This is a genomic window from Rhodococcus sp. Chr-9, assembly GCF_000801125.1.
GTDB lineage: Bacteria > Actinomycetota > Actinomycetes > Mycobacteriales > Mycobacteriaceae > Rhodococcus > Rhodococcus pyridinivorans.
In genome coordinates this window covers 114344-169417 of record NZ_JTIZ01000131.1, presented here as the reverse complement: position 1 = coordinate 169417, position 55074 = coordinate 114344, and the positions used below count along the sequence as shown (strand labels likewise).

Annotated in this window: 60 protein-coding genes and 8 pseudogenes (2 of these 68 only partly in view); 32 read left to right on the top strand and 36 right to left on the bottom strand. The window is 66.1% G+C overall.

Annotated features, from left to right (window positions below; genetic code table 11):
- Positions 1 to 159, top strand: partial view of an ATP-dependent Clp protease ATP-binding subunit gene (locus tag QR64_RS23915; protein ID WP_039587633.1) — the final stretch only. The gene continues 2271 nt to the left of window position 1, outside the view; 159 of the gene's 2430 nt are visible here — the last part of the coding sequence; its start codon lies beyond the left edge, outside the window; the stop codon is at positions 157 to 159.
- Positions 160 to 223: 64 nt separating this feature from the next.
- On the opposite strand, the gene QR64_RS23910 is transcribed toward QR64_RS23915, so the two are convergent.
- Positions 224 to 1558 carry a maltokinase N-terminal cap-like domain-containing protein gene (locus QR64_RS23910; RefSeq protein WP_228045099.1) on the bottom strand — a complete coding sequence of 445 codons (1335 nt, stop codon included), beginning with the start codon at positions 1556 to 1558 and terminating at the stop codon, positions 224 to 226.
- A gap of 56 nt (positions 1559 to 1614) precedes the next feature.
- Positions 1615 to 3438: a maltose alpha-D-glucosyltransferase gene (gene treS / locus QR64_RS23905; RefSeq protein ID WP_033096804.1), complete on the bottom strand. Its 1824-nt coding sequence runs from the start codon at positions 3436 to 3438 to the stop codon at positions 1615 to 1617.
- A gap of 125 nt (positions 3439 to 3563) precedes the next feature.
- Here treS and QR64_RS23900 point away from each other — a divergent pair, with 125 nt between their 5' ends.
- Positions 3564 to 4748, top strand: coding sequence for an acyl-CoA dehydrogenase family protein (locus QR64_RS23900; protein ID WP_183079167.1), 1185 nt, complete (start codon positions 3564 to 3566; stop codon positions 4746 to 4748).
- A 148-nt stretch (positions 4749 to 4896) separates the two neighbouring features.
- Positions 4897 to 5076: an ANTAR domain-containing protein gene (locus tag QR64_RS28500; RefSeq protein ID WP_228044897.1), complete on the top strand. Its 180-nt coding sequence runs from the start codon at positions 4897 to 4899 to the stop codon at positions 5074 to 5076.
- Here the strand turns inward: QR64_RS28500 and QR64_RS23895 are convergent.
- Positions 5018 to 5479, bottom strand: a complete 462-nt coding sequence (locus tag QR64_RS23895) for a PPOX class F420-dependent oxidoreductase (protein WP_006551722.1) — start codon at positions 5477 to 5479, stop codon at positions 5018 to 5020. The two genes, QR64_RS28500 and QR64_RS23895, sit on opposite strands and share 59 nt — an antisense overlap.
- A 23-nt stretch (positions 5480 to 5502) precedes the next feature.
- Positions 5503 to 5907, bottom strand: coding sequence for an SRPBCC family protein (locus tag QR64_RS23890; RefSeq protein ID WP_024103059.1), 405 nt, complete (start codon positions 5905 to 5907; stop codon positions 5503 to 5505).
- Between the two features lie 99 nt (positions 5908 to 6006).
- On the opposite strand from QR64_RS23890, the gene QR64_RS28960 reads away from it, so the two are divergent.
- The 3 genes from QR64_RS28960 to QR64_RS23880 all read left to right on the top strand — a co-directional run bounded on the left by QR64_RS28960 (position 6007) and on the right by QR64_RS23880 (position 8516).
- A complete protein-coding gene (locus QR64_RS28960; protein WP_081263361.1) occupies positions 6007 to 6219 on the top strand; it encodes a GPR1/FUN34/YaaH family transporter in 213 nt (70 codons plus the stop codon).
- A 233-nt stretch (positions 6220 to 6452) separates the two neighbouring features.
- Positions 6453 to 7550 carry a 3-deoxy-7-phosphoheptulonate synthase gene (locus QR64_RS23885; protein ID WP_039587629.1) on the top strand — a complete coding sequence of 366 codons (1098 nt, stop codon included), beginning with the start codon at positions 6453 to 6455 and terminating at the stop codon, positions 7548 to 7550.
- Positions 7551 to 7631: 81 nt separating this feature from the next.
- Entirely contained in the window at positions 7632 to 8516 is an 885-nt protein-coding gene (locus QR64_RS23880; RefSeq protein ID WP_039587627.1) for a glycosyltransferase family 2 protein, read from the top strand.
- Positions 8517 to 8580: 64 nt separating this feature from the next.
- Here QR64_RS23880 and thpD read toward each other — a convergent pair whose 3' ends face one another.
- From thpD to QR64_RS23865, 3 genes are all read right to left on the bottom strand, one after another.
- Positions 8581 to 9471 carry an ectoine hydroxylase gene (thpD, locus tag QR64_RS23875; protein ID WP_006551718.1) on the bottom strand — a complete coding sequence of 297 codons (891 nt, stop codon included), beginning with the start codon at positions 9469 to 9471 and terminating at the stop codon, positions 8581 to 8583.
- Positions 9472 to 9664: 193 nt separating this feature from the next.
- Positions 9665 to 10669 carry an AraC family transcriptional regulator gene (locus QR64_RS23870; protein ID WP_006551717.1) on the bottom strand — a complete coding sequence of 335 codons (1005 nt, stop codon included), beginning with the start codon at positions 10667 to 10669 and terminating at the stop codon, positions 9665 to 9667.
- Positions 10670 to 11863 carry a pyridoxal phosphate-dependent aminotransferase gene (locus QR64_RS23865; protein WP_037217059.1) on the bottom strand — a complete coding sequence of 398 codons (1194 nt, stop codon included), beginning with the start codon at positions 11861 to 11863 and terminating at the stop codon, positions 10670 to 10672. It abuts the gene before it with no gap.
- Between the two features lie 112 nt (positions 11864 to 11975).
- Between QR64_RS23865 and QR64_RS23860 the strand changes: the two genes are divergently transcribed.
- Positions 11976 to 12560, top strand: coding sequence for a carboxymuconolactone decarboxylase family protein (locus QR64_RS23860; protein WP_006551714.1), 585 nt, complete (start codon positions 11976 to 11978; stop codon positions 12558 to 12560).
- Between the two features lie 3 nt (positions 12561 to 12563).
- On the opposite strand, the gene QR64_RS23855 is transcribed toward QR64_RS23860, so the two are convergent.
- Complete coding sequence (locus QR64_RS23855) at positions 12564 to 13490, bottom strand: sigma-70 family RNA polymerase sigma factor (RefSeq protein ID WP_024103063.1); 927 nt, start codon at positions 13488 to 13490, stop codon at positions 12564 to 12566.
- A 102-nt stretch (positions 13491 to 13592) separates the two neighbouring features.
- On the opposite strand from QR64_RS23855, the gene QR64_RS23850 reads away from it, so the two are divergent.
- Both QR64_RS23850 and QR64_RS23845 read left to right on the top strand, forming a co-directional pair.
- The gene (locus tag QR64_RS23850; RefSeq protein ID WP_039587626.1) at positions 13593 to 14234 is read left to right on the top strand and encodes a GyrI-like domain-containing protein; all 642 of its coding nucleotides are present in this window, start codon (positions 13593 to 13595) and stop codon (positions 14232 to 14234) included.
- Positions 14234 to 14728, top strand: coding sequence for an NUDIX domain-containing protein (locus QR64_RS23845; RefSeq protein ID WP_039587624.1), 495 nt, complete (start codon positions 14234 to 14236; stop codon positions 14726 to 14728). The genes QR64_RS23850 and QR64_RS23845 overlap by 1 nt, the downstream gene beginning before the upstream one ends.
- On the opposite strand, the gene QR64_RS23840 is transcribed toward QR64_RS23845, so the two are convergent.
- Positions 14710 to 15312 (bottom strand): TetR/AcrR family transcriptional regulator, encoded by a 603-nt coding sequence (locus QR64_RS23840; RefSeq protein ID WP_083543549.1) that lies wholly within the window; start codon positions 15310 to 15312, stop codon positions 14710 to 14712. The genes QR64_RS23845 and QR64_RS23840 overlap by 19 nt on opposite strands.
- Before the next feature lie 289 nt (positions 15313 to 15601).
- Between QR64_RS23840 and QR64_RS23835 the strand changes: the two genes are divergently transcribed.
- Positions 15602 to 16828 carry an oxygenase MpaB family protein gene (locus tag QR64_RS23835; protein ID WP_039587620.1) on the top strand — a complete coding sequence of 409 codons (1227 nt, stop codon included), beginning with the start codon at positions 15602 to 15604 and terminating at the stop codon, positions 16826 to 16828.
- 56 nt (positions 16829 to 16884) lie between these two features.
- On the opposite strand, the gene QR64_RS23830 is transcribed toward QR64_RS23835, so the two are convergent.
- Together QR64_RS23830 and QR64_RS23825 are read right to left on the bottom strand one after the other, a co-directional pair.
- A complete protein-coding gene (locus QR64_RS23830; RefSeq protein WP_039587618.1) occupies positions 16885 to 17298 on the bottom strand; it encodes a DUF302 domain-containing protein in 414 nt (137 codons plus the stop codon).
- A 32-nt stretch (positions 17299 to 17330) separates the two neighbouring features.
- Positions 17331 to 17600: a metal-sensitive transcriptional regulator gene (locus QR64_RS23825; RefSeq protein ID WP_016695659.1), complete on the bottom strand. Its 270-nt coding sequence runs from the start codon at positions 17598 to 17600 to the stop codon at positions 17331 to 17333.
- A 241-nt stretch (positions 17601 to 17841) separates the two neighbouring features.
- Here QR64_RS23825 and QR64_RS28635 point away from each other — a divergent pair, with 241 nt between their 5' ends.
- Together QR64_RS28635 and QR64_RS28630 are read left to right on the top strand one after the other, a co-directional pair.
- Positions 17842 to 18564 (top strand): hypothetical protein, encoded by a 723-nt coding sequence (locus tag QR64_RS28635; protein ID WP_268814384.1) that lies wholly within the window; start codon positions 17842 to 17844, stop codon positions 18562 to 18564.
- On the top strand, positions 18561 to 18869 hold the full coding sequence (locus tag QR64_RS28630; RefSeq protein ID WP_052227411.1) for a hypothetical protein: 309 nt from the start codon (positions 18561 to 18563) through the stop codon (positions 18867 to 18869). The genes QR64_RS28635 and QR64_RS28630 overlap by 4 nt, the downstream gene beginning before the upstream one ends.
- A 21-nt stretch (positions 18870 to 18890) precedes the next feature.
- Here QR64_RS28630 and QR64_RS28495 read toward each other — a convergent pair.
- From QR64_RS28495 to QR64_RS23780, 10 genes and pseudogenes are all read right to left on the bottom strand, one after another.
- A pseudogene (locus tag QR64_RS28495) lies at positions 18891 to 19509 on the bottom strand (rhodanese-like domain-containing protein); the annotation flags it as partial.
- A 1-nt stretch (position 19510) separates the two neighbouring features.
- Positions 19511 to 20160 (bottom strand): annotated as a pseudogene (locus QR64_RS28490) (MBL fold metallo-hydrolase); the annotation flags it as partial.
- Between the two features lie 77 nt (positions 20161 to 20237).
- Positions 20238 to 20382 (bottom strand): annotated as a pseudogene (locus QR64_RS28485) (sulfite exporter TauE/SafE family protein); the annotation flags it as partial.
- Position 20383: 1 nt separating this feature from the next.
- A partial coding sequence (locus tag QR64_RS23810) for a sulfite exporter TauE/SafE family protein (RefSeq protein ID WP_235367319.1) occupies positions 20384 to 21008 on the bottom strand: 625 nt, incomplete at its 3' end.
- Between the two features lie 26 nt (positions 21009 to 21034).
- Positions 21035 to 21517 carry a hypothetical protein gene (locus QR64_RS23805; RefSeq protein ID WP_039587612.1) on the bottom strand — a complete coding sequence of 161 codons (483 nt, stop codon included), beginning with the start codon at positions 21515 to 21517 and terminating at the stop codon, positions 21035 to 21037.
- Positions 21514 to 22059, bottom strand: a complete 546-nt coding sequence (locus tag QR64_RS23800) for a DsbA family protein (protein ID WP_083543719.1) — start codon at positions 22057 to 22059, stop codon at positions 21514 to 21516. Before QR64_RS23800 ends, QR64_RS23805 begins: the two co-directional genes overlap by 4 nt.
- Before the next feature lie 120 nt (positions 22060 to 22179).
- Complete coding sequence (locus QR64_RS23795; protein WP_039587717.1) at positions 22180 to 22494, bottom strand: rhodanese-like domain-containing protein; 315 nt, start codon at positions 22492 to 22494, stop codon at positions 22180 to 22182.
- 57 nt (positions 22495 to 22551) lie between these two features.
- A complete protein-coding gene (locus tag QR64_RS23790) occupies positions 22552 to 23430 on the bottom strand; it encodes a sulfite exporter TauE/SafE family protein (RefSeq protein WP_039587610.1) in 879 nt (292 codons plus the stop codon).
- A 2-nt stretch (positions 23431 to 23432) separates the two neighbouring features.
- Positions 23433 to 24032 (bottom strand): rhodanese-like domain-containing protein, encoded by a 600-nt coding sequence (locus QR64_RS23785; RefSeq protein ID WP_039587607.1) that lies wholly within the window; start codon positions 24030 to 24032, stop codon positions 23433 to 23435.
- 115 nt (positions 24033 to 24147) lie between these two features.
- Positions 24148 to 24418, bottom strand: a pseudogene (locus QR64_RS23780) (metal-sensitive transcriptional regulator).
- A 119-nt stretch (positions 24419 to 24537) separates the two neighbouring features.
- On the opposite strand from QR64_RS23780, the gene QR64_RS23775 reads away from it, so the two are divergent.
- The gene (locus QR64_RS23775) at positions 24538 to 25644 is read left to right on the top strand and encodes a HoxN/HupN/NixA family nickel/cobalt transporter (protein ID WP_235367317.1); all 1107 of its coding nucleotides are present in this window, start codon (positions 24538 to 24540) and stop codon (positions 25642 to 25644) included.
- Here QR64_RS23775 and QR64_RS23770 read toward each other — a convergent pair.
- The 4 genes and pseudogenes from QR64_RS23770 to QR64_RS23755 form a co-directional block, all read right to left on the bottom strand.
- A pseudogene (locus QR64_RS23770) lies at positions 25634 to 26924 on the bottom strand (MBL fold metallo-hydrolase); the annotation flags it as partial. The gene QR64_RS23775 and the pseudogene QR64_RS23770 sit on opposite strands and share 11 nt — an antisense overlap.
- Before the next feature lie 123 nt (positions 26925 to 27047).
- On the bottom strand, positions 27048 to 27821 hold the full coding sequence (locus QR64_RS23765; protein WP_039587605.1) for a sulfite exporter TauE/SafE family protein: 774 nt from the start codon (positions 27819 to 27821) through the stop codon (positions 27048 to 27050).
- Positions 27822 to 27922: 101 nt separating this feature from the next.
- Positions 27923 to 28741 (bottom strand): cytochrome c biogenesis CcdA family protein, encoded by an 819-nt coding sequence (locus QR64_RS23760; RefSeq protein WP_039587603.1) that lies wholly within the window; start codon positions 28739 to 28741, stop codon positions 27923 to 27925.
- Positions 28738 to 29478, bottom strand: coding sequence for a DsbA family protein (locus QR64_RS23755; protein WP_039587601.1), 741 nt, complete (start codon positions 29476 to 29478; stop codon positions 28738 to 28740). Before QR64_RS23755 ends, QR64_RS23760 begins: the two co-directional genes overlap by 4 nt.
- 211 nt (positions 29479 to 29689) lie before the next feature.
- Between QR64_RS23755 and QR64_RS23750 the strand changes: the two genes are divergently transcribed.
- Positions 29690 to 30103: a hypothetical protein gene (locus tag QR64_RS23750; RefSeq protein WP_152641006.1), complete on the top strand. Its 414-nt coding sequence runs from the start codon at positions 29690 to 29692 to the stop codon at positions 30101 to 30103.
- Here QR64_RS23750 and QR64_RS23745 read toward each other — a convergent pair.
- The 6 genes from QR64_RS23745 to QR64_RS23720 all read right to left on the bottom strand — a co-directional run bounded on the left by QR64_RS23745 (position 30093) and on the right by QR64_RS23720 (position 33775).
- Complete coding sequence (locus QR64_RS23745; RefSeq protein WP_039587599.1) at positions 30093 to 31034, bottom strand: M56 family metallopeptidase; 942 nt, start codon at positions 31032 to 31034, stop codon at positions 30093 to 30095. The genes QR64_RS23750 and QR64_RS23745 overlap by 11 nt on opposite strands.
- Positions 31031 to 31408: a BlaI/MecI/CopY family transcriptional regulator gene (locus QR64_RS23740; RefSeq protein ID WP_006551702.1), complete on the bottom strand. Its 378-nt coding sequence runs from the start codon at positions 31406 to 31408 to the stop codon at positions 31031 to 31033. Before QR64_RS23740 ends, QR64_RS23745 begins: the two co-directional genes overlap by 4 nt.
- Before the next feature lie 127 nt (positions 31409 to 31535).
- Positions 31536 to 31850, bottom strand: a complete 315-nt coding sequence (locus QR64_RS23735; RefSeq protein ID WP_006551700.1) for a rhodanese-like domain-containing protein — start codon at positions 31848 to 31850, stop codon at positions 31536 to 31538.
- Positions 31851 to 31907: 57 nt separating this feature from the next.
- A complete protein-coding gene (locus tag QR64_RS23730) occupies positions 31908 to 32786 on the bottom strand; it encodes a sulfite exporter TauE/SafE family protein (RefSeq protein WP_039587596.1) in 879 nt (292 codons plus the stop codon).
- Entirely contained in the window at positions 32774 to 33388 is a 615-nt protein-coding gene (locus tag QR64_RS23725; RefSeq protein ID WP_006551698.1) for a rhodanese-like domain-containing protein, read from the bottom strand. Before QR64_RS23725 ends, QR64_RS23730 begins: the two co-directional genes overlap by 13 nt.
- A gap of 114 nt (positions 33389 to 33502) precedes the next feature.
- Complete coding sequence (locus tag QR64_RS23720) at positions 33503 to 33775, bottom strand: metal-sensitive transcriptional regulator (RefSeq protein ID WP_039587595.1); 273 nt, start codon at positions 33773 to 33775, stop codon at positions 33503 to 33505.
- 137 nt (positions 33776 to 33912) lie between these two features.
- Between QR64_RS23720 and QR64_RS23715 the strand changes: the two genes are divergently transcribed.
- Positions 33913 to 35292, top strand: a complete 1380-nt coding sequence (locus QR64_RS23715; RefSeq protein WP_039587593.1) for an MBL fold metallo-hydrolase — start codon at positions 33913 to 33915, stop codon at positions 35290 to 35292.
- Between the two features lie 33 nt (positions 35293 to 35325).
- A partial coding sequence (gene trxA, locus QR64_RS23710) for a thioredoxin (RefSeq protein ID WP_152641009.1) occupies positions 35326 to 35696 on the top strand: 371 nt, incomplete at its 5' end.
- A 392-nt stretch (positions 35697 to 36088) separates the two neighbouring features.
- On the opposite strand, the gene QR64_RS26705 is transcribed toward trxA (QR64_RS23710), so the two are convergent.
- Positions 36089 to 36412, bottom strand: coding sequence for a hypothetical protein (locus tag QR64_RS26705; protein ID WP_152641005.1), 324 nt, complete (start codon positions 36410 to 36412; stop codon positions 36089 to 36091).
- 290 nt (positions 36413 to 36702) lie between these two features.
- Between QR64_RS26705 and QR64_RS23705 the strand changes: the two are divergent.
- The 6 genes and pseudogenes from QR64_RS23705 to QR64_RS23675 form a co-directional block, all read left to right on the top strand.
- Positions 36703 to 37076, top strand: a pseudogene (locus QR64_RS23705) (transposase); the annotation flags it as partial.
- Between the two features lie 324 nt (positions 37077 to 37400).
- Positions 37401 to 38821, top strand: a protein-coding gene (locus QR64_RS23695; protein ID WP_152641004.1) for an IS3 family transposase whose coding sequence is annotated in 2 segments (ribosomal slippage) — positions 37401 to 37764 and positions 37764 to 38821 — 1422 coding nt in all. Because the reading frame shifts where the segments join, the coding sequence is not laid out codon by codon here.
- A gap of 416 nt (positions 38822 to 39237) precedes the next feature.
- Positions 39238 to 40457, top strand: a protein-coding gene (locus QR64_RS23685) for an IS3 family transposase (protein WP_121208797.1) whose coding sequence is annotated in 2 segments (ribosomal slippage) — positions 39238 to 39547 and positions 39547 to 40457 — 1221 coding nt in all. Because the reading frame shifts where the segments join, the coding sequence is not laid out codon by codon here.
- A gap of 153 nt (positions 40458 to 40610) precedes the next feature.
- A complete protein-coding gene (locus QR64_RS28955) occupies positions 40611 to 40751 on the top strand; it encodes a hypothetical protein (protein ID WP_161793642.1) in 141 nt (46 codons plus the stop codon).
- A gap of 11 nt (positions 40752 to 40762) precedes the next feature.
- Positions 40763 to 41435, top strand: a pseudogene (locus tag QR64_RS28475) (ArsA-related P-loop ATPase); the annotation flags it as partial.
- A 118-nt stretch (positions 41436 to 41553) separates the two neighbouring features.
- A complete protein-coding gene (locus QR64_RS23675; protein WP_200886535.1) occupies positions 41554 to 42741 on the top strand; it encodes a cysteine desulfurase family protein in 1188 nt (395 codons plus the stop codon).
- A gap of 54 nt (positions 42742 to 42795) precedes the next feature.
- Here QR64_RS23675 and QR64_RS23670 read toward each other — a convergent pair whose 3' ends face one another.
- Entirely contained in the window at positions 42796 to 43479 is a 684-nt protein-coding gene (locus QR64_RS23670) for an ArsR/SmtB family transcription factor (RefSeq protein ID WP_039587581.1), read from the bottom strand.
- 99 nt (positions 43480 to 43578) lie between these two features.
- Here QR64_RS23670 and QR64_RS23665 point away from each other — a divergent pair, with 99 nt between their 5' ends.
- Genes QR64_RS23665 through QR64_RS23655 form a run of 3 tightly spaced genes read left to right on the top strand, consistent with a single transcriptional unit; the run spans position 43579 to position 46841 of the window.
- On the top strand, positions 43579 to 44952 hold the full coding sequence (locus QR64_RS23665) for an MBL fold metallo-hydrolase (RefSeq protein WP_039587579.1): 1374 nt from the start codon (positions 43579 to 43581) through the stop codon (positions 44950 to 44952).
- Complete coding sequence (locus tag QR64_RS23660) at positions 44949 to 46259, top strand: MFS transporter (RefSeq protein WP_039587578.1); 1311 nt, start codon at positions 44949 to 44951, stop codon at positions 46257 to 46259. Before QR64_RS23665 ends, QR64_RS23660 begins: the two co-directional genes overlap by 4 nt.
- Positions 46260 to 46280: 21 nt before the next feature.
- Complete coding sequence (locus QR64_RS23655; protein WP_235367315.1) at positions 46281 to 46841, top strand: DinB family protein; 561 nt, start codon at positions 46281 to 46283, stop codon at positions 46839 to 46841.
- A 39-nt stretch (positions 46842 to 46880) separates the two neighbouring features.
- Here QR64_RS23655 and QR64_RS23650 read toward each other — a convergent pair.
- Positions 46881 to 47239, bottom strand: a pseudogene (locus tag QR64_RS23650) (class I SAM-dependent methyltransferase); the annotation flags it as partial.
- Between QR64_RS23650 and QR64_RS27095 the strand changes: the two are divergent.
- Positions 47175 to 47525, top strand: a complete 351-nt coding sequence (locus QR64_RS27095; RefSeq protein ID WP_162483974.1) for a hypothetical protein — start codon at positions 47175 to 47177, stop codon at positions 47523 to 47525. The pseudogene QR64_RS23650 and the gene QR64_RS27095 overlap by 65 nt on opposite strands.
- 471 nt (positions 47526 to 47996) lie before the next feature.
- On the opposite strand, the gene QR64_RS23645 is transcribed toward QR64_RS27095, so the two are convergent.
- On the bottom strand, positions 47997 to 48488 hold the full coding sequence (locus QR64_RS23645; RefSeq protein WP_039587577.1) for a hypothetical protein: 492 nt from the start codon (positions 48486 to 48488) through the stop codon (positions 47997 to 47999).
- 641 nt (positions 48489 to 49129) lie between these two features.
- On the opposite strand from QR64_RS23645, the gene QR64_RS23640 reads away from it, so the two are divergent.
- Both QR64_RS23640 and QR64_RS23635 read left to right on the top strand, forming a co-directional pair.
- Positions 49130 to 50299 (top strand): tyrosine-type recombinase/integrase, encoded by a 1170-nt coding sequence (locus QR64_RS23640; protein ID WP_039587711.1) that lies wholly within the window; start codon positions 49130 to 49132, stop codon positions 50297 to 50299.
- 5 nt (positions 50300 to 50304) lie between these two features.
- Positions 50305 to 51318 (top strand): hypothetical protein, encoded by a 1014-nt coding sequence (locus QR64_RS23635; protein ID WP_039587709.1) that lies wholly within the window; start codon positions 50305 to 50307, stop codon positions 51316 to 51318.
- Between the two features lie 295 nt (positions 51319 to 51613).
- On the opposite strand, the gene QR64_RS23630 is transcribed toward QR64_RS23635, so the two are convergent.
- The gene (locus QR64_RS23630) at positions 51614 to 52414 is read right to left on the bottom strand and encodes a DUF308 domain-containing protein (protein WP_152641003.1); all 801 of its coding nucleotides are present in this window, start codon (positions 52412 to 52414) and stop codon (positions 51614 to 51616) included.
- 362 nt (positions 52415 to 52776) lie between these two features.
- On the opposite strand from QR64_RS23630, the gene QR64_RS23625 reads away from it, so the two are divergent.
- The 4 genes from QR64_RS23625 to QR64_RS23615 form a co-directional block, all read left to right on the top strand.
- The coding region (locus QR64_RS23625) for a rhodanese-like domain-containing protein (protein WP_039587707.1) at positions 52777 to 53885 on the top strand (1109 nt) is incomplete at its 5' end.
- Positions 53886 to 53918: 33 nt separating this feature from the next.
- Positions 53919 to 54289 (top strand): thioredoxin (gene trxA, locus QR64_RS23620; RefSeq protein ID WP_152641008.1); only part of this gene is annotated, 371 nt, incomplete at its 5' end.
- A 44-nt stretch (positions 54290 to 54333) separates the two neighbouring features.
- The gene (locus tag QR64_RS27225; protein WP_162836426.1) at positions 54334 to 54507 is read left to right on the top strand and encodes a hypothetical protein; all 174 of its coding nucleotides are present in this window, start codon (positions 54334 to 54336) and stop codon (positions 54505 to 54507) included.
- A gap of 76 nt (positions 54508 to 54583) precedes the next feature.
- Positions 54584 to 55074, top strand: the beginning of a protein-coding gene (locus QR64_RS23615) for an MFS transporter (protein ID WP_039587574.1). 790 nt of this gene lie beyond the right edge of the window; the window shows 491 of its 1281 coding nt (coding positions 1-491); its start codon is at positions 54584 to 54586; its stop codon lies beyond the right edge, outside the window.

Below are 55074 nucleotides of genomic sequence, written 5' to 3'. Positions count from 1 at the left end.
GGTCACCAGCCCGAGTTCGGTGCCCGTCCGTTGCGCCGCTCGATCTCCCGGGTGGTCGACGACCGCATCGCCGACATGCTGCTCGACGACGCGCTCGCCGAGGGCAACCGGGTCACGGCGGACGTCGTGGAAGACGAACTGCTGCTCCAGGTGAGCTGACCCGCACGACGAGGAAGGGGAGAGATGCCACGGCATCTCTCCCCTTCCCGCGTTCGGGGGGTGGTCAGCGGGCGGTGAGACGACGGATCGCCTCGAGCGGCAGATGAAGCCACGAGGGACGGTGCCGAGCCTCGTAGACCACCTCGTAGACCGCCTTGTCGAGCTCGTAACCACGCAGCAGGACGTCGGAGCCCCGTGGATCCGTGCCCGAGGCAGCTGCGTAGCCGTCGCAGAAGGCGGCACAGTTGCGTTCGGCCCACTCCCGGGCCCGGAACTCCCGCTGCGACTCCACCGCCGTGCCTTGTTCGGATTCACGGATCGAATGATGCGCGGCGTAGTCGAACGACCGCAGCATTCCCGCCACGTCCCGGAACGGACTGTCGGGCTTGCGGCGCTCCTCGAGCGACTTCGCGGGTTCGCCCTCGAAGTCGATGAGCAACCAGCGCTCGGGGGTACGCAGCACCTGCCCGAGATGCAGGTCGCCGTGGATGCGGTGCACCGGAACCTGACCCAGCGCCGCAACCTCATCGAACCGGGCCCGGACCGCGTCGGTGAGTTCGGCGAGCTCGGGGACCTCGGCCGCCGCACCCTCGAGCCGGCGGATCATGCCCTCGGCCAGTTCGGCGGCGGCGCGCTCGTCGGTGCCGAGCGCGGAGCCGAGATGGGCGTGCACATCCGCGACGGCCGCACCGATGCGATGGGATTCCCCGGCGAAGTCGGTGCCCACCTCGTCGGCGCGCAGGTCTCCTTCCAGGAGCAGGTCCCGGACACTGCCGAGTGCCATCGACCAGCCGTCGGCCGAGTTCGCCGCGAAGTCCTGCACCATCGCCAGCGTGGTGCGGACCCCGTCGACCTCCGCTTCGATCCATGCCCGGATCGGGGCGATCGACCGACATCCGTCCTCGCCGAGCGCGAGCGGCAGTTCGACGTCCGGATTGATGCCGAGCGTGAGCCGACGAAACATCTTGAGCAGCAACTTCTCTCCGAGGACCACGGAGGTGTTGGACTGCTCCGCGCTCAGCGCACGCCCACGCAGGCCCGGTTCGATGACCGCACCCGGCACGGTGTGGAGATCCACCGGGCCGGCGGGGGTGCCGCTCGCCAGATTGCGCGAATACCGGTCGAGGATCTCCTGATCGCGGAGGCCGTCGTAGACGTGCAGGCCGTGGTCGTGGGAGTCGTCGGGGCCGACCACGCTCCACGACTGCAGTTCCTCGGGGAGATGGGAACGGAAACCGAGGGGCACTTGATAGATCTGGTCCGCGGTCGAGTCGAACGAGACCTTCACGATCAGATGGTCGGCCCCGAAACCGGACTCCTCCACGAGCGGATGACGCAGGACGACACCGATCCCGGTGATGGTGTGGCCCTTGGCCGCGAACCATCGCTGGTGCGGCATCCATTCGCGCAGATCCTCGACGAGCCGTTCGTCCGGGTAGAGCTCGTTGTTGGTCGTCACGGCTGCACCGCCGCTTCCGCTTCGCTGCTCACCGGGTGTTCGCCCGGTCCCTCCTTGGACGGATCGGGTTGCAGCGCGAACCAGAAGAATCCGTGACCGGGCAGGGTGATCATGTAACCCTCCTCCGTGATCGTCGGGAACGGGACGGACCCGGTCAGCTCCACCGGGATCCACCCGGCGAAGCGCGACAGATCGAGGACGACCGCCTGCGGATAGCGCGACAGGTTGTTCACGCACAGGATGACGTCGCTGTAGTTGCGTTCCGGGCCGGGCGACATCTCGCGCAGATAGGACAGGATCGCGGGATTCGCGCTGCCGAGTTCGGTGAACGAGGCCTCACCGAAGGCCGGATGCTGCTTGCGGACCTGGATCATCCGCCGCGTCCAGTGCAACAGCGAGTTCGTCGAGTTCATCTGCGATTCGACGTTCACCGCCTGGTACCCGTAGGTGGGATCCATGATCACCGGCAGGTACAACCGGCCCGGATCGGCGCGGGAGAAGCCCGCGTTGCGGTCGGGGGTCCACTGCATCGGGGTCCGCACCGCGTCGCGGTCGCCGAGCCAGATGTTGTCGCCCATGCCGATCTCGTCGCCGTAGTACAGGACGGGGGAGCCCGGCAGGCTCAGCAACAGAGCGGTGAAGAGCTCGAGCTGGTTGCGGTCGTTCTCCAGCAACGGCGCCAGACGACGGCGGATGCCGATGTTCGCGCGCATCCGCGGGTCGGTGACGTACTCGGCGTACATGTAGTCGCGTTCCTCGTCCGTCACCATCTCGAGGGTCAGCTCGTCGTGGTTGCGGAGGAAGATGCCCCACTGGGCGGTCTTCGGGATCGGCGGGGTCTGGGCGAGGATCTCCGAGATCGGGAAACGGTTCTGTCGCCGCACCGCCATGAAGATGCGCGGCATCAGCGGGAAGTGGAAAGCCATGTGGCACTCGTCGCCGATCTCGGGCTCGCCGAAGTACTCGACGACGTCGGTGGGCCACTGGTTCGCCTCTGCCAGCATCACCCGGCCGGGATATTCGGCATCCATCACCGCACGGCACTTCTTGAGGAAGGCGTGCGTCTCGGGGAGGTTCTCGCAGTTGGTCCCTTCCCGTTCGAAGAGATAGGGGACCGCGTCGAGGCGGAACCCGTCGATGCCGAGATCGAGCCAGAACCGCAGGACGTCGAGCATCGCGTCCTGTACTTCGGGGTTGTCGTAGTTCAGGTCGGGCTGGTGCGAGAAGAACCGGTGCCAGTAGTACTGCTTGCGCACCGGATCCCACGTCCAGTTGGACGTCTCGGTGTCGACGAAGATGATGCGGGCTTCCTGGTATCGGTCGTCGACATCCGACCACACGTAGAAGTCGCCGTACGGCCCGTCGGGGTCGCTCCGGGATTCCTGGAACCACGCGTGCGTGTCGGACGTGTGGTTCATGACGAGGTCGGTGATGACGCGGATACCGCGTTTGTGCGCCTCGTCGAGGAAGGTGACGAAGTCCTCGACCGTGCCGAATTCCGGTAACACCGCCCGGAAGTCGCGGATGTCGTAGCCGCCGTCGCGGAGCGGTGAATCGTAGAAGGGCGGCAGCCAGATGCAGTCGGCGCCGAGCCACGCGATGTAGTCGAGTTTCTCGGTCAGCCCCCGCAGGTCGCCGGTGCCGTCGTTGTTCGAGTCGTTGAAAGCGCGGGCGAGAACCTCGTAGAACACCGCGGTCTTGAACCAGTCCGGGTCGACGGGCAGGCTGCGCGCATGGGCGAAGTCCTCCGCCCGGCTCTCGACGAGATGACCGTCTTCGGTGTGTTCGTATTCGGGTACTCGGTCGGACGGATCCGGCATGGCACCTCCGTGCTCGTCGCGTCGCAGGATGGACTCGCCCCAGAATGCCCCGGCGGACGGATTTCCACACCCGGACAGGACGGAACGCTATGTGAGTGCACGTGTGCGCCGATAGATTGGCGGGCATGACTGCGAACCGGCCCGAAGGGCGGGTGGCCGAGCTGTGCACCCGCATGCGTTCGTTCATCGACGACGAGGTGATTCCTCTCGAACCCGTCCTGAGCCGTCACGACGACAAGGCCGCCGAGGCGCTCGTCGGGCTGAAGGCCAGGGCGAAGGAACTCGGGCTGTGGGCTCTGGGGCATCCCGAGGAGATGGGAGGGGGCGGGGTTCCCTTCCTCGACTTCGTCTACCTCAACGAGATCATCGGCCGCTCCGAGTACGGTCAGCTCGCGGTGGGATCGGTGTCCATGCAGGACGCCCTGATGATCCAGCGGCACGGCACCGCCGAACAACGCGAGCGCTGGATCCCAGGGCTCGTCTCCGGCGACATCCTGCCCTCTGTCGGCATGACCGAGCCGGAGGTGGCGGGATCCGACCCCGTGCTCGTGCAGACCACCGCCCGGCTCGAGAACGGCGAATGGGTGATCGACGGGCACAAGTGGTTCACCACCGGCGCCGCGCAGGCCGGCTACTGCACGGTCTTCGCCCGGACCGAACCCGAGTCGACTCCGCTGCACCGCAGCATCAGCGCGATCATCGTGCCCATCGACACCCCCGGACTCGAGATCGTGCGGGCGATCCCCACGATGGGGCACGACCCGAGCGATCACTACGAGGTGCGGTACGACGGTGCGCGCGTTCCCGAGGAGAACGTGCTCGGTGAACGCGGCAACGGCTTCGTCGTCGCGCAGGACCGGCTCGGGCCGGGACGGATCTTCCACTGCATGCGGTGGCTCGGGCAGGCCCAACGGGCCTTCGAACTCATGTGTGCGCGCGCCAACTCCCGCTTCGCCCACGGATCGCTGCTCGCCGAGAAGGGTGAGATCCAGCGCTACATCGCCGAATCCGCCGCCGACATCCAGGCCGCCCGTCTGATGACGCTGGACGCCGCGCGGGTGATGGATGCGGGGGAGGACGCCCGGGTCCGGATCGGGCTCATCAAGTTCCGCGGCGCGCAGATGCTGCACGATGTCGTCGACCGTGCGATCCAGGTGTACGGGGCGCTCGGTCTCACCGCCGACACGCCGCTCGAGGGGATGTACCGGCGGGCGCGCTACGCCCGTATCTACGACGGCCCCGACGAGGTGCACCGGATGTCCACGGCACGGCGGATGCTGCGCGACCCGGAACGCGTGCCGTGGCGGTAGACCGCCGGCCGCTCGTGACCAATGCGACCTGCTCTTCGCGCTAGGGTTCTTCGGCACGCCGGGAGGTCGATGCAAGTATGTGGCGTGGCATCGGGGGAGGTCGGCAACAGGGAGCGGTCGAGCGGCGCGCGGTCCGAAGGGTGATCTCATGGAACGCTTCGCGGTGGGTGCCGACGATGCGTTCGTCCTGCTCCGGAAGTTGTCCGAGGAACGCAACGTGCCCCTGCGACGGATCGCGGGGCACGTGGTCGACGCGGGCGGTGAGGTATCTATGCCAGTTCGGGTGGGAAGCCTCCCGTGGCCACCGGGCTCCAGCGGGTCGGGGTGATCCGGATCAGCGACTTGCGCTGATCGCGCATGGCCTGCCGGTACTCGTCCCAGTCCGAATGTTCCCCGGCGATGTTGCGGAAGTACTCGACGAGCGGTTCGACGTCGTCGTGGGCATCGATCACCTCCGCGGTTCCGTCGACCTGCACCCACGCGTCGTTCCAGTCGTCGGACAGCACGACGACACCGACCTCGGGCCGGCTGCGGGCGTTGCGGGTCTTGGCGCGCCGGGGATAGGTCGCGATCACGATGCGTCCGCGGTCGTCGACGCCGCCGGTGACGGGGGATGCCTGCGGTGTGCCGTCGTCGCGTTGCGTCATGAGGATCATTCGGTGCCGGGGCCGGACGAAGTCCAGCAGTTCCTGCAGGCCGACTGCGGTGTTGGTGGCGATCTTGCGGGCCATTCACGTTCTCCTGTTCCGAAGGGTCACGACTCGAGGAGCGCCGCGAGTCGCGCGAGGTCCTCTTCCACCATGCGCGTGTCGCGGTCGAACTCGTCGTCGGTCAGTTCGATCTGCCGGACGGTGAGGACGACTTCGGCACCGTCCGGATGGGGGAGTACCCGCATCGGGTTGTGCACCGTCGTACCCGACGGCAGTGTCACCTCGTGGTCGAGCACCCCGTAATCGTTGGCGCCGACGAACCGCACGGTGACCTCGCCCATCGGGGAGTCCGCGACGAGGGCGTCGCCGATCCGCCGCACCTCGCTTTGTGCCAGACCGGCCGCCCACTTCGGCAGGTTGTCGGGATCCGCGGCGAATTCGTAGACCCGGCGCGGTGGGCATCGGACGACCCGAGCGACATGGCGGCTGCGGACGACGTGCGTGCTCATGCTCGCCACATTAGAAGTTCGGGAGGTCGATCGCCGCCGGAATGTGGGAGTTCCTGAAGCGCAACGTCTTCGGAGCGACGGCGTTCAGCCGGTACCCGGATCGGCGCGGCCCCCTTCGTCACCTTCTCGGTACTCCTCGCCGTCTTCGTCTTCGTCTTCCTCGCCCTCGGAGCGCTACTGGAGCAGACCGGTCCGACGAGGGTCGGGGGTTATTTCGGGCTCGCCGCTGCCGCCGGCGCCTGGTACACCTCCGCTGCAGGGGTGCTGAGCACGACCTTCGGGCGTGTCGTCCTGCCCACGGGCCCACGCTGACGGGGCACCTCTTCGTTCCCGTGCGGGGGCGATTTGACAGGCGCATCGGCCTTCCTGGTACAGTCCGGGGCTATGCAGCGTGCATATTTCTGGTTTAGCAGGCCGGCCCGGGGTGGGTCGGTCGGCGTGACCGCGCGCTGACTTCTTCACCTACGAGCCGGATCCAGACCGGCTCGTCGGAATCTCAGGTTCTCTCGGGTCGGAATCCGAACCACCGAGAACAGGAACCATCGATGAGCCCCAGCACCGGAACCGCGACCACCGGAATCTCCACGTCGAATCTCGACGAACAGCGCACCGTCAAGGTCAGCCCTCTCGTCGCACCCTCCGAGATCCGTGCCGAGTACGCACCCGACGCCGTCGTCGCAGCGACCGTCCGTTCGGGCCGCGCCGGCACCGTCGACATCCTGAACGGCACCGACGACCGTCTCGTCGTCGTGGTCGGCCCCTGCTCCGTGCACGACCCCGCCGCTGCGATGGACTACGCGCGCCGTCTGGCCGCCAAGGCCGAGGAGCTGCGCGACGACCTGCACGTCGTGATGCGTGTGTACTTCGAGAAGCCGCGCACCACGCTCGGGTGGAAGGGCCTGCTCAACGACCCGCACCTCGACGGCACCTTCGATATCAACACCGGTCTGAGCATCGGCCGTAAGCTGCTGCTCGACGTCTCCGGTCTCGGCCTGCCCGTCGGCTGCGAGTTCCTCGACCCGATCCTTCCGCAGTACTACGCCGACCTGGTCACCTACGGAGCCATCGGCGCCCGCACCGCCGCGAGTCAGGTTCACCGCCAGCTGTGCAGCGCGCTGTCCATGCCCGTCGGCATCAAGAACTCCACCGAAGGTGACGTGCAGGTCGCGGTCGACGGCACCCGTGCCGCAGCGGCCAGCCACGTCTTCCCCGGCACCGACCTCGACGGTCAGGCCGCGCTGATCGAGACCGTAGGCAACCCGGACTGCCACGTCATCCTGCGCGGTGGCAGCGCGGGGCCGAACTACGACGCCGAGACCGTGGCCGACACGATGGCCCGCCTGCGCAAGGCCGGTCTGCCCGAGCGTGTCGTCATCGACGCAAGCCACGGCAACAGCCGCAAGGACCACAACAAGCAGGTCGACGTCGTCACCGATGTCGCCGAGCGCATCGAGGCCGGCGAGAAGGGCATAGTCGGACTGATGCTCGAGAGCTTCATCGAGGCGGGACGTCAGGACCTGACCCTCGGCGAGGCCGACAAGCTCGACTACGGCAAGTCGATCACCGACGCGTGCATCGACTGGGACACCACCGCCGCGCAGCTCGACCGCCTCGCGCAGGCCGTGCGCACCCGTCGCGGCTGAACCGTCTGCGGCGCGAAGGGTCGGCGGAGTCGTCAGCGATGACGAACCGCCGGCCCTCGTCGGTTCGGTAGCGTCGTTTCCATGACTACGAACAGGTTGTCGATCGTCGTGCCGGCCCACAACGAGGAGCGTTACATCGCGAAATGCCTTGCGGCGCTGCTCGCCCAGAAGTCGGAGATCCACGAAATCCTGGTCGTTGACAACAATTCGACCGATCGCACTGCGCAGATCATCGAAGCCATCGCCGCCGGCGAGCCCCTCGTGCGACGGATCGTCGAGCCAAGACCGGGTGTCGCATTCGCGCGCAATGCCGGATACGACGCGGCCACAGGAGATCTCATCGGACGGATCGATGCGGACACGCGGGTTCGTCCCGATTGGGCGCACACCGTCCGCAGTTTTTTCGCCCGCGACGACACCGCCGAGGTGGGAGCGATCAGCGGACTCAGCAACTCCTACGATTCCCCCTACCGCAGGCTCAAACAGTGGTACATCGACAAACGGGTCGCGCAAGGAACATTCGGCGGGGAACGGCGGATCGACAATCTGCACGGCGCGAACATGGCACTGCGACGCTCGGCGTGGGAGCGTGTCCGGGAGGTCGTCAGTACGGACCCGAGAATCCACGAGGATCTGGATCTGGCACTGTGTCTGCGTGAGGTGGACATCGAGATCGCCCAGCTGACCGATCTGTACGCCGATCTGTCGCCGCGTCGGGCCTACACCCCGCCCCGTGAGTACGCGGCCTATATCCAGTCGGGAATCGACACCTTCGAACTGCACGGCCGCCTGACGCCGGAGATCCTCAGGCTCATCCGTCTACAGTCACGTCTCCACGTTCTCGTGTATGCGGCATACCGGCCCTACGACCCCGACCTGGGCAGATTCACCCTCCGGCGAGCGATCTTCGGCTCCGGCGGACGTGCGATGCCGATCGACACGAAGGGCCGCACGCCGTCCCCCTGACGACGGGTGGCCGGGACGCCGCAGGACCGTCCCGGCCATCATCGTGGGATCTTCTCACCTCAGGTCACCTCAGCGGCGTGAAATCGCGGCTGCCGAGATAGGGAGGACGCGGCCTCGAGGCGGCGAACGGCTCGACGAGCGTGTTCTCGACGCTGTTGAACACGACGAACAGATTCGAGCGCGGGAACGGAGTGATGTTCCCGTTGGAACCGTGCATGCAGTTCGAATCGAAGACCGTCGCCGACCCCGCCGGGCCGGTGAAGGTCGCGATACCGTGCTCGGCGGCCAAACGGGTGAGGGTGTCCTCGTCGGGCGAACCTGTCGGCGGAACGTGGGTGACCAGCGACTCCCGGTAGTAGTCGTCGGGCGTCTCACCGGCACACGAAACATACGTCTTGTGCGAACCCGGCATGATCATCAGACCGCCGTTGTAGCCGTAATTCTCGGTGAGGGCGATCGAGATGCTCAGAGCACGCGGCTTGGGCATGCCGTCCTCTGCGTGCCACGTCTCGAAGTCCGAATGCCAGTAGAACGGTCCACCGCGGAAGCCGGGCTTGACGTTGAGCCGCGACTGGTGGACGTACACCTCGGATCCCAGCAGTTGCCGTGCGATTCCGGCGATTTCGGGCCTGCGGACGATCGAGTCCACAAGATCGCTGAGCCGGTGCACGTCGAAGACCGAGCGGACGTCGCCGCTGCCCTTTTCGCGGACCACACGGTCGTCGTCGCCGAGTTCCCGGCCGAGTCGTGAGGTCTCCTCCAGAAGGTTCCCGACGTCGTGGGCGGCGAGAAGTCCTTCGGCGGTGTGGAACCCGCGGCGGTCGTACTCGATCACGGCCTCGGCGTCGAGCGGCCCGCCGGCAGCCGAACCCCAGACGACGGGATCCTTCCTCTCGACGGACTCGCAGGCGGTGCGACCGCGGGTCGGATAGTCGTCGCGAACGGTCGTGCGCATAGCTCGTAGATCACCCTCTCGAAAGTCGATGACGGTTCGCTTTCGACGTTCCCACTGAAAATGCAGGAATGCAAGCCGGGCCCCGACATGTCCGCGTACCGACTCCTCGCCCATAACTCCTGGTCGAATCGAGTTTCGTTCCGGAACCGGCCGGGTATCCGGCGGCGTCGCGACGGTCGGCAGCCGATGCGCGTCAGCGGTGCTCTCGGTATGCGCGAGGGGTGTTTCCGGTCCACCTCTTGAACGCACGGCGGAAGGCGCTCGGCTCGGAGAAACCGAGCCGGGACGACAGATCGTCGACCGCTTCACCGCGTCTCAGGCCCGCGATCGCGAGGTCGCGGAGGACCTCCTCGCGCAACTGCCCCAGCGACGTGCCCTCCTGGCGGAGCAGGCGTCGCAGATGGGGAGGGCTCACCGCGAGCCTGCCGGCGATGTCCTCGGCGGTCGCCGTCCGGCCGTCGATGCCCGATTCGAAGATCCGCCGCACCTGGGACGACACCGTCGACTCGTATTCACGTTCGGAGAGAATGAGATTCGGAGAATCCCGCAGGTACTCCTCGAGTGATTCCTCGGTCTGCACGAGTGGCGACTTCAGTGCAGCATTGTCGATCTCGAGCGCGGCCCGCCCCGCACCGAAGGTCACCGGCACGCCGAAGATCGCGTCGTAACTGCGGGCCAGGACGGGATCGGGTTCGGTGTACGGCAGGAACACCGACCCGAGGGGGACACGCCCACCCACCAGCCACGCGGCGAAGCGGTGCAGCAGCATGAGAAGGAAATCCACCACCACGCGGGTCTTGTCGTCCACGACCTCCGGCAGTTCCACGTCCAGGAAGGTGGTGGACGCACCCGGGGTCAGGCTCAACTGCGGCAGGGACCGGATGACATGGTTCACCTCGATCATCCGTTGCAGAGCGTGGTCGAGATCGGGTCGGTGGATGAGGGTCAGGCACATAACCCGGAAGGTGCCGCGGGGCACGGGAGCCGCTGCGATGCCGAAGAGTTCGTCGTCGGTGATCTGCCAGACCACCTGCGTGAAACGACTGACCTGGGCGGGCGTGAGCCGGGCATGGGGATGGGTGAGCACCGCGCGGCTGATGCGTGCTGCCTCGAGGGCCGGTTGCAGATCGATGCCCTCCTCGGCTCCCACCTGTACCGCTCGCGACACGAAGTCCGACGGGATGGTCGGTCGCAACATCTAGCGCGCCTCCTGCAATCCGTTCAGACGTGCCACCGCTTCGGTGAGCACCTCGTCCCGTTTGCAGAACGCGAAGCGCACCAGATGGTTCCATGACGCGGTGTCGTCCACGAAGACGCTCACCGGTACCGCGGCCACCCCGATGCGGCCCGGAAGTTCCCGGCAGAAGGCCACCGCGTCGGTCCGGCCGAGGGGTGTCAGATCGGCGCACACGAAATACGTTCCGGCGGAGTCGAACACTTTCAGGCCGGCCTCGGAGAGTGCGTGGGACAGGAACGTTCGCTTGCGCTCGAGGTCGGCGCGCATCGACGCGATCCATTCCTGTTCGTGCGTCAACGCATGTGCGACCGCCGGTTGGAAGGGCGCCCCACCGACGAACGTCATGAACTGTTTCGCGGCGCGCACCCCGTCGATCAGCTCGCGCGGGCCCATCGCCCACCCGATCTTCCATCCGGTGACGTTGAAGGTCTTGGCGGCACTCGAGACCGTGATCGTCCGTTCGGCCATGCCGGGCAACGATGCGAGCGGGATGTGCGTGCGGCCGTCGAAGACCAGATGCTCGTACACCTCGTCGGACAGCACCAGCAGTTCGCGTTCGCAGGCGAGCTCGGCCAGGGCGGTCAGCGCTTCACGGTCGTAGACGGTGCCGGTGGGATTGTGCGGGCTGTTGACGACCAGCATCCGTGTCCGGTCGGTGACGGCGGCGCGCAGGGCGTCGACGTCGAGCACGAAACCGTTCCCGGAACGGGTCAGCGGCACGGTCCGTCGCGTCGCGCCGGCGAGCGCCACCGAGGCCGCATACGAGTCGTAGTACGGCTCCGTGAGGAGCACCTCCTCTCCGGGTTCGACGAGCCCGAGGATGGCGGCGCTGATCGCCTCGGTGGCACCGACGGTGACGAGCACCTCGGATTCGGGGTCGTGGTGCAGGCCGTACCGTGCGGCACGGTCGGCGGCGATCGCCTCGCGCAGGACCGGCATGCCGGACCCGGGCGGGTACTGGTTGACCCCCTCGGTGATGGCGCGGCGGGCGATCTCGAGCATTGCGGGCGGGCCGTCGACGTCGGGAAATCCCTGCCCGAGGTTGATCGCGCCGTGCCGGACGGCGAGTTCGGTCATCTCGGCGAAGATCGTCGAGGCGAACGGTCGTAACCGGGAGACCGTACGAACTCGTCCCGAAGTCGTCGAATCAGCCATTCCTGCAGCGTAGCGCCCGCGGTGTCACATCCGTGAGGTCTGCCTCGTCTCCATGATGTAGGCCACCTCGAACCGGCGGAGTATCCGTCGGTCGCACCGGAAGGACACCGTCATGGCACGACTCGAAGCCGTCGCTCCCGACCGCACCGGTCCGATGACCCGTGCGATGTATGCGCTCGCCCGCCGCAGGTTCGGTTCGGTCCCCGAACCCTTCGCGGTGGCCGCGCACCATCCGCGGTTGATGCGTACGAGCGGAGTCCACGAGATGCTCGCCCAACGCGCCTCCACCGTCCTGCCCGCCGCGGTCCGGGAGATCGCCGTCTACCGCGTGGCGTGGACCGTCGGATGCTCGTGGTGCATCGACTTCGGGACGATGCTGCAGCGACTGGACGGACTCGACACCGAACGACTCGCCCACATCGCCGAGTACGAGACCTCCGATCTCTACAGCGACGACGAGAAAGCCGCGATCGCCTATGCCGATGCGATGACCGGCGACGTGGCGAAGGAGGTCACCGACGAACAGGTCGCCGACCTCGAGCGTCGTTTCGGGCCGGCGGGCGTCGTCGAACTCACCTATCAGATCGCGCTCGAGAACATGCGTGCGCGCATGAACTCGGCGCTGGGCATCCACGATCAGGGATTCAGCACGGACGCCTGCCGGGTACCCTGGGCCGACGAAGCCGGGAACGCATGACGCCTAGTCGAAGATGCTGTCGGGCAGGAGCACTCCGCGTCCGAGCTTCTCGGGGTTCGCGATGTCGTAGGCCGCCCAGATCCGTCCGTCCCGCACGGTCCACGCCGTCACCCGCGGAGGAAAGCCCGGCCGACCGTCCTCGGCCGGGCGACCGCGGTTCAACAGACCCATCTCGCCGTTGACGAGGACCGGTTCGAAGGCCGTCAACGCCTCGGCTCCGTAGAGCCGCAGCAGTCCGAGGATGAACCGCGCGACCTTCTCGGCTCCGACCACGACGTTCAGCGCCGTACGGGTCGTGCCGCCGGCGTCGCCGATCATGCGGGCGTCGGGATGGAGCGCGGCGACGACGGCGTCGAGGTCGGCGCCCGCGAAGGCCGCGACGAGCCGCCCGACGGCCTCCTCGTGTTCGGCCGGTGAACTCGGCGGTGGAACGGCCGAGACCGTACGGCGGGCGCGGGAGGCCAGCTGGCGGGCGGTCGGGGTGGCGACGCCGAGGATGCGGGCGATGTCGTCGAACGAGATGTCGAACGCGTCGTGGAGCACGAACGCCACGCGCTGTGCCGGTGTCAGGCTGTCGAGGACGACGAGCGCGGCCAGGCGGTTGTCCTCGTCGCGCACGATCTCGTCGAGCGGGTCCGGGGGAGCGAGGGAGCCGAGGGGCGCCACGACGGGTTCGGGCAGCCACTGGCCCACGTAGGTCTCGCGGCGCACCGCGGCCGAGCGCAGTCTGTCGAGGCACAACCGTCCTACGACTGTCGTCAGCCAGGCACGCAGGTCGCGCACCTCGGAGACATCCGCGCCCACGAGTCGCAGCCATGCGTCCTGCACGGCGTCCTCGGCGTCGGCGATGCTGCCGGTGAGTCGGTACGCCACCGACAGCAGGTGGGTGCGGTTCTCCTCGAATGTCTTCTGGGTGCTCTCGTCGAGCATGGGGACGATGCTAGACGCGATCGGCCCCGGGGCGAAGGGGTGTCGATCGCCCGTACGGATGCCGTCGGACGCCTATTCTCGTCCTCGAACGGAAGGGGCGCCGTGGACAAATACGACATCAAGCGTGAGCACCGCGAGCTGTACACCTGCTCGACCGAGGATTTCACCGAGGTGCGTGTCCCCGAGTTCGGTTACCTCGCCGTGGACGGCAAGGGCGATCCGAACGGTTCCGACGAGTACGCCGACGCCGTCGAGGCCCTCTACTCGGTGGCGTACACCCTGAAGTTCACCTCCAAGAAGGAACTCGGCCGGGATTTCGTCGTCGGACCTCTCGAGGGTCTGTGGTGGAGCGAGGACATGACCACCTTCCTCACACGGGACAAGGACTCCTGGTCGTGGCGCATGCTCATCGCGCAGCCTCCCTGGATCACCGACGACATGGTGAACGACGCGATCGAGGCTGCGGGTGACAAGACCCAAGCGAAGAAGAAGCCGCTCCCGTCCCTGCCGCGTGTGCGGCCGTTCCGGCTGACGGAGGGCAGGGCGCTGCAGATCCTGCACATCGGACCGTACGACGACGAAGGCCCTGTCCTGCTGCGCCTGCACACGCAGGTGATGCCCGAACGAGGGGTGACGTTCGCCGGCGACCACCACGAGATCTACCTGTCCGACCCTCGCCGCGCGGCTCCCGAGAAGCTGAAAACCATTCTGCGTCAACCTGTCGCAGGCATACAGGAGCGATGATGGCCGTCACCAGCGCAGGTCTGATGTTCTACCGCGTCGACGACACCGGTCTGCTCAGCGTGTGGCTCGTCCACCCCGGCGGGCCGTTCTGGAAGGGGAAGGACGAAGCGGCCTGGTCGGTGCCGAAGGGGGAGTACGGCCCGGAGGAGGATCCCCGGGAGGTCGCCCTGCGCGAGTTCACCGAGGAGTGCGGGATCGAACCGCCGGACGTGCCGCTGTCGTTGCTCGGTCGCTACCGGCAGTCGTCCGGCAAGATCGTCAGCATCTACGCGGGGGAGACGACGGACGAGTTGGAATTCGTCGAAAGCAACACGTGCGAGGTCGAATGGCCGCCGAAGTCCGGTAAGCGGATCACGATCCCGGAGGTCGACGATGCGCGCTGGATCGTCGCGGCGGACGCCGAGACGAAACTGATCAAGGGGCAGCGGCCGGTGTTGGAAGCACTGCGGGCGCGATTGGACGAAGAAGGGCGGTACTACCGCGTCGACCCGTAGCCCGGCAGCACCATCGGAACGAGGAACTGCCGCGCGATCGACGCCAGGGCGTCGTCGTCGTCGATGTCGACGACCTGACTCGGTGTGGTGAGGAACGATGCCGAGATGCGGACGATCATCTCCGCCACCAGATCGGTGTTCAGATCGGCGGCGACCGTTCCCGCGCGTTGCTCTCGCTGCAACTGCCCCGCGACGAACCGGCGGACAGCGGCGAGCATCGTTCCGTCGTCGCCTCCGATCGCACCGGCGAACAGCACCGGTTCGGTCTCGAGCAGATTGCCGATCAGCCTGTTCGTGCGGATGACGCGCAGCGCGCTGACGAATCCGAGGACCACCCTGTCGGCCACGGTGTCGGCCTGGGCGATGTCCTCGAGGAAACGCAGGAAGTAGCGGCGGAACTCGCGCATGATGACCTCGTCGACGAGGGCATCCTTCGATTCGAACTTACGGTACACGGTGATTCGCGACAGTTTCGCGCGGCGGGCGATCTCCTCCATCGAGGAGCGCTGGATGCCGGTTCGGCAGAACTGTTCGTAAGCGGCATCGAGCAGGCGCACGCGGGTCTCGTCGATCTCGGTACCCATGACGGATTCGTCCGGGAGTAGAAGTGCGTCCTGAAAGGCACGTTCCAGCAACGACGCCGATTCGGCAGGGGGCGGTAGGGAGGCGGGTGAGACCGCTCGGGAAATCGGCGACGCAGAATCCACATGTCCTCCTCGAAGTCCAGAGTTTACCGTTCCGGTCCCGGCGCGGACCATGCCGAGCAGTGATATTTCACGATTCATTGTGACCCGAGCCACAGTGTGGTTCGATGCTACAGAGAAACGCTGAATGTTTCATTGCTACATCCGCGAGTCGTAGGGGAGCGGCAGTATGGATAATCCGAGCAGGCGCGACGTTCTGAAAACCGGTGGCCTCCTGGGTGCCTTGGGGGCGTTCGCGGTGGCAGCGCCGGCCCAGGCCCGGCCCTGGAAGTGGTCACCGTCAGGATCGATACCGGGTGCGGGGAGCGGTGCCGACCCGCGACAGGTATGGGACAACGAGGCCGACCCGCTCGTCGCTTCATTGCTCGAGCGGGGCGACGTACCGAGGGTCAACGAGCTGCTGCGCACCTGGAAGAAGAACTCCCAGCCGTTACCCGAAGGACTTCCGAACGACCTGCGCGACTTCATGGAACACGCCCGGCAGCTTCCGCCCTGGGCCGATCCGGCGAAACTCGAGACGGCCGTCCGCTTCAACGAGAAGCGCGGGTTGTACCTCGGTGTGCTGTACGGATTCGTGAGCGGGATGATGAGCACGGTCATCCCGAAAGAGGCGCTGGCCGTCTACTACTCCAAGGGCGGCGCGAACATGAAGGGCCGCATCTCGAAGACTGCAAAATTGGGCTACGACATCGGTTCTCGCAACGCGTATCTGGGCGACGGCGAAATGATCGTCACAGCCGTGAAGACCAGGCTCGTCCATGCCGGCGTGCGTCATCTGCTTCCGCAGTCCTCGCACTGGTCCAACATGGCACCGGAGGACGTGCCGATCAGCCAGCACGACATGATGGTCACCTGGCACAGCCTGCCCACCAGCGTGATGCGCACGTTGAAGGAGTGGAAGGTTCCCATCCCGGCCGCGGAGGCCGACGGATTCCTGCACTCGTGGCAGGTCAGTGCGCACATGCTCGGCATCGAAGACCAGTACATCCCGGCCACCTGGGACGACGCCGAATCCCAGGCGCAGGAGGCGCTCGATCCGATCCTGGCGCCCACACCCGAGGGCGTGAAGCTCGCCGATATGCTCCTCGATCTCGGTAAGGGTCTCGACTTCTCGCTGTTGTCCCGCCCGATCCTCGGTGCGCTCACCCGCTTCGCTCTCGGCGACGAGGTCGCCAACTGGCTCAATATTCCGCGCGAACCGGTCTGGGGCACACTGCTCGACGTCGCGTGGGGTCCGTTCATCGCGGTACGCGAAGGCCTGCTGCCGCTTCCGCTGGCGCCGGATGCCTACTGGACGTTCGACGAACTGCTGCGCCAGTTCGTCCTGCTGTACATGTCGGAACTGCGCCCGATCAGCATCGAGATCCCCGAATACAACAATCCCAACTATCCCTGACCCGTTCGGGGCGAGGGGCCGGCACAGTCGCTGTGCCGGCCCCTCGTGGTGTCGATTCAGTTCTGTGCCGTATCCGCCTTCAAGGAATCGATGGCGGCCTGCAGAGCGGTGGTGGCGTCGTCGGCGACCTCCGCGAGTCCCGGCTGATCGGCGACCTGCACCATCATCTGTGGGTTCATTGCGTCGACCACCACGGTGTCGGGATCCTCGGGGTCGGTGCGGACCACGACGTTGCAGGGGAGCAAGAGCCCGATCTGCCGATCGACCGTCACCGCCCGGTGGGCGAGCGGCGGATTGCACGCACCGAGGATCACGTAATCCTCCAGGTCCTCACCGAGCTTGGCCTTCAGGGTGGCCTTCATGTCGATCTCGGTGAGAATGCCGAATCCCTGCCCGGCCAGTGCCTTGCGGGTGCGTTCGACCGCATCGTCGAACGAGGTGTGGAGGGTGGTCGAGAGTGCGAGTGTCATGGGTGTCCTGCTTTCTCTCGGAAGGGGAGGTGTCAAGCCAGGGCGAGGAAGAGCTTCTCGAGTTCGGCCTCGGTCATCGGCTCCTTGCCGTCCTGGGCCGTCTCGGTGAGGCATTCCCGCAAACCGCTCGCCACAATCTTGAATCCGGCACGGTCCAGAGCGCGGGAGACCGCGGCGAGCTGGGTTACGACATCCTTACAGTCACGACCCTGTTCGATCATCGCGATCACTCCGCCGAGCTGACCCTGCGCGCGGCGCAGCCGGTTGAGTACCAGTGCGATGCTGTCTTCGTCGCCGACCATGGAGGCGTCCTTTCCTAGTTCTGTAGACCATTGTACCCCCGGGGGTATCTGGTCGGAGTGTGAGTTGTGCGACCGATCTTCACCTTGTCGACCACGAGTGTGACAGCTACGCCGTGCGGGTATGAGGGCGACGATTGCTGCGACGCCCTGCGCTGCCGTGGTGCTTCGGTCTGCGCAGTCGGAGGGAGAACAGCGCGTGAGTGAGTTCGTCACTTCGTCTCGTGATTCAGGGCTCGCTCGCTTGGTCGACAGTTCCGGGCGAGAGCACGTTCCCGAGCGACTGCGCATCGCTGCGACCTTGGCGGTTGTGGCGTCGGTGCACGTCCTGGGCTTCGGTCTGCTGGCGTGGGCCCAATGGACGTCGGCCGCCGATGCGGTGAGTGTGAGCGTCGCACTGACCGCACACGCGTTGGGGCTGCGGCATGCTCTCGACGCCGATCACATCACCGGTATCGACAACGCGACGCGCAAGTTTGTCGGCGAAGGCCGCCGGCCCATGAGCGTGGGCCTGGCGTTCAGCCTGGGGCATTCGACAGTGGTGTTCGTGGTGACGGTCCTGGTGGCAGCCGGGGTCGGCACCGCAACGCGGTTGTTGTCCGACGACGAACCGGCGACGGCGGTGCTGGCGACGGTCGGCGCGGTGGTCGCCGGAGGTTTCCTCGTCCTCATCGCCGCCGTCAACGCCGTGGCCTGGGTGCGCTTGCGCGCCCTGCATCGCGAGCGTGAGCCGGACGCCGTGGCCGTGGAGCAGGCGCTGTCGCGGACGGCGGCGGCACGGGTGTTGCAGGCGCCCCTGCGCAGGGTGCGTCATCCCCGGCACATCTACGTGATCGGCGTCCTGTTCGGTCTGGGGTTCGATACTGCGATGACCATCGGGGTCGTCGCCGTCGCGGTCGCGACGACCCTCCCGGCGCCTCGGTGTGGTTGGTGCTGGCACTACCTTTGTGTTTCGCCGCGGGGATGACACTGGTCGACGCGATCGACGGCATCGCAATGACCAAACTCTATTCCGGTGAGGGTCTGGCACCCGGAACGAAGATCTTCTTCACGTTGATCACCACGGGTGTGTCGGTCGTCGCCGCAGCCGTGCTGGGAACCATCATTCTGGTGTCCACGGCGCGCGAGGTGTTCGCCTTGACCGACCCGTGGACCGGGTGGATCGCGGCTCTGAACCTGGAGTACGTCGGCCTGGCGCTGGCGGCGACATTTGCCGTGCTGTGGATGGGGGCGGCGCTGATCACCCGGCAGCGTTACCGAACTGCCGGGTGATCCGTTGGCTGAGGGACCGTCTCAGCCGGTGAGTCCGAGTTCGCGAGCACGGTCGAATTCGTCGTTGACGAGAACGACGTTGCGTTCGGGTGCATCGATCATCGATGCCGCGATCGACGAGCGGTAGCCGGACGCGCAGTGCACCCAGACTTCCCCCTGGGGGACCTCGTCGAGACGATCGGCGAGTTCGTGCAGTGCGATGTTGACGGCGCCGTCGATGTGCGATTCGTCGAACTCGTTCGCCTGCCGCACATCGAGGACGGTGACCTGCTGCTCGTCGCGTCTGCGGGCGAGAGCGGGGAAATCGGCGACACGATAGGAACGCAGTTCGGTGCCGGCGACGAGGGTGTGGATCTCGCCCACTGCGGCACCTTCGAGATCGTCGATGCCGATGCGGACGAGTTCGCGACGCGCGTCGAGTACCTGCTCCTCGCTCTCTCCGATCAGGGTCAACGGCGCTCCCCAGGTGTAGAGCCAGCCCAGATAGGTTACGAACGAACCGGATAGTTCGAACCCGAGGGTGCCGCCGAGGTGTCCGGCGGCGAAAGCAGTGCGTTCGCGGAGGTCGACGACCCATTCGCCGGAATCGATCCTCCGGCGCAGCTCCTCCGGATCGACGCGCTCGGGCATCGACAGGTCCNTCGTCGACGTATGCCTGTTCGTCCTGGGTCAGGGCCGGGTTCGACGTACGTTCGCGGCCGATGGTGGACTCGTCGCCGCTGGCGGGTGTGGCGGCGCAGAAACTGCCGAAGCCGTGCGTGGGGTACACCTTCGTCTCCGCAGGCAGTTCCTCGGCGAGGCGGCGCACCGAGTGGTACTGCGCGTGGGTGAGTTCGTCGGTGTGCTCCTCGCCGACGAGATCGGTCCGTCCGGTCGTGCCGAAGAGCATCGAACCGCCGGTGAACACTCCGACGGCAGTGTCGTCGGGATCGCGCAGCACATAGCTGACGTGATGATGCGTGTGGCCGGGAGTGTGCATGACCTGGAATCGGAATGCTCCGGCGTCGACGATGTCGCCGTCGACCACCGCGCGCCGCTGGTAGCCGAGATCGTCGCCGGCCGGAACGACGTATTCGGCGTTCACTGCCCTGGACAGTTCGAGACCGCCGGTGACGTAGTCGTTGTGGATGTGCGTTTCGAGCACGTGGGTGATGCGTACTCCGCGTTCGGCCGCCAGCTTCAGTACTCGGTCGATGTCGCGTTGCGGGTCCACCACGGCACCGATGTCGCCCGCGCTGATCAGGTAGCTGCGATCGCCGAGGCCGGAGGTTTCGATGATCGACACGTCCATCGGGGACTCCTTCATTCGGGGGATGTACGGGACGAATACCCGTACCCGTATGGGTGAAACGGTGGATGCGGTAGCGGTCACCGTAGGAAGATCGCGTCGACGAGCACGTAGGCGGCCACGGCGAACACCAGATAGGCGAACCAGCGTTGAAGCCGGTCGGTGTCGATGCGGGTCCCGAACTGCCCCGCGACGAGCGACCCGACGATCGCTGTGCCGGCGAAGNCGGTGATCGCCCAGTCGATGCTCGTGCCGCTCAGATGCGAGATCAGACCCGCGGCGGAATTGGCGACGATGATCACCAGCGAGGTGCCCACGGCAACCGGCATCTCGATGCCGAGCATGAGGACGAGCGCAGGGATGATCAGAAATCCGCCGCCGACACCGAACAGGCCGGTGAGAAAGCCGACCGTGAGGCCGGCCGCGATCGACCGAGGAGCGCAACGGCGCCAGTTGATTCGGGATCCTTCGGTCGAGCACGCTGTTCCGGTATCGCCACGATCGGCGAGCATCCTCGCTCCTGCCAAGACCATCACCACCGCGAACCCGATCAGAAGAGCGCGTTCCGGAAGCAACCGTCCCACGGCGCTGCCCGCGAAGGTGGCCGGAATGCCGGTGGCGGCGAAGATACCTGCCAGACGCCACTCGACCTGGCGAGCGCGTACTTTCGGAAGCACCCCCACCGCCGACGCCACGCCGACGACGATCAGTGAGATCGGGATGGCCTGCGCCATGCTCAACCCCAGGCCGAAGACCAGAGCCGGGACCGCGAGGATCGATCCGCCTCCGCCGAGCAGGCCGAGCAGCACGCCGATGACGGCACCGAAGCCCAGCGCGAGCACCAACGTCATCTCGCTCCTTTCGGTCGCATCCTCTTTCAGTGGTACCCGGGTCGATGTTGACGCCGTTGCCGAATCACGCGGACTGCGACCGCGGCGAACGCGATGACAGCGACTGTCAGGAGTAGGCCGGGACCGTGCATGTCCGTGGCCCATTGTCCGAGTGCAACTTGCAGGTCGAGCTGCTCGTCGACGCCCATGAGGCCGGTGAGATTCGCGGTGCCGTCGGTGACGAGAAACAGCACGCCGATGCCGATGAACAGCAGACCCGAGATGAGGGAGGCGGTATGAGTTCGCAATGGAGCCTGCTGAGTCAGGAGCGCACCGACCAATCCGAGTCCGGCGCCCAGAGGCGCGAGCACCGAGGTCAATCCGGCATAGAAGAGTGCGGTGCGTGCTGCAAGACGTCCCGCGCCGTCGAAGGCATACGCGAAGAAGGAGGGCAGTAGCAGCGCCGAGCACGGACTGAGCAGGGAAAGCAGGTCGCCGAGCAGGGCGCCGAGCAGACCGATCTCGGTCACGGCGCCGACCCGGCTGCTGCCTCGATGACCTGCTCGAAGACCCCGAGCGGTTGTGCGCCCAGAATCGGGGTGCCGTTGATCACGAACGACGGTGTACTTGCCACGCCGATGGTGTTCGCCTCGAGCATGTCGGCGTAGATGTCCTGGTCCACGGACGGGTCGGCGGCCTGCCGGTCGAATCGGTCCTGGTCGGGCACTCCGGCCGCAGCTGCGAAGCTGCGCAGAGCCTCCGATGTCAGGTCGGGATGACCACGATCGGGGGAGGAGGCGTAGACGGCCGTACCGAACTCCCAGAACTTCCCCTGTGCGGCAGCGGCGTGGCCGGCAAGATCTTCGGCCATCGACTGCTCGCCGAAGATCGGCAGGTCGCGCCATTCGATGCGCAGAATTCCCTCGTCCACGTACTTGTCGATCAAGGCCGCTTCGACGTCCCGGCTGAACTTGGCACAGAACGGGCAGCGGTAGTCGGAGTACGCGACCATCACCACGGGAGCGTCCACCGCGCCGATCGCCAACGGGTCGCCGTCGATGCGTCGGGACATGTCTCCGACCGGTCCCACTCCTACCGTTCGGGCGAAGCCCGGCACGGTTCCACTCTACGGCCTGCACACCGTCGTCGACGGCGGCGTGCAGGCCGCTGGTGAAGAAGTTCGGCCCGATGCTCAGGCGGTGGGGCCGCGCCGGACCTCTCGGCCCGCGGACACCCACGCTCTCGTCCCGCCGGCAACGGATACCGCGGGCCGTCCGGCCGATTCGAGGATCTCGGCTCCGCGCTTGCTCCGGTTTCCGGATGCGCAGATGACGTAGACGGTCTCTCCCGGAGCTACCTCGCTCACACGGGCGGACAGTTCGGGGAGGGGGATCAATTGGGCGCCGGGAACGTGGCCCTGGATGTACTCGTAGTCCTCGCGGACATCGAGCACCGGAGCTCCGGACTCCCACGCCTGGATCAGAGCGGCAGTGTCGACTTCGTGCATGGTGAACTCCTCGGTTCGGGTCTGTCGAGAATGGGTGAGCACTTCCGAGTTCTCCGCTCAGCCCGCCGCCACGGCGGCGCGAGAGCGTCCTCCGAGTCGTTGCAGCGGGCAGTGCTCCCTGCGGTTGCAGGCATAGATAGCGCCGGCGGCAACGACGGTGAGTGCCGCCGCGGCGATGCCGACGCCGGGATGGATCTCCTGCGCGAGGATGACGGAGGACATGATCAGGACGAACCAGCCGAAGCTCTTGCGCAGGGTGTCCGGATCGACCAGTGAGGTCAGGCGGCCGCCGATGAGGCTGCCCACGACGGCGGCACCGGTGACCATCGCCGCCAGACGCCAGTCGATCTGCACTGTGGACAGGTAGCCGCCGAGTCCGGCGAAGGACTTCATGGCGATCACGATCAGCGAGGTACCGACCGCGACCGGCATCGGCAGACCACCGAGCAGCGCCAGAGCCGGGACGACGAGGAAGCCGCCGCCGGCGCCGACGAGGCCTGTGACCAGACCGACGACCACACCGTCGAGCAGGATCTTGCCCACGGGCATGGCCTGGTCGCCGTCGTCGGCCGCGGCCTTGTTCTTACGGCCGCGGAGCATGGCGATCGCTGTTGCGATCATCATTACGGCGAAGCCGAGCAGCAGGACGGTGCCGGGTATGAAGCGCGAGAGCAGACCCCCGCCGTAGGCGCCGACCATGCCGGCCAGACCGAACAGGATTCCGGTGCGCCACTGCACGCGGCCGGCGCGTGCATGGGAAATCGCGCCGACCGCGCTGGTGACACCCACGACCAGCAGCGAAGTGGCAATCGCTTCCTTTGCGTCCATACCTGCCACGTAAGCGAGCAGCGGGACGGTGAGAATCGAGCCCCCGCCACCGAGCAGTCCGAGGGTGACACCGACGAGGACTGCCAGAGCTACGGTCAACGCGATCATGATCAGTTCCTCTCGGCGCTTTCGGTATTCGACTGGACAAGCTGCGCGACGATGCTCTGGGCGTCGCACGAGGCGCCGCGGTTGTAGGGCAGCTTGGACAGCAGCATGCCCATTGCGCAGGTGTTCGACAGTGCGGCGAAGGTCAACCCACCGCCGATTCCGGCGGCGAGCCACTTGAGCTTCGGCACGGCGATGCTGCCGAGAACCGAGCTCAGCACGAGCGAACCGGCGACGAGCCGGACCTGGCGTTCGAGGTCCCAGCGTTCGGCGCCGCGGTTGACGGGCAGGCCGGCCGCTTCCCAGCCGAGCATGCCGCCCTCGAGGATGTGGAGGTTGAACAATCCTGCGTCGCGCAGGGTCTCTTCGGCTTGACCGGCACGCTGTCCGGAGCGACACACCAGGACGACGTTCTCGTCGAAATGAGCGCAGAACTCGTCGCGGTGCTCGCGCAACAGGTCCAGGGGGACGTTGTAGGCGCCGGGGATGTGCACGGACTCGAACTCGCCCGGAGTCCGGACGTCGATGATCCGCACGTTCTTGCCGGAGTCGATCGACTCGTGCAAGGAGTTCGGGTCGACGGTGACAGCGGGGGACTCGGTCATGGGGGGCCTTTCGATCGGGGAATCGGATGGGGCTGATAAAAGTGCCCCAGGGGGTATTCTTCGACTATCGTACACATACCCCTGGGGGTATATGCAAGGAGCTTGTTGGGTGAGCTCAGGCGAGGCCGAGGAACAACTTCTCGAGTTCCTTCTCGGTGATGCGGTCGTCGCAGGCGGCGTCCTGTTCGTCGAGGATGCATCGGCGGAGCCGGTCCGAGATGATCTTGAATCCGGCGCGATGCAGCGCGTGGGATGTCGCTGCGAGCTGAATGACCACCTCGCGCAGATCGCGGTCGGTTTTCGAGCATCGTGATAACCGCGGTGAGCTGGCCTTGTGCTCGGCGCAGGCGTCGCAGGGCGGCGGTATCGGCTTCCGGATTCTCCATCGGTAACTCCCTGCTCGATCCTGCGCTGNTTCCGCCGCATAGGTATTGGTGTCCATATCTCGGGGGGAACGCCCCGTTGCCGTGGTGCTCGGTCCGCGTAGGTGGAGGGAGAACAGCGCTTGAGTGACTACGCCACCTCGTCTCGCGGGTCGAGGCTCGCCCGCCTGATCGATAGTTCCGAGCGAGAACGCGTTCCCGAGCGGCTACGCATTGCTGCGACCTTGGCGGTTGTGGCCTCGGTACATGTCCTGGGATTCGGGTTGCTGGCGTGGGCGCAGTGGACGTCGGCTGCCGATGCGGTGGGTGTGGGCGTCGCGCTCACCGCATACGCGTTGGGGCTGCGGCACGCTCTCGACGCCGACCACATCACCGGCATCGACAACGCGACTCGCAAGTTCGTCGGTGAAGGGCGTCGGCCCATGAGCGTAGGACTGGCGTTCAGCCTGGGACATTCGACGGTGGTGTTCGTGGTGACCGCCTTGGTGGCTGCCGGAGTCGGGGCCGCGACCCGGCTGGTGTCCGACGACGAGCCGATGACTGCGCTGTTGGCGACGGTCGGCGCGATGGTCGCCGGAGGTTTCCTCGTACTGATCGCGGCGGTCAACACTGTGGCCTGGCTGCGGTTTTGGGCCCTGTACCGCGAGCGCGACCCGGACGCCACTGCCGTGGAAGTGGCGTTGTCGCGCACGGCGGTGGCCCGAGTGTTGCAGGCGCCTCTGCGGAGAGTGCGGTATCCCCGGCACATCTACGTGCTCGGTGTCCTGTTCGGGCTGGGATTCGACACCGCGATGACCATCGGGGTCGTCGCCGCCGCGGTCGCGACGACCCTCACCGGCGTGTCGGTGTGGTTGGTGCTGGCACTGCCTCTGTGTTTCGCCGCGGGTATGACCCTCGTCGACGCGCTCGACGGTATCGCGATGACCAAGCTCTACTCCGGGGAGGGGTTGGCGCCCGGAACGAAGATCTTCTTCACGCTGATCACCACGGGTGTGTCGGTCGTCGCCGCAGCGGTGCTGGGGACGATCATCCTGGTGTCCACGGCGCATGAGGCGCTCGAATTGACCGACCCGTGGACCGGTTGGGTCGCGGATCTGGACCTTGATTACATCGGTATCGCACTGGCGGCGACCTTTGCCGTGCTGTGGATCGGCGCGGTGGTGCTCACCCGGCAGCGTTGCCGCTGCCGGGTGAGCCGTCGAGAGCAGGAGGTCCGCGTCAACCGGTGAGTCCGAGCTCGCGGGCACGGTCGAATTCGTCGTTGACGAGAACGACGTTGCGTTCGGGTGCATCGATCATCGATGCCGCGATCGACGAGCGGTAGCCGGACGCGCAGTGCACCCAGACCTCCCCTTGGGGGACCTCGTCGAGACGACCGGGGAGTTCGTGCAGTGCGATGTTGACCGCGCCGTCGATGTGCGATTCGTCGAATTCGTTCGCCTGCCGTACATCGAGGACGGTGACCTGCTGCTCGTCGCGTCTGCAGGCGAGGGCGGGGAAATCGGCGACGCGATAGGAACGCAGTTCGGTGCCGGCGACGAGGGTGTGGATCTCACCCACCGCCGCGCCTTCGAGATCGTCGATGCCGATGCGGACGAGTTCGCGACGAGCGTCGAGTACCTGCTCCTCGCTCTCTCCGATGAGGGTCAACGGCGCTCCCCAGGTGTAGAGCCAGCCCAGATAGGTCACGAACGAACCGGACAGTTCGAATCCGAGGGTGCCGCCGAGGTGCCCGGCGGCGAAGGCGGTGCGCTCGCGGAGGTCGACCACCCATTCGCCGGCGTCGATCCTCCGGCGCAACTCGTCCGGATCGACGCGCTCGGGCATCGACAGGTCGACCGGCGCAGGTCCGGCGCGGTTGATCACTCCCATATGGGCGTAATAGGCAGGGTAGGCGGCCAGCCCCGCGAGCAGTTCGTCGACGTATGCCTGTTCGTCCTGGGTCAGGGCCGGGTTCGACGCACGTTCGCGGCCGATGGTGGACTCATCGCCGCTGGCGGGTGTGGCGGCACAGAAGCTGCCGAAGCCGTGCGTGGGGTACACCTTCGTCTCGGCGGGCAGTTCCTCGGCGAGGCGGCGCACCGAGTGGTACTGCGCGTGGGTGAGTTCGTCGGTGTGCTCCTCGCCGACGAGATCGGTCCGTCCGGTCGTGCCGAAGAGCATCGAACCGCCGGTGAACACTCCGACGGCAGTGTCGTCGGGATCGCGCAGCACATAGCTGACGTGATGATGGGTGTGGCCGGGAGTGTGCATGACCTGGAAGCGGAAGGCTCCGGCGTCGATGATGTCGCCGTCGACCACCGCGCGCCGCTGGTAGCCGAGGTCGTCCACGGCGGGAACGACGTATTCCGCGTTCAGGACCCGGGACAGTTCGAGACCGCCGGTGACGTAGTCGTTGTGGATGTGTGTTTCGAGTACGTGGGTGATGCGCACCCCGCGTTCGGCCGCCAGTTTCAGTACGCGGTCGATGTCGCGCTGCGGGTCGACCACGGCGCCGACGTCACCCGCANCTGCGATCGCCGAGGCCGGAGGTTTCGATGATCGACACGTCCATCGTCAGACTCCTTCGTTCGAGGGATGTTCGGAACGGATACCCGTACCCGTATAGGCGAAACGATGGGTGCTGCATCGATTACCGCAGGAAGATCGCGTCCACGAGCACGTAGGCGGCCACGGCGAACACCAGATAGGCGAACCAGCGTTGAAGCCGGTCGGTGTCGACACGGGTGCCGAACTGCCCCGCGATGAGCGACCCGACGATCGCGGTGCCGGCGAAAGCGGCGGTGATCGCCCAGTCGATGCTCGTGCCGCTCAGATGCGAGATCAGGCCCGCGGCGGAATTGGCGACGATGATCACGAGCGAAGTGCCCACGGCGACGGGCATCTCGATGCCGAGCATGAGGACGAGCGCCGGGATGATGAGAAATCCACCGCCGACTCCGAACAGGCCGGTGAGGAAGCCGACTGCGAGGCCGGCCGAGATCGACCGAGGGGCGCATCGACGCCAGTTGATTCCGGAGTTCCCGGTCGAGCACGCCGTTCCGGTGTCGCCACGGTCGGCGAGCATCCGCGCGCCTGCCACCACCATCACCATCGCGAAGCCGATCAGCAAGGCGCGTTCGGGTAGCAGGCGTCCCACGGCGCTGCCGGCGAAAGTGGCCGGAATGCCGGTGGCAGCGAAGATCCCCGCCAGGCGCCATTCGACCTGGTGAGCGCGCACTTTCGGCAACGCTCCTACTGCCGACGCCACACCGACGACGATCAGCGAGATCGGGATGGCCTCCTCCATACTCAGCCCCAGTCCGAAGACCAGCGCGGGAACCGCGAGGATCGATCCGCCTCCGCCGAGCAGACCCAGCAGCACGCCGATGACGGCACCGAAGCCGAGCGCGAGCGCCAACGTCATGGAGATCCCCTCTGTCGAATCCTCTGTCGGCAATACCCCGGCCGGACGCGATCAATCCGGGCATCGGGTGAACCGGTCACATATTCCGCCGATGTCGCTCCTCATCGCCGGAGCCGGATGACACGAACAGCGACCGCGAAGAACGCGATCAGGGCGGCAATGAGCAGTATCTCCGGGCCGGGCATCGCTTCGGCCAATCCTCCGAGTGCAACCTGCAGGTCGAATTGTTCGTCGACCCCCATCACACCGGTGAGATTCGCGGTGCCGTCCGTGACGAGAAACAGCACGCCGATGCCCATGAACAGAATCCCCGAGATCAGCGAGGTGGTGTGCGTTCGCAACGGTCCCAGCTTAATGGGGCGTCCGCGTAGCCAGGTGCGCTTGTGCAGGTCGAATCGTTCCCACGCGACGGCGAGTGCGAACAGCGGCAGTGCCATACCGAGTGCATAGACGGCCATCAGTCCGGCGCCGTGGAGCGGGTGACCTCCTGCGACCGCGATGGTCAGCACGCTCCCGAGAAGGGGGCCCGAGCAGAATCCTGCGAATCCGTACACGGCTCCGAGCGCGAAGACGGACAGGGCGCCGGAACCGGTCAGGGAGTTCGTGGCTCGCTGCGCCGACTTGAATGCGAAGCCCCCGCCGAGCACCGTCGTGATGCCGAGGCCGATGAGAACGATGCCGCTGATCAGGGTGATCAGGGGGCGGTGCTGGGTCAGGAGTGCGCCGATCAATCCGAGTCCGGCACCCAGTGGTGCGAGGACCGCGGTCAAGCCGGCGTAGAAGATGGCGGTGCGGGCTGCGAGACGTCCGGCGCCGTCGAAGGCGTATGCGAAGAACGAGGGCAGTAGCAGTGCCGAGCAGGGGCTCAGAAGAGAGAGCAGACCGCCCAGTAGAGCGCCGAGCAGTCCGATCTCGGTCACGGTGTCGTCCCGGCTGCTGCCTCGATGACCTGCTCGAAGACTCCCAGCGGTTGCGCGCCCAGGATCGGGGTTCCGTTGATCACGAACGACGGTGTGCTCGACACACCGATCGTGTTCGCCTCGAGCACGTCGGCGTAGATGTCCTGGTCGAGGGATGCGTCGGCGTAGATGTCCTGGTCGAGGGATGGGTCGGCGGCTTGTCGATCGAATCGGTCCAGGTCGGGCACTCCGGCCGCAGCAGCGAAGCTGCGCAGGGCCTCGGGCGTCAAGTCGGGATGGCCGCGATCGGGGGAGGATGCGTATACGGCGGTGCCGAACTCCCAGAACTTCCCCTGTGCGGCGGCGGCGCGGCCGGCGCGGGCAGCGGCCATCGATTGGTCGCCGAAGATCGGAAGGTCGCGCCATTCGATGCGCAGAATGCCCTCGTCGACGTATTTGTCGACCAGGGTCGGTTCGGTGTCCCGGCTGAACTTGGCACAGAAGGGGCATCGGTAGTCGGAATACGCGACCATCACCACAGGAGCGTCCACCGCGCCGATCGCCATCGGGTCACCGTCGATGCGTCGGGACATGTCGCCGACCGGCCCCATCTGTGGGGTCGACACAGGCTCGGCCGTCTCGTCCGTGCCGGTGCGGTCGACGACGAGGAACGCGAGCAGCACTGCGACGACGACGCCGAGAGCGCCGAGTAGCCACAGGTCCCGCCGGGTACGGATGGTTTGTTTCGTCGGGGTCATGCGTGCCTCCACGGTCGGTCGTACCGGAGTGGATCGATCACCCCGAACTACTAAGCGAGATAGTAGCTCGAACTACTAAGCTGCTTAGTAGTTGTACTGACCCGCGTCGACAAAGGATTCAGATGTGACGACCCCTCCCGCAGATCTCGAGACCCGCAATCACCATGTGGCTCAGAAAAATTCGTATCGAATCAGAGCTCTGTTCCGAGCGGTGGCAGCGGGGGCGGTCACCCTCCTCGTCGTCGGCGTACCCACCGATATCCTCGTGAACCCGTGGTTCGGGCGCGAGATTCCGGTGCGCTGGTGGGAATATCCGGTGCTCGGAGCGACCGTGGTGCTGACCGCTCTGTGGTTCGGTCTCCAGAACCCTCGCAGCGACGGATCGCGGACGGCGACACCCGCTGCCGGAGTCATGTTGGCCGTGTTCGCCGTGGGCTGCCCGGTCTGCAACAAACTGGTGCTCGTCACGATCGGCGCGTCAGGAGCGCTCGGATGGTGGGCCCCCTTACAGCCGATCCTCGCCCTCTGCTCACTGACTCTGCTCGCCGGCGCGGTCCTCTACCGGTGGCGACGCCGAACCTGCGACGACTCCTGCACACCACCGGTCGGGTCGATTACACCGTGAGACAGGACGCGGTCACGATTCCGATGACGGAGACTGCGGTGAGGAACGCGGGAAAAACAGAGAAGGCCACGGCGGAAGGGCGAGTGAGCGCGGAGCGCGGGCGGTCGGACCGACCAACCGAACTCAGCCACCGAAGTCTCGCGTCGAGGTAGCCGTCGGACGACTTGTCTCGTGCCGCAGGCTCCGAGGACTGTGCGCATCGGAGCAGGGCATCGCGGACCGCATCGTGGCCGCTGGACTGCGCGGCTCGGTGATCGGCTGCCAACTCGACGAGCACGCGTATCCACGGTGCTCCCTGCCGGCACAGCGGCACGAACGGCAATGCCATGCGCAGAGCGCCACTGATCGCCACCAATACGTGATGACGCCCGCGGATGTGCGCGTACTCGTGGTCGATTACCGCTCGACGCGCCTGCAGGTCGAGCGTTTTCAACCCCTCGGCGGCGACGACGGTGCCGTTGCGGCCACCGATGCTGTATGCGGCACATGCGGTATCACGCAGCCAGATCACCTCACCTCCACCGCGTGTCCGGACTCCACTGAGAACTCGGATCAGGTTCAGGTGGGCAGCGGTTTCGCGGCGGTACCGGTGATAGGAACGCGATACCACCAGGAATATTCGTACGAGGACCGATCCTGCGACCACCCACAGCACTGTCTCGGCGTAGGGCAGCCACGGCAACAGTCCCTCATCCCGGGCGGCACGCACACACGACGCGGGTAGAGGCAGACGGTCCACATGCAAGCCGGGTTTCGTGGCCACTGCCAACGGGCCACCGACCAGCGCCGCGACGAACAGCATCTGGGTTGCCACCCACGCGGTGAGCGCACCGCGCGGATCGCGGCCCGGGGAGGCCAGATGCGAAAGCCATCGCGGCGCTGCGAAACCGAGGACGAGCGCTGCCACGAACAGTGCTGCTGCAACGATCACGAGGGCAGATTCCTGCGGTTGCGGGCCGTGGTCCGCCGGGCGGCGCGGCGCAGGATCCGGGATTCGTCCTCCGTCGCAGAACTGGCGAAGTGCAGCATGACCTGTTCGGCGTCGCCGGACGTCCGGAGCACGTGCCGCAGCAGTTCTGCCGCGGTTTCCTCGCGGCTACGGGTTGCGCGGTAGCTGTAACCACGGCCGATTCGGCTGCGGGTGACCATGCCCTTGGTGTGCAGGTTGTCCAGGACCGTCATCACGGTCGTGTAGGCCGGCGACCGGTCGGGCTCGAGGCGTGCCAGCACATCGCGTACACGAAGGGGTTCGTCGCTCTGCCACAGCACGTCCATGATCGCCGATTCCAGCTCGCCGAGGCCCATCACGTCCGTGTCACCGCTTTCGTTTCACCATCGTCCGGGCCCGGCCCGGCGAAGTTCCACTCTACGGCCTGCATGCCGTCATCGAAGGCGGCATGCAGGCCGCTGGTGAAGAAGTTCGGCGCGGCGCTCAGGGGGTGGGTCCGCGCCGCACTTCCCGACCCGCGGAGACCCACGCCCTCGTCCCGCCGGCGACGGACACTGCGGACCGTCCCGCGGATTCGAGGATCTCGGCTCCACGCTTGCTCCGGTTTCCGGACGCGCAGATCACATAGACGGTCCCTCCCGGCGGTACCTCCCCTACGCGGGCGGACAGTTCGGGGAGGGGGATCGACCGAGCGCCGGGGACGTGGCCCCGGAGGTACTCGTAGTCCTCGCGGACATCGAGCACCGGAGCTCCGGACTCCCACGCCGTGATCAGAGCGACAGTGTCGACTTCCTGCATGGTGAACTCCTCGGTTCGGGTCTGTCGAGAACGGGTGAGCGCTTCCGCGTCGTGCGTTCAGACCGCCGCCGCGGCTGTGCGAGAGCGTCCTCCGAGGCGTTGCAGTGGGCAGTGCTCGCTGCGGTTGCAGACATAGGTGGTGCCGGCGGCGACCACGGTGAGTGCCGCCGTGGCAATGCCGACGCCGGGGTGGATCTCCTGCGCGAGGATGACGGAGGACATGATCAGCACGAACCAGCCGAAGCTCTTGCGCAGGGTGTCCGGATCGACCAGCGAGGTCAGGCGGCCGCCGATGAGGCTGCCCACGACGGCGGCACCGGTGACCATCGCCGCGAGACGCCAGTCGATCTGCACGGTGGACAGATAGCCTCCGAGTCCGGCGAAGGACTTCATGGCGATCACGATCAGCGACGTGCCGACCGCGATCGGCATGGGCAGGCCGCCGAGCAATGCCAGGGCCGGCACGACGAGGAAGCCGCCGCCGGCACCGACGAGACCGGTGACCAGGCCGACCACGACACCGTCGAGCAGGATCTTGCCGACGGGCATCGCAGCGTCGCCCTCACCGGCCGCGGCCTTGTTCTTGCGGCCGCGGAGCATGGCGATCGCTGTGGCGATCATCATCACGGCGAAGCCGAGCAGCAGTACGGTGCCCGGAATGAAGCGCGAGAGCAGACCACCGCCGTAGGCGCCGACCATGCCGGCCAGGCCGAACAGGATGCCGGTACGCCACTGCACGCGGCCGGCGCGAGCGTGGGAGATCGCGCCGACCGCGCTGGTGACACCCACGACCAGCAGCGAGGTGGCGATCGCCTCCTTTGCGTCCATCCCTGCGACGTAAGCGAGTAGGGGGACGGTGAGAATCGAGCCCCCGCCACCGAGCAGTCCGAGGGTGACGCCGACCAGGACCGCCAGGGCTACGGTCAGCGCGACCATGCCAGTTTCCTTTCGGCCGGGCAGGACGGACCTCCGGTCAACTGGGTGACGACGTTCTGGAGATCCCACTGTGCCCCGCGGTTGTAGGGCAGCTTGGACAGCAGCATGCCCATCGCGCAGGTGTCCGACAGTGCGGCGAAGGTCAACCCGCCGCCGATTCCGGCAGCGAGCCACTTGAGTTTCGGCACGGCGATGCTTCCGAGAACCGAGCCCAGGACGAGCGAGCCGGCGACGAGCCGGACCTGGCGTTCGAGATCCCAGCGATCTGCGCCGCGGTTGACGGGCAGGCCGGCCGATTCCCAGCCGAGCATGCCGCCCTCGAGGATGTGGAGGTTCGGCAACCCTGCTTCACGCAGGGCCTGTTCGGCCTGGCCGGCACGCTGACCGGAGCGGCACACCAGTACGACGTTCTCGTCGAGATGGGCGCAGAACTCGTCGCGATGCTCACGCAGCAGGTCGAGGGGGACGTTGTAGGCGCCGGGAATGTGCACGGACTCGAATTCGCCGGGAGTCCGGACGTCGACGATCCGTACGGGCCTGCCCGAATCGATCGACTCGTGCAGCGAATTCGGATCGACGGTGGCGGTAGGGGACTCGGTCATGAGTGGCCTTTCGAGCGTGAGGATCGGTAGGGGTTCGAGGAGGTGCCCCCGGGGGTATTACCCGACCATCGTATACATACCCCTAGGGGTATATGCAAGTGTTGCCGTGCGAGTTCAGGCGAGGCCGAGAAACAGCTTCTCGAGCTGCTCCTCGGTGATGTGGTCGGCGCAGGTGGCGCCCTGCTCGGCGAGGATGCATCGGCGGAGTCGGTCCGAGATGATCTTGAAGCCGGCGCGGTGCAGTGCGTGGGATGCCGCTGCGAGCTGGATGACCACCTCACGCAGGTCGCGGCCGTTTTCGAGCATCGCAATCACCGCGGTGAGCTGACCTTGCGCTCGACGCAGGCGTCGTAGAGCGGCGGTGTCCGTTTCCGGATTCTCCATCAGAAACCCCCTGCTCGATCCCGCGCTACCGGGATATCGGATCCGAGATACCCCAGGGGGTACTTGACATACCCTAGGGGGTATATGCCACGATGTCTACATCACCGGAACATCACCCGGATCCAGCAACGGAGGAATTCATGATTCTCGAGCAGTACTACATCGAGTGCCTCTCCCACGCGTCCTACCTCATCGGTGACGAGAGCACGGGCAGGGCGGTCGTGGTCGACCCCCGCCGCGACATCACCGAATACCTCTCCGACGCACAGAAGTACGGGTTGACCATCGAAGGGGTGATCAACACCCACTTCCATGCGGACTTCGTCTCGGGTCACCTCGAATTGGTCGACGCCACGGGTGCGTGGATCGGATTCGGTGAAGCCGCCGAGACCGACTACCCGATCCGCCGACTGCGCGACGGCGAGAAGCTGTCTCTCGGTGAGGTCGAACTCGAAATCCTCTCCACCCCAGGCCACACCTGGGAATCGATCTCGGTGCTGGTGCGCGAACACCCCGATGCCGTCCCGTCGGCGGTGCTCACCGGCGACTCGCTGTTCATCGGCGATGTCGGCCGCCCCGACCTGGTCAACCTCGGCGACGGCTCCACCAGCGATCTGGCGCGGGCGATGTATCACACCGTGCACGAGAAGCTGCTGACCTTGCCCGACCAGGTCGTGGTCATGCCTGCTCACGGTGCCGGTTCGTCGTGCGGCAAGAACCTGTCGACCGAGCTGACCTCGACCATCGGAGAGCAGCGCGTGACCAATCCGTCAGTGCAGCCGATGAGCGAGGACGATTTCGTCGCCCTGGTCACCGACGGGCAGCCGGCCGCCCCGTCGTACTTCTCGGTCGACGCCGCGATGAACAAGCGGATGCACCCGCTTCTGTTGCAGGACCGCACGATTCCCGAGCTGAGTCCGGAACAGGTGAAGGCGGAGCTCGTTGCCGGTACGCGTGTTCTCGATGCGCGAAGTGTCGACGACTTCGCCGCCGGACACCTGCGCGGTTCGGTCAATGTCGGGTTCGACGGGCGCTTCGCAGAGACCGGCGGCATGGTCGCCGAGGTCGGCGAGAAGATCGTGCTGATCACCTATCCCGGTGAGGAGCAGGACGCTGCGGTGCGTCTGGCGCGAATCGGATCCGACGGTGCGGCAGGTTATCTGAACGTCGACCGGGACGGAACATTCCCTGCGGAGCTGGCCGACCTGATCGAGGCCGCGCCGCGGACGACCGTCGAAGAGCTCGACCGCTTGCTCGCCGCCGACGCGGTCACCCTCGTCGACATCCGCAACCCCGGCGAGCGCGAGTTCGGGACCATTCCGGGCGCGGTTTCGATCCCGTTGGCGCAGTTGCGTACCCGTCTGGACCAGGTTCCCTCCGGCAAGCCGATCGTAGTGCACTGTGCCGGCGGATGGCGTTCGAGCGTGGCGGCGTCGCTGCTGCGGGCCCAGGGCTTCGAGAACGTCACGGATCTGCTCGGCGGCTACAACGCCTGGGCCGAATCCCATGTCCCTGCCTGATCATTCCGGTCTCGCGAAAGGAACGGAACCGGNCGACGAAGAACCTCACGATGGCGGACTTCGAATCCACCATCGTCGGTAACGACATCGTGCTCGTCGACTTCTGGGCATCGTGGTGCGGCCCGTGCCGCAGCTTCGCTCCGGTGTTCGAGAAGTCGTCGCAGGCGCACCCCGAGATCGTGCATGCCAAGGTCGACACGGAAGCCGAGCAGCAGCTCGCCGCTATGGCGAACATCCGCTCGATTCCGACGATCATGGCCTTCCGTGAGGGTGTGCTCGTCTATTCACAGCCCGGCGCGTTGCCGGCACCGGCCCTCGAGGACCTGATCACCCGGATCGAGGACCTCGACATGGCCGAGATCCACAGCCAGGTTGCCGAACAACGCGCAACCTCCCGCTCCTGACCGGTTCGTCGGTCCGTAGCGAACTCTCATCGAGGAGGATTCCCATGTGTTACCCCGTCGCCTGCCCCAAGTGCGGCAAGACCGGATGGGGTGGATGCGGACAACATGTCGACGCCGTCATGCGCTCCGTGTCCGCCGCCGACCGCTGCACCTGTGGTCAGGACACCCCTCCTGCCCGCGCCGAGCGTCGAAGTGTGCGGTCGCTCTTCCGCCGCTGACCTCGGTCGCAATCATGGAGACGGTGCACGAACCGGAACCGACCCGAGCAGTCAACTTTGATCCAGGGGTCGGGGCCGGTGCGTGCGTCAGGTATGTCCGTGAGCCACGCCAGGGCAGATACCCTAGAGTTGCCGTGCGGGCATCAGGGGAACCGGTCCCCGGCAGGGCCAAGTCTATGATTCCTGCACGTAAGTCGACGATGTCGTCACCGTGTTCTCCTTATCCAGATCACCTGCGACTGTCCAGACAGCGGCACTGTCAGGTCCACCGCCCACACCGGACATCAGCTTCGCTGACACCGCGATGCGCGAGCCGGGCCTCTTCACGGAAACGGTGAGGTCGTCGAGGTCATCCCGGACACTGTGACGTTCCCGAGTGTCGTCATCATCATGGGTCGATCCATTCGCTGTGCCCCCGAGAACTCGCAGATTCACCAGCACAACAGGATTCGAGCCGGTCCACGCCTTATACGACCAGCCCACCTCGCGCACACTCATTCGGTCCAGGTGAATACCTGCGCCACCTCCTCGCGACTGGCGAACTCGGCGGATTTGACGTCGACCACGGTGAGCTGCCGACTGTGCGTTGAAGCAGCAGATACTGCACATGCCGATGCATGGTCTTCTCGTCTGGGCCGCACACCCACGTCGGCTGTGCCGCGATCCCCCCTCCGGTGCGTAGTCCGCCAACCACAGCCAGTCCAGCTCGAATCGGCTCATATAGGACATGACCGCCTTAGAGCATGTCTCTTATGGCTCGGATCTTCTGTGCGGCATAGTGCACCATCGTGGTTGATGCGTTGTCTTTACGACTGGTGCCGGATGCGTTGTGGGAGATCGTCGAACCGCTACTACCCGGGTTCTCGCCCCGGCCGCAGGGCGGCGGCCGGGCAGCGATCGATGATCGGGCCGTGTTCACCGCGATCGTCTACGTGCTCACCAGTGGGTGCGCGTGGCGACACCTGCCACCGTCGTTCGGAGTCAGCGTCCCGACCGCACATCGTCGCTTCACCACCTGGGCCAAAGCCGGGGTATTCGACGAACTGCACCGGCGCGTCCTCGACCGACTCGGCGCCGGCGGGGACCTGGACTGGTCCGCCGCGATCCTCGACGCCGCGCACGTGCGGGCGAAAAGGGGGGCTCTCTGACCGGTCCCAGTCCCTCACCATCCGCTACGAACGTCACGGCGAGCACTTCGCTGCTTTTCTTCAACTCGCTGCCGCGTTGACTTGCTTCAAGAAACTCGCCAAATGAGACATGCTCTTAGATGGCCGGCCGGAACATCCCGGAATAGCGCCGCCGACGCGTATGACTACGGACCTTCCGTACCGGCAGTCCCCGATCCTCCGGTGCGGATCCGCCGCAGCCCTGCGTGTCAGGCTGAGTTGAGGCCAGCGGTTCACAGCAACTCCGCCTGCAGGGCGAGATACGGATCAACCCAACGATGACGATGCCCACCCCTACGGCGGTCGAGGACAATGACCGCATGGCCTCCACTCACCCCCGAGCCGACGGACCCCGCCGACGCGTGTTCAGCCCCGCCGACAAGCTCGCCCACCTGGTCGCGTACGAGCAGGCCTGCGCGACGAATGAAGGCGGCGCGTACCTACGCCGTGAAGGCCTCTACTCGTCGCTGATCAGCGAGTGGCGCAAACAACGTGACGCCGGTGTGCTCGACGGCAAACAACCCGGCACAAAAATCGGCAAACTCACCGCCGAGCAGGCCGAGATCGCCCGCCTCAAGCAAGAGCTCGCCCGCGCGAACAAGAGACTGACCACCACCGAGGCCGCCCTGGACATCATGGGAAAAGCTCACGCTCTCTTGGAATCTCTCTCCGAGAGAGCGGATGTCGACGGCAAGCCGAACAAGCGCTGACCGCCGTGTGGTGCGACTTGACCGCGGCCGGGGTGTCGACGAGAACCGCGAGTGCGTTGACCGGTGTGGTGCGTTCGACCGCAGTCCGGCGGCGCACCGCAGCGACCGCACCGACACCGCCGGTGGTGTCGGCGCCGCCGACCCCGCCGGCGAACAAGCTCACCGCCCTCGAACGCCGTCGCATCCTCGAGGTGCTCAACAGCGATCGGTTTGTCGATCGGGCACCGCTCGAGATCTATGCGCAACTGCTCGACGAGGGTATCTACCTGTGTTCGGTGTCCACGATGTATCGCGTGCTGCGTGAGAACGCGCAGGTCAGCGAGCGTCGCCGACTTGCGCGGCATCCGGCGAGGACCTGCCCGGAGCTGGTCGCCACCGCGCCGCGGCAGGTGTACTCGTGGGACATCACCAAACTCGCCGGGCCGGAGAAGGGCCGCTACTTCGATGCGTACGTGATGATCGACATCTACTCGCGGTACATCGTCGGAGTCCATGTTCACGCGCACGAATCGGGTCTGCTGGCGCGGGAGTTGATGGAGCAGATCTTCGACGTACACGGCATTCCGCAGGTCGTGCACGCCGACCGTGGCACGTCGATGACCAGCAAGTCCGTCGCCACGTTGCTGGCTGATCTCGAGGTCACCCGTTCGCATTCGCGGCCGCGGGTGTCGAACGACAATCCGTACTCCGAATCGGTGTTCAAGACCCTCAAGTACGGGCCCGGGTTTCCTGAACGTTTCGGATCCCTCAGTCAGGCAAGGGGGTTCATGATCGAGTTCACCGAATGGTACAACCACGAACATCGCCACACCGGAATCGGGTTGCACACACCCGCCGATGTCCACTTCGGTCTGGCCGCCGGCAAGGCGGCCGAACGCCGAGAGGTACTCGATACTGCTCGTGCCCGGCATCCGCATCGCTTCGGCACCACGGCAGCGCCGAAGATCCTCGACCTGCCCGACACCGTCTACATCAACCGGCCAGGCGATGATCCCGAGGCCACCGTGGAGGACGCCACGATAGCCGCCTGACACCCACTGGACTCAAACCCCTTGACACATTCCGCAGCGATGGTCGTCGCGACAGGATCGCCTGACTCCTGCACCCACGTGACCTTAACTTCGCTGGTGGGGGGCACTTTCACGGTGCCCGCCCGAGTGACATGAAACGTGAAAATGACATGCCGACGAAACAAAAGTCGGAAATGACACGATCCTGCGGAACCTGCAACCGCGACCTACGGGAACGAACCAGAAACCGCTGGTAGACGAGCTTCCTGCCGCACGTTGTTGGCAAGACTCCTTCAATTGCCCTACCAGTTTGGCAATGCCTCAGATCGACTGGCAAGGGACACCTACACAAACAGTGTAGGTTCTCGGGGGTTCCCCCTTGAGTGTGGACATCGTGAACACTGGATCGTGAGGATCCAGAGAAAGTGATGTCACAGATGGCGAAGAAGGCGTACTCGGCGGAATTCAAGGCCGATGCCGTCGCGCTGTACCTGTCCGATCCGAGCCACACCTTCGATGGCATCGGCAACGACCTGGGCGTCAGCCGGGAGACCCTGCGCAACTGGGTTCGCGCCGAACGCAAACGCACCGGTGTGTCCGCAATCGCCGACCGGACCCGGACGTCGGGATCGGTCGGCGCGGTATCGTCCGAGTCTGTGTTGGAGGAAGAGAACAAGCAGCTCAAAGCCCAGATCCGGAAGCTCGAGACCGAACGGGAGATCCTGCGCAGGGCCGCGAAATATTTCGCGGGCGAGACCAACTGGTGAGCCGCTTCCAGTTCGTCGACGACCACCGCGACACCTTCCCGGTGAAGTGGCTGTGCCAGATCCTCGAGGTCTCCCGCTCCGGTTTCTACCGGTGGCGGACCTCGGCGCCGGCGCGGGCCGAACGTGCCCGCGCCGATCAGGAGTTGGCCGAGCAGATCCGCGTCATCCACGCCGACTCCGACGACACCTACGGGTCCCCGCGAGTGACCGCGGAGTTGCGGGACGCCGGGTTCGAGGTGAACCACAAGCGGGTCGAACGGGTGATGCGTGAGAACGGCATCGTCGGGGTGCATCTGCGCAAGACCGTGCGCACCACGATCCCCGAACCCTCCGCAACCCCCGTGCCGGATTTGATCCGGCGGGACTTCACCGCGAGTGCACCGAACACCAAGTACGTTGGTGACATTACGTACCTTCCGGTGGGCGACGGACAATTCCTCTATCTGGCAACGGTATTGGACCTGAATTCGAAACGGCTGGCAGGCTGGTCGATCGCGGATCACATGCGCACCGAGTTGGTCACCGACGCGTTACGGGCTGCGGCCGCCGCCCGTGGTGCCACCGGGCTCGACGGTGCGATCTTTCACTCCGACAACGGAGCCCAGTATGTTTCGAAGGACTTCGCCGATCTGTGCCGCGAATTGGGGGTGATCCGGTCGCGGGGTGCGGTCGGAACGTCGGCGGACAACGCTGCCGCCGAATCGTGGAACGCGACGTTGAAACGGGAGACGCTGCAAGGCCGGAAACACTGGAACGGTGCGGGTGAGGCGCGTGCCGCTGTCTTTCGTTGGATCACGCGTTACAACACGCGAAGGAGGCATTCCACTCTCGGTCAGATCTGTCCGATCGATTTCGAGCAGCGATCGGCTATGCTGGCCACCGCCGCATAGGAATTGGTGTCCACATCTCGGGGGGAACGCCCCTCGCCGGGCCTGTCAGTAGCGTGGCGCACTGACCTGCAGCGTTCCAGATTCGTGTCAGCCAGGGATTCTCACGATCTTGTCGGAATCCTCGCGAGTGTTGAAACCGAAGAATCTGGTGTCGTGGGGCTGAAGATTCGTGATTCAGCGCGGATGATCGAGAGTGAGTTGTCGTTCATGGAAATCGAAATGGAAGGTGGGATACCGGTACAGCTCACCGATGATCATGTAATCGTCGAAGAACGGGTCCCAGCGCGCAGCTGATCGTCCTGGCCGCCGCCGCGCACCTCACCGACACCCCCGCAGGGACCCTCGACAACCTGACCGTCTCGCACATCGACCCGGCCGAGGCCACCGCCGCGTACCGCGACCGCGTCCTGTCCAGCAAGGGCGCCGCCCTCGACGACCAGGGTCGCGCGAACCTCGCCGAGGACTTCAAGTCGCCGTGCACCGAGGAAGTCGCTGTCTTCCAGGCCTTCTCCGCGTCATCCACGAATCCCGCCGGCACTTCGTCGTCGTCGATACCGCCCCCACCGGCCATACCCTGCTGCTGCTCGACGCCACCGGCTCCTACCACCGGGAGATCGCCCGCCAGATGGGCGAGAACGCGAACTTCGCCACCCCGCTGATGCGGCTGCAGAACCCCGACGAGACCAAGATCGTGCTGGTCACCCTCGCCGAAACCACGCCACGCCTCGAAGCCGCCGGCCTGCAAAGCCGATTTCGAACGCGCAGGCATCCACCCGTGGGCGTGGGTGGTCAACAATTCCCTCGCCGCTGCACACTCGACATCGCCGCTACTGTGCCGCCGCGCCACCGTCGAGGCCAAGGTCACCGAGCTCGACACCATCATCGTCGAGCATTCCGACCGGGTATGCGATCGTGCCGATGATGCCTACCGAACCGGTTGGGATCAACGCTTTGCGGGCACTCACCTCGCGCCGATGACCAGACCATGGGCAGCTCAAATAGCCTATGGTCTGCTTGGTGTCGCCCACCTTGTGAGGCTCGGGGAGCGGGGTATTCGACGATCCGAGACAGTCAGGCACCGAGTACGATATTCGAAGTGTTCGATGGAACAACGGGTGAGATACCGAAGGGGCGCGGCGAACAGCCGGTGTACCTCGACTACAACGCCACCACCCCGGTCGATCCCCGGGTGCTCGATGCGTTGTTGCCTTATCTGAGCACGTCTTTCGGTAATCCGTCGAGCACTCATGCTTTCGGATCGGAGCCACGGGCGGCAGTGGCGCGTGCCCGAGCTCAAGTTGCCGGATTGATCGGCGCTCGTGCGGGGGAGATCGTATTCACCGGCAGCGGCTCGGAGGCGGATGCCGCTGCGATCCGCGGCATCGTCACCGCTGCGCGGCGGCGAGGGGCGCGTCGGCTGCACGTGATCACCGAGGCTGCCGAGCACCCGGCGGTGCTGGCCGCGTGCGCCTACGCCGAGCGGCATCACGACACCGAGGTCACCGTCCTCGGGGTCGACCACGACGGGCTGGTCTCGCCGCGGCAGCTTGCCGAGGCGCTGCGCCCGGAGACGGTCTTGGTGTCGATCATGCACGCCAACAACGAGACCGGAGTGCTGCAGCCGATCGCGGAACTGGCTCGGATCTCTCGTGAGCGGGGAGCGCTGTTCCATACCGATGCTGCGCAGAGCGTGGGCAAGATCGCGGTGGATGTCGCCGAGCTGGGGGTGGATCTGCTGACCTTGGTCGGACACAAGTTCTATGCCCCCAAGGGGATTGCCGCCCTGTACGTGCGGGAGGGACTCGACCTTGAGCCGCTGATCGGCGGGGGCGGCCAGGAAGGCGGGCGCCGCGCCGGCACCGAGAATGTCGCCTTTGTCGTGGCGTTGGGGGTCGCGGCCGAGCTTGCGAAGGCGGAGTTGGCGGCAGGTTCCGCTCAGCGGCTACAGCGCCTGCGGGATCGTTTGTTCGACGAGCTGGACTGTCGACTGCCCGGGAGGGTGCACCTGCACGGAAGGGGAGCGCCGCGGTTACCGCAGACGCTCAACTTGAGCATCGCCGGCATCGCCGGGCACACGCTGCTGGACCGGTGCCCGGGGCTGGCCGCATCCACCGGCTCGGCCTGTCACGCCGGCACGACCGCGCCGTCACCGGTGCTGACGGCGATGGGCGTGCCCCCGGACTGGGCTTCGGGCGCGGTGCGGTTGTCGCTGGGCCGGTGGAGCACCGAGGCCGACATCGCGGCCGCCGCGCACGCGCTTGCGTCGGCGGCGCTCATCGATTGATCGAAGCCGGAGGTAACGCGCGGCGGCGGTGATCGTCCGTCCTCGGGTTCGGGGTCAGGCGGCATCTGCGGTGGTCACCGGCATGTCGGTCAGCTGCCACTCGAGCATCCCGTCCTGCAGCCGCCGGGCGGTCCGGCCGCGAGCGCGCAGAAGATCGACCGCCTCGTAGGCGAGCACGCAGTAGGCGCCGCGGCAGTAGGCCACGACCTCCTGATCCGCTGGTAGCTCGTCGAGGCGCCGGGCGAGATCGTCGAGGGGAATGGACACCGCACCGGGGATGTGGGCGGCGGTGTACTCGACGGCCGGGCGTACGTCGACGACGGTGACCTGCCCGGCGGTGGCGCGGGCGAGTAGTTCCTCGCGCGTGATCTCCTGATCGTCGTCCGTGGCGGTGCGTCCGGTGTGCAGGTAGTCGTCACGGGCGCGGGCGACCTCGGCGATCCGGTCGGTGGCGACGGTCCGGATCGACCCGTACAGGCGGGCGACGTCGAGTCCGGCCAGTGCGTAGTGCACGCGGGTGCCGTCCCTGCGGGTGATCACCAGGCCGGCCTGTTTGAGTATCTGCAGGTGGGCCGAGGCGGTGCTGAGGCCCAATCCGGCCGTGGCCGCCAGGTGTTCGACACTGCGCTCACCCTGGGCGAGCAGATCGAGAAGTTCGAGGCGCTTGCCGTTGCCCAACGCCTTGCCGACGCGAGCGAGCTGGTCGAACAGTGCGGTCTTCTTCTGTCGATCGCCCACGCTATTGCTCCTCCAGAAATCTGTGGAATACTCGAATACATTATTCCACAGATTTCTGGAATTAAGGTACCCGTCGGGTCTGCGTCACAGGAGCGTCCCATGTCGAACGATTTCACCCTGGTCCCCGTCGTCGACGAGGGGCTGGGCAACTCCACCTACCTCCTCGATCTCGGCGAAGGCCGCGCACTGGTGCTCGATCCCGAGCGGGACCTGCGCCGGGTTCGCACCGAGGCCCAAACCCGAAACCTGACCATCGCCTACGCCGTGGAAACCCACCTGCACGCCGACTTCATCTCTGGAGCACGTGAACTCGCGGCACTCGACGGCGCGACGGTGCTGGCCCCCGACGTGGGCCCGCGAGGATTCGACGTCACCGCTCTGGCCGACGGCGACACCGTCGAGCTCGGGGCGTTCACCCTGCAGGCGCTGTTCACGCCGGGGCACTCGCCGGAACACCTGTCCTATCTGCTGTACGAGGGCGATCGGCTACTCGGGGTGTTCACCGGCGGCTCTCTGATGGTGGGTACCGCCGGCCGCACCGATCTGGTCAGTCCCGATCGGACGGTGCCGCTGGCCCGCGCCCAGTACCACTCCCTGCAGAAGCTGATGGAACTTCCCGACGACACCCCGGTGTGGCCCACCCACGGGGCCGGCTCGTTCTGCTCGTCCTCACTCACCGGCGACCGGGTGAGCACCATCGGCAAGGAACGGGCTACCAACCCGTTGCTGCAGGTCGCAGGCGAGGACGAATTCGTCGATGCCCTGCTCGACTCGCTCGGCACGTTCCCCGACTACTTCCTGCGCCTGGGCGAGATCAACCACAAGGGACCCGCCATCCTCGGCGCTACCCCCGCACTGACCCCGCTGAGCACCGACGAAATCGACGATCTCGTCGCAGACGGAGCACAGCTGGTGGATGTGCGCGCCGCCGCCGACTACGCAGCCGGCCACATCCCCGGCGCGCTGTCGATCACATTGCGCCCGGTCTTCGCTACCTGGCTGGGCTGGCTGGTCGACCCGAACCGGCCGGTGATCATCGTCCGCGACGTCGTCCAAGACCCCGACGACATCGCCTGGGAAGCGGCCAAGGTCGGCTTCGATTCGCTCGCCGGAGAACTGGACGGCGGCATGAAAGCGTGGCGTGGCAGCACCGAACCTGCAGCGACGATCGAGCTTCTCGACGCAGACCGTCTGGCCACCACATCACCGGCGACCCTGCTCGATATCCGTCAGCGAGGCGAGTTCGCGTCCGGTCACGTCCCCGGTGCCCGGCACATCGAGCTGGGAGCGCTGCGCGCTCACCTGGACGAGCTGCCGGACGGGCCCGTTGCGGTCATGTGCGGGCACGGCGAACGTGCCATGAGTGCCGCGAGCATCCTCGAGAACGCCACCCGCACAGACGTTCGGGTTCTCGCCGGGTGTCCGGCAGACTATGCCCGTGCGATGGGGCAGGAACTGCGGGGGGAGGAATGAGGTCACGAACCACACCGCGTCCGGTCCTGGGACTGCGTGAAAACGCCGCCCAGTTCAGCCTGCTCGTCGCCGTCAACGCGCTCGTCGGCGGGATGGTCGGCCAGCAGCAGACCGTGCTGCCGTTGCTCGCCGATGGCGAATTCGGGCTCACCGGTTACACATTCATATTCACCTACGTTGCGGCCTTCGGGATCACCAAAGCGGTCGCCAACTATTTCGCCGGGACCTTCTCCGACCGCTACGGCCGCAAACCGGTCCTGCTGGTGGGCTGGCTGTTCGCGGTGCCGGTGCCGCTGATGCTCATTCTCGCTCCGAACTGGGGTTGGATCGTGGCGGCCAACGTGCTCCTGGGGATCAATCAGGGTCTGACGTGGTCGACGACCGTCGTGATGAAGATCGACCTGGTCGGTCCGGCCAAGCGCGGTCTGGCGATGGGACTGAACGAGGCCGCCGGTTACGGGGCGGTGGCGGTGTCCTCCCTGTTGGCCGGCTATCTCGCCCAGCAGTACGGGCTGCGTCCCGCGCCGTTTCTGCTCGGTCTGGCCTACACCGCCCTCGCCCTGATGTTGTCGGGCTTCTTCGTGCGCGAGACCCGCGACTACGCGCGCCTCGAGGCAGCCGGGCACGCACCGCGTTCGGACGGTCTCCATGACCATCTACACGCCGGCCTGACCAACCGGCAGATCGCCCTCGAAACAAGCCTGACCGAACCGGCCCTGGCGTCGGCCAGTCACGCCGGGCTGGTGAACAACCTCAACTTCGGGCTCTCGTGGGGTCTGTTCCCGCTGCTGTTCGCGACCGCCGATCTGAGCCCCAGCCGGATCGGGCTGCTGTTCGCTCTCTATCCCGCGGTGTGGGGTGCCGGTCAACTCGTGACCGGTGCACTGTCGGACCGGATCGGGCGCAAGCACCTGATCACCGCCGGGATGACGCTGCAGGCCGCCGCGCTCGCTGTAATCGCCGCCTCCGCAGGTTTCGCAGGGTGGGCGCTCGGTGCTGTGCTGCTCGGTGCTGGGACGGCGATGGTGTACCCGACGCTGCTGGCCGTGGTCGGTGACGTCGCGCATCCGGTATGGCGTGGCCGTGCGGTGGGGATCTACCGGGTCTGGCGCGACAGCGGATACGCCGTCGGCGCGATCTTCGGTGGCATCGTCGCGGACCTGATGGGGATGCACGCCGCGGTGTGGGCGGCTGCCGTGGTCACCGCTGCCGCCGCAGTACTTGTCGCGGTCCGCATGTACGAAACGCATCCGGCGCCCAGTCGGGTGCGGGCACCGTCGGCGGCATCGGCCGACCGGACGGGATGACGACGGGGGCAGCGGAATGTCGTGGCGTGTGCGGAGCCGGCCGTGCACGGCGGTGACGGTCGGGTGGACCGCGCGGCGATCCTCGCCGAGTACGACCGCGTCGCCGCGGATCTGCGCCACCTCGTCGCTTCGGCGGACGGAGCGGCACGGCGACGGCCGTCGCACGGCACCCGATGGACGAACGAGCAGCTGCTCTTCCACATGGTCTTCGGCTACATGGTGGTGCGTCGGCTCCTGGTGCTGGTGCGGCTGATCGGCCGGCTTCCCGATCGGATCGGAAGCGGCTTCGCCGCGCTGCTCGACGCCGGGACCCCGATTTTCGATGCCGTGAACTATCTTGGCGCCGTCGGGGGTGCCCGGGTGTTTCACGGTGACGCGCTGGTGCGCCGCAGCGATCGGGTGATCGGCGCGCTGCACCGTTCCCTGGAGCGGGAACCGGAGGTGAACTTCGGTCTGCGCATGCGATATCCGACGAGATGGGATCCGTTCTTCTCTCGATACATGGACCTCGAGGACATCTACCGGTATCCCACCCGGCACTACGACTTCCATCGCGACCAGCTCACCCTCGACGGAAGGTGACGCACCGGGTCGCCCCAGTCGATCGGCCCATCGGCTCGTTCAACCGGCAACGGGTTCGGTGACGCCGATGGCGAGGGCGCCCATGATCTTCGGAGCACCCTTCTCGTAGAAGGTGTCGAGGTCGCGGATCTCGAAGCCCGCGGCCCGCACTAGGGTCGGGATGTCGCGGGTCAGGTGGCAGCCGCCGGCGACGGTCTTCTGGATCGGTTCGAAGCGGTACTGCCACCGCCGCACCTTCTCGTGTGGGGCCAGCCCGTGCTCGACGAAGTGCAGGGTGCCGCCCGGTTTGAGGACTCGTCGTACCTCCCGCAACGCGGCATCCACGTCGGAATCGTGCACATCGTCCAGGTCGACGCCCCGATCGGTCCCGATCGTCTAGCTGGTGCGCTGCTGCTGGCCGACCCCGGGTTCGTCGGGTACGGTGCTCGCACCCAAGCTCTGCGCTACGAGGAGAAGACGAGCACCTTCACTCCGGTCGACTCGGGCCGCGCCGGGCCCGCACCCCGAGCCGATTTCGACGAGACCGATCCGATCTACTCCATCTGCTTCGTCGGCGACATCGTCCGCGCCCCCGGCAAGTCCGTCGATCTGCACGGTCGCTACGCCACCGCAGCCTACAAGCCGACAGGCAAGTCCGTCGCGTACACCTACGGACAGCTCATGGCCACTGAAGAAAGGTGGTAACCAAGCCTACGACCTCGGGTGCCGGGTCCTGCCGGCACCCGCCAACCTGGTCCTGGCTGCAGTGGTCGGCGCCCACAACTGTCGAGATGCAGTGAAGACTGACAGGACACGCCGCTGCAGATTGACAGAGGCTGGGCGAGGCGAGAGCGCCAGTCAAGTTTCATTCCGGGAAACCTCAGGTCAGCGGCCTTATAAGCCTCAGGGCGCCCAGTTAATCTGTTCCGCCCATCTCGCTAATCTTCGCTGCATCTCGACACCTACAACTGTAGGTTCCCGCCGGACGTGTCAGTAGGGCGGCGCACTGACTTGCGGTTTTCCAAGTTCGTGTCAGCCAGGGATTCTCGCGATCTTGTCGGAATCCTCAGAAATTCCGGTCCCGTCCTACTGACCATTCCAGAATGACCTCACATGTTCGCGGGGGCGTCCGCTCGACAACGGGATCAACTCGGTCCTACCTGCCGACAGCAGTTTCTAGTAGCCCATCACGGCGTGTGCGCTGCGATGCTGAACGATACGCGGTGGCGCGTACGGTGCCGGCCAGATCTGCAGCTTGTATCTCTCGACCACCTCGTCGACGACGAGATCCCACGCCAGGTCGCGTCCTGCTGCATAGGCGCGGACCCGGTAGGTTCCGGTGCCGGCCGAGAGCACCGTGTCCGGGAATCCGTCGACGGGTTCCTCCGCGCCGGTGAGCACCGTGGCGATATCCGAGTAGGTCTGCAGCGATACTTCCTCGATGTCTTCCCACCCACTGTCGACAAGTTCGGGAGCATCACCGAGGACCTCGACCTGCAGATCGAGTGGTCCCATGGACATCCCCGTGTACACGTAGACCATCCCGGTGTCGGCAGCGAGCAGACCGAAGCCTGGTTCGGGCAAGGGAGGAAGTTCTTCCCAGGCCCGATCGTCCGCGTCTTTCACACAGAACATCCGGTCGACGTTGGCTCTGCCGGTGTACACCATCGTGCCTGTCTCCTTCTGCAACCGGAGCAGTCGATCAGCAGATGACCGACCGTCCATCTCGGTGGTCCGTGCCCCTCGCGCATCATAGGAAGAGGCTGGCTGATTACCGAGGTAGCGCGGTGGCGAAAGTGGGGTTGCATTGTCCGATTGCGCTGATCGGCGGTGCTCAAGGTTCGCGTCAGGCCCGGCGTGACCACGGTTGGTGGCCCGACCAGAACATCCCGGAATAGTGCCGCCGATGGGGGTGGCTGCGGACTTTCCGGACTGGCAGTCCCCGGATCACCCGATGGGGATCCGCCGAAGCGAGGGTCGTCGCGACAGCGAGAGCCTGAGTCCTGCACGTACCTGACCTCAACATCGCTGGTCCGGGGCACTTTTCAGGGTCCCGCTACTGACACGAATTTGAGAAATCGACACGCCGCTGACAGGCAACTGACACGAAATCGAGAAACTGACACCGAAAACGAGAACCTACAACAACCGGACAAATCTGGCAAGCGTCGCGTACTGGGGTATGTCACTCATGATTTGTGCGGGGTCGGTGCTGATAATTGGCATTAGCGCACCATCGCGCCCGAAACCCCAGCTGAGCGCGTTTTCCGGTGGAAACCTGTCCGAACGGGACGGTAGGCTGCGTGTTCGTGCCCGACGAGCTGCTCACGCGCCACCCCGACGACGTTTCCGTGCCTGTACCGGCCTCCGGTGACCCCGCCATGCCGTCGCTCGCGCCGGAGACTCTGTCCCAGGTGGTCGGGGCGGCGGCGCGGTCGCGCTCGGAGTCGACCCGGCGTAACTACGCCGCCGACTGGCAACGCTTCGCCGCGTGGTGCGCGCAGGAAGGCCATGTGGCGTTGCCGGCGCATCCGCTGACCGTCGCCGCCTATCTCCTCGAGGCCTCCGCGACCGTCACGGAGACGGGGGAGCGGGCCTATTCCCCGGCGACCCTGGCGCGGTGGGTCGCGGGGATCGGCTACCACCATCGCCGCGCCGGCCATCCCGCTCCCGGCAGCGACGAACTGGTCACCGCGACCTTGTCCGGGATCCGCCGCGATTACGCCGCGGCGGGGGAGCGGCCCCGCAGTCCGCGGGCGCCGTTGCTCACCGCCGACATCGTCACCATCGTCGAGAAGATGCGGGCGGACTGTGGCAGCTGGGCCGCGGAGGTCCTCGAACGCCGCGACAGTGCCATTCTCTTGTTGGGGTTCGCCGGGGCGTTCCGGCGCAGCGAACTCGTCGCGCTGACCTGCAGCGACATCTCGCTGCACCGGCTCGACGGGCTGCACATCAAACTCCGGAAATCGAAGACGGATCAGGAAGGGCGGGGGAGTATCCGGGCTCTGCCGTTCACGCACAGCCACGTCAGTTGCCCGCCGTGTGCGTGGATGCGGTGGGCACAGGTCGTCGCCGCCTTCGACGCCGGCGGCCGCCCCGCCGTCATCCGCCTGCTCCGCACCGCCAAACCCTTCGAGGCGCACGTGTGCCGGGGATCCCGTCCCCGCATGGTCCCGGCATCACCACTGTTGCGGTCGATCCGCAAGAACGGCAACCTCTCCGACACCGCCCTGTCGGGGGCGGCGGTACACAAAGCGATCCGCCGCCGCGCCGCACAGGCCGGCTACGACCCCGACACCGTCCAGCAGCTCGGTGGGCACTCGCTGCGGGCCGGATTCGTCACCCAGGCCTTCCGCAACGGCGCCAGCGCGCACGCGATCATGCGCCAGACCGGGCACACCACCCCCGCCATGCTCGAAACCTACGCCCGCGAACACGCCCCACTCATCGGGAACGCTGTGACGAATCTCGGATTGTGACCGCGATGAACCACACTGGCCGCGAATCCTCCTCCCGCAACGTTGTTCACGCCGCCGACCTCGGTCTGCGGATCCCGGCCCGCTACCGCCACGACTGGGCACTGTTCGCCGACTGGTGCGCCGCCGCCGACCGCCAGCCCATTCCCGCCGCCCCTGAGACCCTGGCGCTGTTTCTGCACGAACATCCGGCCACGGTCGCGACGCAGCGACGCCGTCTGTCGGCGATCAACGCCGTCCACACCGGACACGGCTATCCCGCCCCGGGACGCACCGAGACGGTGCGCCGGCACCTCGATGCCGCTCGTGCTCAGCGCCTCGACCGGCTCGGACGCCTGTTACTGCAGCGAGCGACCGAACTACCCACCGAAGGGTGGCCGAGCGGACTGTTCGGCCGCCGCGACGCCCTGCTGCTGGTTCTCGCCGCCACCGGGATGAGCTTTACCGACCTCACCTGGCTGCGCCGCCGCGACCTCCGCCTCGACGACGACACCCTCCAGGTCACGACCCGGGCCGGCGAACGATTCCGGCTCGCACCGGATCCCGAAACGGGGGACAACCCGGCAGCCGCGATCTATCGGCGGTGGGCGGAGATTCAGGCGTTTCTCGACCAATATCCCGGCACCCATCTGCTGCGCCATCACCTCACCGACCCGGTCGATGTCGTCGCGGATCCGCTCGATGCGGAACAGGGCCGGCAACCGCTGTTGTGTCCGATCGACCGCTGGGGACACCTCCCACACGCACAACCGATGACCCCACAGTCAATCTCGGCCTTGGTGCGGGCGCATTTGTCCGGCCGCGCTCCGACGCGTCGGACGCTTCCGGTTCCCCGGCTAGATGACACCAGCCCTGGGGTTGAACCCGAGATCGAACTCGATCCCGAGTACTACGCTCGCGGCACCTCCGCCCGACGCCGCGACCACGAGGCACTCGAAGACCTTGATGATCTCTTCCACGAGATCGAACAACGAGCCGACACGATGCTCCAGGAGTTGATGGGAGTCCTGGAGGGGCTGTAGGCGTTCTCCCCAACTGCGAGCCAGTCCGGTCCACGCTGTTCACGCGTGCGCAGTGCAACGATCCGTCGATCCACCGAGGTACGGATCGGCATCGTGTGCGGGTGGGAATAACCGGTCGTATCATCCTGCCTCGCCCTCGGTCTGGTAGCGGGTCACCCAAGTGGACACCCACTCGCGGGAAAACCCATTGCGCTGGCGATTTGCGCTTTGGGCCAGTCGTCTCGGTGGCCCTCGACGATGGGCAATCTTCCGAGATAAGTCGTGCGGGCATTACGTAGGACACGAGANGGTACAGCTAGCTGGTGGTGAAGAAGCTGGGATTACCGGTGAAACCTGCAGATACCGACCACAATCCGTCGGCTCCGGCCGGAACAGCAACGCAGACGTTCCCTTCCGCGATCCCACCGGGATAGACCTCGTCCACGTCATTGAGGTTATCGGGGATCACGCCGCAGCTGTCGCTGTACGTCTTGTTGTCCGAGCCGACGAACTTGACCGTCAGATCGGTCCAGGCGAGTCCGGTGTCATTACCGGTATAGGTTGCCGTGACCGGCACGATCCAAAATTCCATTCCCGGCGCCGGAGGATCGTTGAACGGGTTTTCGGCGCTGACCTCATCGCCGGCCTCGCGTGGAGTACCAAGGACGATGTTCCACTCGTCGTTGACGACCGTCGCGCCGATGGGAAGGGGGTTGTCCCGGCTGCCGGGAGCGTCTTGGCTGTCGCCGCTTGTCACGGGACTATCGCCGGACGTGGATTCGGCTACCGATAGGTCCGATCCGCCGAACGCTTCGTCAACAGCATCTGTGACCACGGTGAAGAAGACGATGAAACCGACAATGGTGCCCACGATCGCGATGATGACTGCAGCGATGCTTGTGCCTTTGGCTTTGCCGGATTGGAATAGACCCACGATGCCGAGGATGAAAGCGATCGGGAGCAGAATCCACCCGACGATGAGAGCACCGGGAATGCAGGCGAAGACGAAGCCGATCACGGCCGTGATGACAGCAATCAAGCCGACGGTGTTCTTCTGCTTCACCGGCTGCTGAGGATTCGGGGGGTAGGCGGCGTAATCTGGCGGCGGCATGGTCATGGTCGTGTCCTCTATCAGTGTCATGTTTTTGTCGCGCGGAGAAGCCCGTCTGCGCCCGGAGCAATGCTGCTCTGGGTGATCCGACATCCACCTGCGACTGCCTTGTTTTCGAGACGTACTCCCCGAAGTACTTGCTCAGATGTAAGCAGACACCAGTGACAAACACGAAAACGTGTTTGTCACAGATGAGTGATTCCCTGGCGGGTTGAGGGCGGTCCCCGCCAGTTTTCCAGGGACCGTCGTTTTCGCTATGAGTGGATTCCGGGCACTGGTCAGCGGGGTTATCGGCGCGGACGCGAACCATCGGTCCAGCTCATTCGTGGTGTGCTCGACCTGCACCGATGGAAGGACTGTGGTTGACNTGCGCGACGGCGAGAAGCTGTCTCTCGGTGAGGTCGAACTCGAAATTCTCTCCACCCCGGGCCACACCTGGGAATCGATCTCGGTGCTGGTGCGCGAACACCCCGATGCCGTCCCGTCGGCGGTGCTCACCGGCGACTCGCTGTTCATCGGCGATGTCGGCCGCCCCGACCTGGTCAACCTCGGCGACGGCTCCACCAGCGATCTGGCGCGGGCGATGTATCACACCGTGCACGAGAAGCTGCTGACCTTGCCCGACCAGGTCGTGGTCATGCCTGCTCACGGTGCCGGTTCGTCGTGCGGCAAGAACCTGTCGACCGAGCTGACCTCGACCATCGGAGAGCAGCGCGTGACCAATCCGTCAGTGCAGCCGATGAGCGAGGACGATTTCGTCGCCCTGGTCACCGACGGGCAGCCGGCCGCCCCGTCGTACTTCTCGGTCGACGCCGCGATGAACAAGCGGATGCACCCGCTTCTGTTGCAGGACCGCACCATTCCCGAGCTGAGCCCCGAGCAGGTGAAGGCCGAACTCGAGGCCGGCACGCGTGTTCTCGATGCGAGAAGCGTCGACGATTTCGCCGCCGGGCATCTGCGCGGATCGGTCAACGTCGGGTTCGACGGGCGTTTCGCCGAGACCGGCGGCATGGTCGCCGAGGTCGGCGAGAAGATCGTGCTGATCACCTATCCCGGTGAGGAGCAGGACGCCGCGGTGCGCCTGGCGCGAATCGGATCCGACGGTGCCGCAGGTTATCTGAACGTCGACCGGGACGGGGCCTTCCCCGCGGAGCTGGCCGGCCTGATCGAGGCCGCACCCCGGACGACCGTCGAGGAACTCGACCGCTTGCTCGCCGCCGACGCGGTCACCCTCGTCGACATCCGCAACCCCGGTGAGCGCGAGTTCGGGACGATTCCGGGCGCGGTGCCGATCCCGTTGGCGCAGTTGCGGGCCCGTCTGGACCAGGTTCCCGCCGGCAAGCCGATCGTGGTGCACTGTGCCGGTGGATGGCGTTCGAGCGTGGCGGCTTCGCTGCTGCGGGCCCAGGGCTTCGAGAACGTCACGGATCTGCTCGGCGGCTACAACGCGTGGGCCGAATCTCACGTCCCTGCCTGATCATTCCGGCCCGGAGAAAGGAACGGAAACGANCGACGAAGAACCTCACGATGGCGGACTTCGAATCCACCATCGTCGGCAACGACATCGTTCTCGTCGACTTCTGGGCGTCGTGGTGCGGCCCGTGCCGTGCCTTCGCCCCGGTCTTCGACAAGTCGTCGCAGGCACACCCCGAGATCGTGCATGCCAAGGTCGACACCGAGGCCGAGCAGCAGCTCGCCGCCATGGCGAACATCCGCTCGATTCCGACGATCATGGCATTCCGAGAAGGTGTGCTCGTCTACTCACAGCCCGGCGCGTTGCCGGCACCGGCTCTCGAGGACCTGATCACCCGGATCGAGGCCCTCGACATGACCGAGATCCACGACCAGGTTGCCGGACAACGCGCAGCCTCCCGCTCCTGACCCTTCGCCGGGTCCGTAGCGAACTCTCATCGAGGAGGACTCTCATGTGTTACCCCGTCGCCTGCCCGAACTGCGCAAAGACCGGATGGGGCGGATGCGGACAGCATGTCGACGCCGTCATGCGTTCGGTGCCCGCCGCCGATCGCTGCACCTGCGGTCAGGACACCGTCCCGGCCCGCGCCGAGCGTCGAAGCGTGCGGTCGCTCTTCCGTCGCTGACCTCGGTCGCAACCATGGAGACGGCGTACGAACCGGAACCGGCCGTAGCCGTCGGCCCCGACCCGGAGGCCGGGACGTGAGCCCCAGGGCCACGCCCCGGCCTCCGGTGCTGGGTCTGCGGGCCAACGCCGCCCAGTTCACCCTGCTGGTGGCGGTCAACGCCCTGGTGGGAGGCATGGTCGGTCAGCAACAGACCGTTCTTCCGCTGCTTGCCGAGAACGAATTCGGGCTGAGCGGTTACACATTCATCTTCACCTACGTGGCAGCCTTCGGGATCACCAAGGCTGCCGCAAACTACTTCGCCGGGACCTTCTCCGACCGCTACGGGCGCAAACCGGTGCTGCTGGTGGGATGGTTGTTCGCCCTGCCGGTACCTCTCATGCTGATTCTCGCCACCGACTGGTGGTGGGTGGTAGCCGCGAACGTACTGTTGGGTATCAACCAGGGGCTCACCTGGTCGACGACCGTGGTGATGAAGATCGATCTGGTCGGTCCGGCCCGGCGCGGTCTGGCCATGGGACTCAACGAAGCTGCAGGTTACGGCGCTGTCGCGGTGACATCGCTGTT

Coding starts and splice junctions, on each gene's coding strand:
- QR64_RS23715 (WP_039587593.1), top strand. CDS start 33,913: ATGATTCTCGAGCAGTACTACATCGAGTGCCTCTCCCACGCGTCCTAC.
- QR64_RS23910 (WP_228045099.1), bottom strand. CDS start 1,558: ATGCCGCACCAGCGATGGTTCGCGGCCAAGGGCCACACCATCACCGGG.
- QR64_RS23845 (WP_039587624.1), top strand. CDS start 14,234: ATGGCCGTCACCAGCGCAGGTCTGATGTTCTACCGCGTCGACGACACC.
- QR64_RS23865 (WP_037217059.1), bottom strand. CDS start 11,863: ATGGCTGATTCGACGACTTCGGGACGAGTTCGTACGGTCTCCCGGTTA.
- QR64_RS23830 (WP_039587618.1), bottom strand. CDS start 17,298: ATGACACTCGCACTCTCGACCACCCTCCACACCTCGTTCGACGATGCG.
- QR64_RS23795 (WP_039587717.1), bottom strand. CDS start 22,494: ATGCACGAAGTCGACACTGCCGCTCTGATCCAGGCGTGGGAGTCCGGA.
- QR64_RS23900 (WP_183079167.1), top strand. CDS start 3,564: ATGACTGCGAACCGGCCCGAAGGGCGGGTGGCCGAGCTGTGCACCCGC.
- QR64_RS23645 (WP_039587577.1), bottom strand. CDS start 48,488: ATGGTGTACACCGGCAGAGCCAACGTCGACCGGATGTTCTGTGTGAAA.
- QR64_RS23665 (WP_039587579.1), top strand. CDS start 43,579: ATGTCGAACGATTTCACCCTGGTCCCCGTCGTCGACGAGGGGCTGGGC.
- QR64_RS28630 (WP_052227411.1), top strand. CDS start 18,561: ATGACACTGGTCGACGCGATCGACGGCATCGCAATGACCAAACTCTAT.
- QR64_RS23735 (WP_006551700.1), bottom strand. CDS start 31,850: ATGCAGGAAGTCGACACTGTCGCTCTGATCACGGCGTGGGAGTCCGGA.
- QR64_RS26705 (WP_152641005.1), bottom strand. CDS start 36,412: ATGAGTGTGCGCGAGGTGGGCTGGTCGTATAAGGCGTGGACCGGCTCG.
- QR64_RS23785 (WP_039587607.1), bottom strand. CDS start 24,032: ATGACCGAGTCCCCCGCTGTCACCGTCGACCCGAACTCCTTGCACGAG.
- QR64_RS23825 (WP_016695659.1), bottom strand. CDS start 17,600: ATGGTCGGCGACGAAGACAGCATCGCACTGGTACTCAACCGGCTGCGC.
- QR64_RS23885 (WP_039587629.1), top strand. CDS start 6,453: ATGAGCCCCAGCACCGGAACCGCGACCACCGGAATCTCCACGTCGAAT.
- QR64_RS23895 (WP_006551722.1), bottom strand. CDS start 5,479: ATGGCCCGCAAGATCGCCACCAACACCGCAGTCGGCCTGCAGGAACTG.
- treS (WP_033096804.1), bottom strand. CDS start 3,438: ATGCCGGATCCGTCCGACCGAGTACCCGAATACGAACACACCGAAGAC.
- QR64_RS23855 (WP_024103063.1), bottom strand. CDS start 13,490: ATGCTCGACGAGAGCACCCAGAAGACATTCGAGGAGAACCGCACCCAC.
- QR64_RS23660 (WP_039587578.1), top strand. CDS start 44,949: ATGAGGTCACGAACCACACCGCGTCCGGTCCTGGGACTGCGTGAAAAC.
- QR64_RS23870 (WP_006551717.1), bottom strand. CDS start 10,669: ATGTTGCGACCGACCATCCCGTCGGACTTCGTGTCGCGAGCGGTACAG.
- QR64_RS23630 (WP_152641003.1), bottom strand. CDS start 52,414: ATGACCATGCCGCCGCCAGATTACGCCGCCTACCCCCCGAATCCTCAG.
- QR64_RS23755 (WP_039587601.1), bottom strand. CDS start 29,478: ATGACCCCGACGAAACAAACCATCCGTACCCGGCGGGACCTGTGGCTA.
- QR64_RS27225 (WP_162836426.1), top strand. CDS start 54,334: ATGTGTTACCCCGTCGCCTGCCCGAACTGCGCAAAGACCGGATGGGGC.
- thpD (WP_006551718.1), bottom strand. CDS start 9,471: ATGCGCACGACCGTTCGCGACGACTATCCGACCCGCGGTCGCACCGCC.
- QR64_RS23890 (WP_024103059.1), bottom strand. CDS start 5,907: ATGAGCACGCACGTCGTCCGCAGCCGCCATGTCGCTCGGGTCGTCCGA.
- QR64_RS28500 (WP_228044897.1), top strand. CDS start 4,897: ATGGAACGCTTCGCGGTGGGTGCCGACGATGCGTTCGTCCTGCTCCGG.
- QR64_RS23835 (WP_039587620.1), top strand. CDS start 15,602: ATGGATAATCCGAGCAGGCGCGACGTTCTGAAAACCGGTGGCCTCCTG.
- QR64_RS23730 (WP_039587596.1), bottom strand. CDS start 32,786: ATGGTCGCGCTGACCGTAGCCCTGGCGGTCCTGGTCGGCGTCACCCTC.
- QR64_RS23860 (WP_006551714.1), top strand. CDS start 11,976: ATGGCACGACTCGAAGCCGTCGCTCCCGACCGCACCGGTCCGATGACC.
- QR64_RS23840 (WP_083543549.1), bottom strand. CDS start 15,312: ATGGGTACCGAGATCGACGAGACCCGCGTGCGCCTGCTCGATGCCGCT.
- QR64_RS23725 (WP_006551698.1), bottom strand. CDS start 33,388: ATGACCGAGTCCCCTACCGCCACCGTCGATCCGAATTCGCTGCACGAG.
- QR64_RS23765 (WP_039587605.1), bottom strand. CDS start 27,821: ATGACGTTGGCGCTCGCGCTCGGCTTCGGTGCCGTCATCGGCGTGCTG.
- QR64_RS23800 (WP_083543719.1), bottom strand. CDS start 22,059: ATGTCCCGACGCATCGACGGCGACCCGTTGGCGATCGGCGCGGTGGAC.
- QR64_RS23740 (WP_006551702.1), bottom strand. CDS start 31,408: ATGGGCCTCGGCGAGCTGGAATCGGCGATCATGGACGTGCTGTGGCAG.
- QR64_RS23790 (WP_039587610.1), bottom strand. CDS start 23,430: ATGATCGCGTTGACCGTAGCTCTGGCAGTCCTCGTCGGTGTCACCCTC.
- QR64_RS23635 (WP_039587709.1), top strand. CDS start 50,305: ATGAACCACACTGGCCGCGAATCCTCCTCCCGCAACGTTGTTCACGCC.
- QR64_RS23880 (WP_039587627.1), top strand. CDS start 7,632: ATGACTACGAACAGGTTGTCGATCGTCGTGCCGGCCCACAACGAGGAG.